Annotated in this window: 50 protein-coding genes (1 of these 50 running past the window's edge); 28 read left to right on the forward strand and 22 right to left on the reverse strand. The window is 63.2% G+C overall.

The annotated features are described in order from the left end of the window. On the forward strand, positions 1–288 hold a 288-nt coding region (locus tag BM131_RS11915; protein WP_139222572.1), incomplete at its 5' end, for a transposase. A gap of 29 nt (positions 289–317) precedes the next feature. Here BM131_RS11915 and BM131_RS11920 read toward each other — a convergent pair. Together BM131_RS11920 and BM131_RS11925 are read right to left on the reverse strand one after the other, a co-directional pair. Further along, positions 318–1412, reverse strand: coding sequence for a Gfo/Idh/MocA family protein (locus tag BM131_RS11920; RefSeq protein WP_090189757.1), 1095 nt, complete (start codon positions 1410–1412; stop codon positions 318–320). Between the two features lies 1 nt (position 1413). Continuing rightward, positions 1414–2121 (reverse strand): GntR family transcriptional regulator, encoded by a 708-nt coding sequence (locus BM131_RS11925; RefSeq protein WP_245754226.1) that lies wholly within the window; start codon positions 2119–2121, stop codon positions 1414–1416. 82 nt (positions 2122–2203) lie between these two features. Between BM131_RS11925 and BM131_RS11930 the strand changes: the two genes are divergently transcribed. From BM131_RS11930 to BM131_RS11955, 6 genes are all read left to right on the forward strand, one after another. After that, positions 2204–3364: an LLM class flavin-dependent oxidoreductase gene (locus BM131_RS11930; protein ID WP_090189760.1), complete on the forward strand. Its 1161-nt coding sequence runs from the start codon at positions 2204–2206 to the stop codon at positions 3362–3364. Beyond that, the gene (locus BM131_RS11935; protein WP_090189762.1) at positions 3361–4257 is read left to right on the forward strand and encodes an aldo/keto reductase; all 897 of its coding nucleotides are present in this window, start codon (positions 3361–3363) and stop codon (positions 4255–4257) included. Before BM131_RS11930 ends, BM131_RS11935 begins: the two co-directional genes overlap by 4 nt. Next, complete coding sequence (locus BM131_RS11940) at positions 4258–4764, forward strand: flavin reductase family protein (RefSeq protein WP_175499305.1); 507 nt, start codon at positions 4258–4260, stop codon at positions 4762–4764. It abuts the gene before it with no gap. Between the two features lie 133 nt (positions 4765–4897). Beyond that, positions 4898–5488 (forward strand): TRAP transporter small permease, encoded by a 591-nt coding sequence (locus BM131_RS11945; protein ID WP_090189764.1) that lies wholly within the window; start codon positions 4898–4900, stop codon positions 5486–5488. Beyond that, positions 5488–6966, forward strand: a complete 1479-nt coding sequence (locus BM131_RS11950; protein ID WP_090189766.1) for a TRAP transporter large permease — start codon at positions 5488–5490, stop codon at positions 6964–6966. The genes BM131_RS11945 and BM131_RS11950 overlap by 1 nt, the downstream gene beginning before the upstream one ends. Positions 6967–7004: 38 nt before the next feature. Then, positions 7005–8072, forward strand: coding sequence for a TRAP transporter substrate-binding protein (locus BM131_RS11955; protein ID WP_090189768.1), 1068 nt, complete (start codon positions 7005–7007; stop codon positions 8070–8072). A 203-nt stretch (positions 8073–8275) separates the two neighbouring features. Here BM131_RS11955 and xylB read toward each other — a convergent pair whose 3' ends face one another. The 4 genes from xylB to BM131_RS11975 all read right to left on the reverse strand — a co-directional run bounded on the left by xylB (position 8276) and on the right by BM131_RS11975 (position 13031). After that, positions 8276–9712 (reverse strand): xylulokinase, encoded by a 1437-nt coding sequence (gene xylB / locus BM131_RS11960; protein ID WP_090189770.1) that lies wholly within the window; start codon positions 9710–9712, stop codon positions 8276–8278. Continuing rightward, complete coding sequence (locus tag BM131_RS11965; protein WP_090189772.1) at positions 9713–10492, reverse strand: ATP-binding cassette domain-containing protein; 780 nt, start codon at positions 10490–10492, stop codon at positions 9713–9715. A gap of 12 nt (positions 10493–10504) precedes the next feature. After that, positions 10505–11845, reverse strand: a complete 1341-nt coding sequence (locus BM131_RS11970; RefSeq protein WP_090189918.1) for a sugar ABC transporter permease — start codon at positions 11843–11845, stop codon at positions 10505–10507. A gap of 154 nt (positions 11846–11999) precedes the next feature. Next, positions 12000–13031 carry a substrate-binding domain-containing protein gene (locus tag BM131_RS11975; protein ID WP_090189774.1) on the reverse strand — a complete coding sequence of 344 codons (1032 nt, stop codon included), beginning with the start codon at positions 13029–13031 and terminating at the stop codon, positions 12000–12002. Between the two features lie 238 nt (positions 13032–13269). Between BM131_RS11975 and BM131_RS11980 the strand changes: the two genes are divergently transcribed. Next, positions 13270–14520 carry an ROK family transcriptional regulator gene (locus BM131_RS11980; protein ID WP_090189776.1) on the forward strand — a complete coding sequence of 417 codons (1251 nt, stop codon included), beginning with the start codon at positions 13270–13272 and terminating at the stop codon, positions 14518–14520. Then, positions 14520–15998 (forward strand): CRTAC1 family protein, encoded by a 1479-nt coding sequence (locus BM131_RS11985; protein WP_425434304.1) that lies wholly within the window; start codon positions 14520–14522, stop codon positions 15996–15998. Before BM131_RS11980 ends, BM131_RS11985 begins: the two co-directional genes overlap by 1 nt. A gap of 102 nt (positions 15999–16100) precedes the next feature. Here BM131_RS11985 and BM131_RS11990 read toward each other — a convergent pair whose 3' ends face one another. Then, the gene (locus tag BM131_RS11990; RefSeq protein WP_090189780.1) at positions 16101–17426 is read right to left on the reverse strand and encodes a cytochrome-c peroxidase; all 1326 of its coding nucleotides are present in this window, start codon (positions 17424–17426) and stop codon (positions 16101–16103) included. A 135-nt stretch (positions 17427–17561) separates the two neighbouring features. Here BM131_RS11990 and BM131_RS11995 point away from each other — a divergent pair, with 135 nt between their 5' ends. The 4 genes from BM131_RS11995 (at position 17562) to BM131_RS12010 (ending at position 25191) form a co-directional block, all read left to right on the forward strand. Beyond that, complete coding sequence (locus BM131_RS11995; protein WP_175499307.1) at positions 17562–18266, forward strand: ImuA family protein; 705 nt, start codon at positions 17562–17564, stop codon at positions 18264–18266. 21 nt (positions 18267–18287) lie between these two features. Beyond that, positions 18288–20201 (forward strand): Y-family DNA polymerase, encoded by a 1914-nt coding sequence (locus BM131_RS12000; RefSeq protein ID WP_342713969.1) that lies wholly within the window; start codon positions 18288–18290, stop codon positions 20199–20201. 323 nt (positions 20202–20524) lie between these two features. Continuing rightward, a complete protein-coding gene (locus BM131_RS12005; RefSeq protein ID WP_090189782.1) occupies positions 20525–23821 on the forward strand; it encodes an error-prone DNA polymerase in 3297 nt (1098 codons plus the stop codon). Positions 23822–23928: 107 nt separating this feature from the next. Next, entirely contained in the window at positions 23929–25191 is a 1263-nt protein-coding gene (locus tag BM131_RS12010; RefSeq protein WP_090189783.1) for a multidrug effflux MFS transporter, read from the forward strand. A gap of 41 nt (positions 25192–25232) precedes the next feature. Here BM131_RS12010 and BM131_RS12015 read toward each other — a convergent pair whose 3' ends face one another. Then, positions 25233–25847 (reverse strand): TetR/AcrR family transcriptional regulator, encoded by a 615-nt coding sequence (locus BM131_RS12015; protein ID WP_175499309.1) that lies wholly within the window; start codon positions 25845–25847, stop codon positions 25233–25235. 108 nt (positions 25848–25955) lie between these two features. Between BM131_RS12015 and BM131_RS12020 the strand changes: the two genes are divergently transcribed. The 13 genes from BM131_RS12020 (at position 25956) to BM131_RS12080 (ending at position 37664) form a co-directional block, all read left to right on the forward strand. Beyond that, the gene (locus BM131_RS12020) at positions 25956–27011 is read left to right on the forward strand and encodes an ABC transporter substrate-binding protein (RefSeq protein WP_175499311.1); all 1056 of its coding nucleotides are present in this window, start codon (positions 25956–25958) and stop codon (positions 27009–27011) included. Positions 27012–27100: 89 nt separating this feature from the next. Further along, on the forward strand, positions 27101–27958 hold the full coding sequence (locus BM131_RS12025) for an ABC transporter permease (protein WP_090189789.1): 858 nt from the start codon (positions 27101–27103) through the stop codon (positions 27956–27958). Next, complete coding sequence (locus tag BM131_RS12030; protein ID WP_090189791.1) at positions 27958–28728, forward strand: ABC transporter permease; 771 nt, start codon at positions 27958–27960, stop codon at positions 28726–28728. The genes BM131_RS12025 and BM131_RS12030 overlap by 1 nt, the downstream gene beginning before the upstream one ends. Next, a complete protein-coding gene (locus BM131_RS12035; RefSeq protein ID WP_090189793.1) occupies positions 28725–29711 on the forward strand; it encodes an ABC transporter ATP-binding protein in 987 nt (328 codons plus the stop codon). The genes BM131_RS12030 and BM131_RS12035 overlap by 4 nt, the downstream gene beginning before the upstream one ends. Next, positions 29708–30448: an MBL fold metallo-hydrolase gene (locus BM131_RS12040; RefSeq protein WP_090189794.1), complete on the forward strand. Its 741-nt coding sequence runs from the start codon at positions 29708–29710 to the stop codon at positions 30446–30448. Before BM131_RS12035 ends, BM131_RS12040 begins: the two co-directional genes overlap by 4 nt. 24 nt (positions 30449–30472) lie before the next feature. Then, the gene (speB, locus tag BM131_RS12045; protein ID WP_090189796.1) at positions 30473–31450 is read left to right on the forward strand and encodes an agmatinase; all 978 of its coding nucleotides are present in this window, start codon (positions 30473–30475) and stop codon (positions 31448–31450) included. Positions 31451–31612: 162 nt separating this feature from the next. Next, positions 31613–32545 carry a DnaJ C-terminal domain-containing protein gene (locus BM131_RS12050; protein ID WP_245754227.1) on the forward strand — a complete coding sequence of 311 codons (933 nt, stop codon included), beginning with the start codon at positions 31613–31615 and terminating at the stop codon, positions 32543–32545. Beyond that, positions 32542–32883: a chaperone modulator CbpM gene (locus BM131_RS12055; protein ID WP_090189798.1), complete on the forward strand. Its 342-nt coding sequence runs from the start codon at positions 32542–32544 to the stop codon at positions 32881–32883. Before BM131_RS12050 ends, BM131_RS12055 begins: the two co-directional genes overlap by 4 nt. A gap of 83 nt (positions 32884–32966) precedes the next feature. Then, positions 32967–33401, forward strand: a complete 435-nt coding sequence (locus tag BM131_RS12060) for a universal stress protein (protein WP_090189800.1) — start codon at positions 32967–32969, stop codon at positions 33399–33401. 60 nt (positions 33402–33461) lie between these two features. Next, positions 33462–34547 carry an MlaE family ABC transporter permease gene (locus BM131_RS12065; RefSeq protein ID WP_090189802.1) on the forward strand — a complete coding sequence of 362 codons (1086 nt, stop codon included), beginning with the start codon at positions 33462–33464 and terminating at the stop codon, positions 34545–34547. Further along, positions 34547–35335, forward strand: a complete 789-nt coding sequence (locus BM131_RS12070) for an ABC transporter ATP-binding protein (RefSeq protein WP_090189804.1) — start codon at positions 34547–34549, stop codon at positions 35333–35335. Before BM131_RS12065 ends, BM131_RS12070 begins: the two co-directional genes overlap by 1 nt. After that, positions 35335–37050 (forward strand): MlaD family protein, encoded by a 1716-nt coding sequence (locus BM131_RS12075; protein ID WP_090189806.1) that lies wholly within the window; start codon positions 35335–35337, stop codon positions 37048–37050. Before BM131_RS12070 ends, BM131_RS12075 begins: the two co-directional genes overlap by 1 nt. A gap of 2 nt (positions 37051–37052) precedes the next feature. Beyond that, positions 37053–37664 (forward strand): ABC-type transport auxiliary lipoprotein family protein, encoded by a 612-nt coding sequence (locus tag BM131_RS12080; protein ID WP_245754228.1) that lies wholly within the window; start codon positions 37053–37055, stop codon positions 37662–37664. Between the two features lie 4 nt (positions 37665–37668). Here BM131_RS12080 and trxC read toward each other — a convergent pair whose 3' ends face one another. Then, positions 37669–38091 carry a thioredoxin TrxC gene (trxC, locus tag BM131_RS12085; protein ID WP_090189809.1) on the reverse strand — a complete coding sequence of 141 codons (423 nt, stop codon included), beginning with the start codon at positions 38089–38091 and terminating at the stop codon, positions 37669–37671. Between the two features lie 147 nt (positions 38092–38238). Here trxC and BM131_RS12090 point away from each other — a divergent pair, with 147 nt between their 5' ends. Together BM131_RS12090 and BM131_RS12095 are read left to right on the forward strand one after the other, a co-directional pair. Beyond that, entirely contained in the window at positions 38239–39369 is a 1131-nt protein-coding gene (locus BM131_RS12090; protein ID WP_090189811.1) for a metallophosphoesterase family protein, read from the forward strand. Next, positions 39366–41966, forward strand: a complete 2601-nt coding sequence (locus BM131_RS12095) for an AAA family ATPase (protein ID WP_090189812.1) — start codon at positions 39366–39368, stop codon at positions 41964–41966. Before BM131_RS12090 ends, BM131_RS12095 begins: the two co-directional genes overlap by 4 nt. Positions 41967–41995: 29 nt before the next feature. Here BM131_RS12095 and BM131_RS12100 read toward each other — a convergent pair whose 3' ends face one another. From BM131_RS12100 to BM131_RS12160, 13 genes are all read right to left on the reverse strand, one after another. Then, positions 41996–43207 (reverse strand): acyl-CoA dehydrogenase, encoded by a 1212-nt coding sequence (locus BM131_RS12100; RefSeq protein WP_090189814.1) that lies wholly within the window; start codon positions 43205–43207, stop codon positions 41996–41998. A gap of 4 nt (positions 43208–43211) precedes the next feature. After that, entirely contained in the window at positions 43212–44705 is a 1494-nt protein-coding gene (locus BM131_RS12105; RefSeq protein WP_090189816.1) for a class I adenylate-forming enzyme family protein, read from the reverse strand. 37 nt (positions 44706–44742) lie between these two features. Next, entirely contained in the window at positions 44743–45855 is a 1113-nt protein-coding gene (locus BM131_RS12110) for an acyl-CoA dehydrogenase family protein (RefSeq protein WP_090189818.1), read from the reverse strand. Positions 45856–45862: 7 nt separating this feature from the next. Further along, the gene (locus tag BM131_RS12115; protein WP_090189820.1) at positions 45863–47053 is read right to left on the reverse strand and encodes an acyl-CoA dehydrogenase family protein; all 1191 of its coding nucleotides are present in this window, start codon (positions 47051–47053) and stop codon (positions 45863–45865) included. 12 nt (positions 47054–47065) lie between these two features. Next, positions 47066–48241, reverse strand: coding sequence for an acetyl-CoA C-acyltransferase (locus tag BM131_RS12120; RefSeq protein WP_090189822.1), 1176 nt, complete (start codon positions 48239–48241; stop codon positions 47066–47068). A gap of 10 nt (positions 48242–48251) precedes the next feature. Beyond that, positions 48252–50339 carry a 3-hydroxyacyl-CoA dehydrogenase NAD-binding domain-containing protein gene (locus BM131_RS12125; RefSeq protein ID WP_090189824.1) on the reverse strand — a complete coding sequence of 696 codons (2088 nt, stop codon included), beginning with the start codon at positions 50337–50339 and terminating at the stop codon, positions 48252–48254. A gap of 90 nt (positions 50340–50429) precedes the next feature. Continuing rightward, positions 50430–51239 carry an IclR family transcriptional regulator gene (locus BM131_RS12130; protein ID WP_090189826.1) on the reverse strand — a complete coding sequence of 270 codons (810 nt, stop codon included), beginning with the start codon at positions 51237–51239 and terminating at the stop codon, positions 50430–50432. A 32-nt stretch (positions 51240–51271) separates the two neighbouring features. Continuing rightward, positions 51272–52609, reverse strand: a complete 1338-nt coding sequence (locus BM131_RS12135; RefSeq protein ID WP_090189828.1) for a TRAP transporter large permease — start codon at positions 52607–52609, stop codon at positions 51272–51274. Then, a complete protein-coding gene (locus tag BM131_RS12140; protein ID WP_090189831.1) occupies positions 52609–53145 on the reverse strand; it encodes a TRAP transporter small permease in 537 nt (178 codons plus the stop codon). Before BM131_RS12140 ends, BM131_RS12135 begins: the two co-directional genes overlap by 1 nt. A gap of 71 nt (positions 53146–53216) precedes the next feature. Next, entirely contained in the window at positions 53217–54260 is a 1044-nt protein-coding gene (locus BM131_RS12145) for a C4-dicarboxylate TRAP transporter substrate-binding protein (RefSeq protein ID WP_090189834.1), read from the reverse strand. Positions 54261–54462: 202 nt separating this feature from the next. Then, complete coding sequence (locus BM131_RS12150; protein ID WP_090189836.1) at positions 54463–56208, reverse strand: ABC transporter ATP-binding protein; 1746 nt, start codon at positions 56206–56208, stop codon at positions 54463–54465. Between the two features lie 32 nt (positions 56209–56240). Beyond that, a complete protein-coding gene (locus BM131_RS12155) occupies positions 56241–57200 on the reverse strand; it encodes an acetamidase/formamidase family protein (protein ID WP_090189838.1) in 960 nt (319 codons plus the stop codon). Between the two features lie 4 nt (positions 57201–57204). Further along, on the reverse strand, positions 57205–57671 hold the 3' end of the coding sequence (locus BM131_RS12160; RefSeq protein ID WP_090189840.1) for an ABC transporter substrate-binding protein. It continues 1150 nt past the right edge of the window; only the last 467 of its 1617 coding nucleotides appear in the window; the start codon falls outside the window, past its right edge — the gene reads right to left on this strand; the stop codon is at positions 57205–57207.

Consider the following 57671-nt stretch of genomic DNA (forward strand, 5'->3'; position numbering starts at 1 on the left):
CGCTATCCATCATTGCGACATGTATTTGCGGATGGCGGGTATGCAGGGCCCAAACTGCGGGACGCGCTAAAGGCCCTCGGCCGATGGACCGTCCAGATCGTCAAACGCTCTGACACCGCGGAGGGCTTTGAAGTGCTGCCGCGACGGTGGGTCGTCGAGCGCACCTTCGCCTGGCTGAACCGATGTCGCCGCCTATCGAAAGATTGGGAAAAATCCATCGCAAGCGCAGAGGCTTGGATCCTCATCGCACACATCAGACGCGTCACACGGCATCTCGCAAGGGATTGAGAAGGTGCAGTTAGTTTTGAATCAGACTCTTAGATCAGCGTGACCGCTTGACCGGTCAGCGCGGATTGCTGGGCTGCCATGCCCATACGCACGGCCATCGCGCCGTCTTTGACTGTGACCTCCACGCCCGCCTCTGCCCGCACGGCAGCGGCAAACCGCTGGTGCTGATAGAAGGTCGCGCCGTTATGATCGCCTGCCTCTAGCAAAAGCGGATCAACAGGGATTTCTACCGTATACGGCCCCTTGGGATCGCGGGGGCTGACGGTCAGCGTTGGGATCGGGGCCGCGCCCAAGGCGGACGGCCAGAACCGGCCGGGACCGGGCACCTGCACTTCGATCTTGCCTTGCGGGCCAAGGGCGCAGATTTCCTCTTGGAAACGGGCGCCTTCGGCGAACATGCACAGTTCCAGCATGGCGCGGGTGCCATTGGCGAAATCGACGATGACAAAGGCGTTGTCCCAGATATCAGGCGTTTGCCCGTCATAGGATTCGTCCAGATGGTTCGCCGCCTGCCCGCCGCTGGCCATGATGCGCACCGGCTCTGACTGCACGATCAGCCGCATCAGGTCGAAGAAGTGGCAGCACTTTTCCACCAGCGTGCCGCCGGTGCGGGCGTTAAAGCGGTTCCAGTCGCCGATCTTGGGCAGGAACGGAAAGCGGTGTTCGCGGATGGTCAGCATCTTGATGCCGCCCGTCGCAGCCTCGGCCTGCGCAACAAAGGCAGAAACGGGGGGCATGTAGCGGTATTCCATCGCGACCCAAACCGGGTGCGGGTAATCGCGGAACAACTCTTCGACCTCTGCCGCCTCGGCGGGGTCTACGAACAGCGGCTTTTCGCACAGGATCGGCAGTGGGCGCTGCGCCACGATCTGGCGCAGTTGCGGCAGGTGGCAGTCGTTGGGGCTGACGATGACCAGCGCGTCCAAATCCGCCTGCCCCAACAGATCGTCAAGGCTGGTCGCGACGCGTGCGCCGCCCGCAAGGCGCGCCGCGGCCTGCGCCAGATCATCCACCGGATCGTAAACGACCGCGACGGCGGCATCCGGCAGCAAGGCAATGTTGCGCACATGCTCTTGCGCCATCATCCCGCAGCCAATCAGCCCGTAGTTCATTACTTTCGACATTTTATCCTCGTCCCATGCGCGATACGTACCGCGCCCTTTCATGATCGAACCATGTGCGTGAAAACTCTGCCCGTGCGCCGTCCGCAGCCCGGCTGACGCGCGAGATATGGGCCGACATCGTGCCCGGTTTCACCGCAAAATCCGGCGGGGCCCAATCTGGCACAGCGCGCAAACCGATGCGGTCTTCGACAGATGTGATCACCAGCCCCAGCCGGTCGCGATAATGGCGATACAGCGAATCCGACAGATCATCCGCCGACAGCCGCGCCGCGCGGGCGGCGTCCAGCCAGATCTCCTCGACCGCGATCGGCACGTCGTCAATCCGGCGCAAACGGCGGATACGCCAGCCTTGCGCGGCGGCACCAAAAGCGGGTGCATCCTGCGGTTTTGGGCAAAGCGTCACGTCCAGCACGGTGGCCGTTGGCAAGCCGCCGCCATTGGGGCGTTCAAGGCGAAAGAAGCTATAGACCGACTGCACATCAGGGCGCTGGCGGATGTAATTCCCCGACCCTTGGACGCGGACCAGCAATCCTTGTTCTGTCAGCAATGCCAATGCCTTGCGCAGCGTTCCTACGGATAAATCCAGATCCTGCGCCATCGTGCGTTCATTTGGCAGCCGGGTGCCATCGGCCAAGTGGCCCGCTGCGATTTCACGGATCAGACGTTCGCTGACCTGCACGTATTTGGGCAAAGGGGGCTTGGGCGGCACAGTAATATTCCAAATTGATACACTATTGTTACACTCCAAATCCCATGCTATGCAAGCCCCAACACCAGCGGGAGGAGCCGCCATGACCGATACTGTTGTCCCCGTCACCAGCCGCGATTTAGACGCAGCAGAGGTGTCCTGGTTCTCTGCGCTATGCTCTGATGACTACCAATTCCTAGGCGTGCCAGACGGCGATCTGCGTTCCAGCTGGGAGCATTGCCGCGACATCGGCCTAGAGGCAGAGCGTCAGGGATTTCGCAACCTGCTGGCCCCGTCGTCCTATCAGGTCGGCCAAGACACGCTGTCCTATGTCGCCGCCATGGCGCCGCTGACGGACCGCATCAACTTTCTTGCCGCCATCAGGTGCGGGGAAATGCAGCCGATCATGCTGGCCCGCACCGTCGCCACGCTGGACCACATGCTAAAGGGTCGTTTGACCCTGAACGTGATCAGCAGCGATTTCCCCGGTGAAAAGGCTGACAGCGCATTTCGCTATCGCCGCAGCCACGAAGTGGTCGAGATTTTGCGTCAGGCTTGGACGCGTGACAAGATTAACTTCAGCGGCGAAGTCTATGATTTCAAAGACGTTCCCACTGAACCTGCGACGCCCTATCAGACGGGTGGCCCGCTGCTGTATTTCGGCGGCTATTCCCCCGATGCGCTGGAACTGTGCGGCGCACAATGCGACGTCTATCTGATGTGGCCGGAAACCAAGGACGTTCTGGCGCAGCGCATGAAAGACGTTCATGCCCGCGCCGAAGCCCACGGCCGCACGCTGGATTACGGTCTGCGCGTCCATATGATCGTGCGCGACACAGAGGCCGAGGCGAAGGAATACGCCGAATATATCGCCAGCAAGCTGGACGACGAATACGGCAAACTGATCCGCGACCGCGCCCATGACAGCATCAGCCTTGGCGTCGCCCATCAGGCACGCGCCCGCGAATTGGCCGACCAATTCGGCTATACCGAACCGGGCCTGTGGACGGGCATTGGCCGCGCGCGGTCCGGTTGCGGCGCAGCGCTTGTCGGGTCCACGGATCAGATTATGTCCAAGATCGAAGATTACCAAAAGATGGGCATCCGCGCCTTCATCTTCTCTGGTTATCCGCATATCGAAGAGGCGCAGCACTTCGGCAGCCGCGTCATGCCGCACTTGAAAACTTGTTCACTGCCCGAAGCTTATGGCCGGGTGCCAACGACCACACCGCAGACGCCGCTTGGCGCAGGACCCCGGATATGAACCGCATCAAGATCACCGATTCCGTTGAATTCAGCCGCATCGTCTATGGCATGTGGCGCCTTGGCGATGACGATGACACCAGCCCCGCGCATGTGCAGGCCAAGATCGAAGCCTGCCTTGACCAAGGCATCACCACGATGGATCAGGCCGACATCTATGGCGGCTACATGGCCGAGGAAATCATGGGCGCGGCGCTCAAAGCGGCCCCCGCCCTGAAGGACAAGATCGAGGTCGTGACCAAATGCGACATCGTGATCGACGCTGGCCGCCACGCTGGCGCGACGGTCAAGCATTACGACACCAGCCGCGCCTATATTAACGCGTCGGTTGATGCGTCGCTGTCGCTGATGGGCATCGATAAAATCGACATGCTGCTGATCCACCGCCCCGATCCGCTGATGGACCACCTGGAAACCGGCCGCGCGCTGGACGATCTGGTCGCATCCGGCAAGGTCCGCGCCGTCGGCGTGTCGAACTTTCGCCCGTGGGACTGGTCCTTGCTGCAATCCGGCATGGACACCCCGCTGTCGACCAACCAGATCGAACTGTCGCTCGCCAACATCGCGCCCTTCGTGAACGGCGATGTCGCGCACCTGCAGCAGCACGCCAAGCCGATCATGGCATGGTCGCCCCTTGGCGGCGGCCGGCTGATGGACAGCGCTGGCGGGCCAAATCTGCATGCCTTGATGACCCAAATGGCAGAAGAGTCCGGCACCGACACAGCGGCCATTGCGGTGGCTTGGTTGCTGGCGCATCCTGCCAATATTCTGCCCGTCATGGGCACCAATACGCTGAGCCGTATCGCCACTCTGGCGGACGCCATGAAAGTTAAAATGAGCCGTCAGGCGTGGTATCAGCTCTATACCGCCGCCCTCGGACACGAGGTTGCATAAATGGACGCAGGTACAATCAGCACGTTCGATCCCGCCAGCGACGCGGACAGCTTTCGCGGCGCTTTGGGCACATTTGTCACCGGCGTGACGGTGATCACGACCGACAGCCCAGACGGTCCGGTCGCCATCGTCGCCAACAGCTTTGCCAGCGTGTCGCTTGACCCGCCCATGGTGCTGTGGTCGCCGGCAAAATCCAGCAAACGGTTCGAGCATTTCGCCGGCGCGCGCCGCTTTGCCGTGCATGTGCTGTCCGCCGATCAGCGCGACATCTGCACCGCGATTATCGGGTCGAAGACCGCGATCTCTAAGGTGCCGATGCACCTGTCCCATTGCGGTATGCCGATCATCGAAGGCGCTTTGGCGACCTTTGAATGCAACCTAGAAGCCACCCATGACGCAGGCGATCACGTCATCGTCGTCGGCCGCGTCACCAAGGCCCACCACGGCGGCGGTGACCCGCTTGTCTTCCACGCGGGCAAATACGGTGCCTTCACGCAGACAGACTAACGATATCCGCCTTCTCCTGGTTAAAAATATCTCGGGGGGAGGCGCGCAGCGACGGGGGGCTGGCCCCCCCTACCTGATTTTTCGCCGAAAAATCGGCCACGCCCGCACTGGGCACAACAGGGGAGGAGCCGGCATGCCGGTCCTGTTTGGGGTCCTTTGGCCCTTGCAACGTCTGAACACCGGATTGCTGGCCGTCGGCCGGACAATCGCTGTTGCGCTGCTTGCAGCGATGGTCTGCTTCATTCTGGGGCAGGTGTTTTTCCGCTATGTCCTGAACGACGCCCCGCGCTGGACCGAAGAGGCCGCGCGCTTTGGCATGCTGTGGATGACCGGGCTGATGGCCCCCGTCGCCTACCGTCAGGGCGGCTTTGTCGCGATTGACATGGTCGAACGCGCCCTACCCCGCATTGCCGCTGGCATCCTGACCCTTGTGCTGCTGTCCCTATCGCTTTGGGTGCTGTGCGTCATGTGGGACCGCGGCCTGAATAACCACGTCTTTAGCCTGTCCGGGCGCGGCACCATGCCATCCCTGCGTGTGCCGCTGGACCTATTCGGCGGCGAAAGCATCAAGTTCAAGAACCAATGGATGTTTGCCTCGCTCTTCGTGGGCGTCACCCTGCTGATCCTTGTGAACATCGAACTGATGCTGCGCCAGATCATTACCCTGCTGGGCGGGGCTGCGCGTTTGACACCGCTGGCCGATAAGACTGTGATGGCTGAATAATGCTGCTTTTATTCCTTCCCCTTTTCCTGATCCTGATCCTTTTCGGCCTGCCCATCGTCTTTGCACTGATGGTGTCCCCCATCGCGATGATCATGATCGAAGGCGACGCCCGCAATGTCGTCGCGGGCCTATACCGCAACCTTTACAACGGCATGGACAGCTTCCCGCTAATGGCGCTGCCCTTCTTTATGCTGGCCGGCGAAATCATGAACCGGGGCGGCATCACGATGCGCCTGGTGGAATTTTCCCAAGCCTTCATCGGGCATCTGCGCGGCGGTCTGGCCCATGTGAATATCCTGTCCAGCTTTCTGTTCGCGGGCATGTCCGGCTCTGCCGTCGCCGACGTCTCGGCCCTCGGCTCTACCCTGATCCCCGCGATGGAACAGAACGGCTATACCCGCCGCTTTGCCGCTGCGATCACCGCGGCCAGTTCCGTCATCGGCCCGATCATCCCGCCGTCCGGCATCATGATCATCTACGCCTATGTCATGGGCGAGTCTGTCGCCGCCTTGTTCCTTGCGGGCATCGTGCCGGGCATCCTGATCGGCCTTGGCCTGATGGCAACGGTCTGGTTCATGGCCGACCGCTATGACCTTCCCAAGGCCGAACGCATCGTCCACCCCGGCCAGACCATCAGCCGCGTCGAATACTGGGTCAGCTTTGCCCTGCTGCGCCTGAACTTTGCCTATATCATGTATGCGGTTGCCGGCCTTATCCCCGGCGCAGGTGCGGTCCCCGGCCTGCTGCTGTTCGGGGTCATGCTGGTCCCCGCCCACCTGATCCTGCTGGGCTACCGCAAACGGGTCAGCCACGATTTCCGCCTAATCTGCAAAAAGGCCGTGGCCCCGATGCAGACCCCGATCATCATCCTTGGCGGCATCCTGATCGGCGTCTTCACCCCGACCGAAGCCTCTGCCGTCGCCGTCGCCTATGCGCTGGTGATCAGCTTTGTGGTGCTGCGGTCCATGACCCTTGCGGACCTGTGGGCCGTGCTGGGCAAATCCGCCCTTGGCACCGCCGCCGTACTGCTGCTGGTGGGCGCGGCTGTCGCGTTCAAGACCGTGGTATCGCTGTCCTACGCGCCAGAGATCCTTGCCGATTTCATGCTGTCCCTGTCCAGCAACCCGCTGATCCTGCTGTTCCTGATCAACATCCTGCTCTTCGTTGTCGGCATGTTCCTCGACGCGGGTCCCGCGATCATCATCCTCGGCCCGATCCTTGGCCCGATCTTCGTCTCGCTCGGCGTCGACCCGATCCATTTTGCGATGATCATGTCGGTCAACCTGACCGTCGGCCTTGCGACACCGCCCATGGGGCTGGTGCTTTTCGTGACCTCGACGGTGTCGGGCGAACGGGTCGAAACCATCGCAAAAGCCATCCTGCCTTTCCTCGCGGTCGAGATCGCGGTGATCTTTCTGATCACCTATATCCCCGCGATATCTATGACGATTCCGCGCTTGACTGGCTTTGCCAACTGACGCGACACTGCACGAAAACCACCAAGGGAGAGAGACCAATGAAACACCTGATCACCGGCGCACTGACCGCCGCCCTACTGGCCAGCACAGCCGCAACAGCCTGGGCGCAAGACGCGACCTATACCCTGCGCGCCACCGCCAACAGCAACGAAAATGACGAAGACTACGACGGTCTGGTCGTGTTCAAGAACTACGTCGAAGCCGCGTCAAACGGCGCGATCGAAGTCGAAATGTTCATCGGCACCCAGCTCTGCGCCACCGGCGAGGAATGCCTTGAAGGCGTCGCCGAAGGCTCCATCGACATCTACATCGCGACATCCGGCGGCACGGCCTCGCTGTTCCCCTTCGTGCAGGTCCTCGATCTGCCCTACCTGATGGCTGACGACCGCGTGGCCGAATCCGTGCTCGACAACGGCTCGCCCTTCATCGCCACGATGCGCGAAATGGTCCGCGAAAGCTCTGGCGACGCGATCCGCCTGATGACCATCGGCAACACCGGCGGCTGGCGCAACGTGGCCAACGTCAACAAAACCATTCACACGCCAGAAGACCTGGCTGGCCTGAAAATCCGCACCGTCCCGGCTGAACTGCCGCAGGTTCTGGCGACCGCATGGGGCGCTGCACCAACCGCTATTCCATGGCCCGAACTGTTCACCTCGCTGCAAACCGGCGTCGTCGAAGGCACCGCAAACGGCATCACCGACATCATGTCGATGAAATTCCCAGACGCAGGCCTGAAGTATCTGACACTGGACCAGCACGCCTACATGGGCGCACTGTGGTTCATGAACAACGCCAAGTTCATGGATATGCCAGAAGACATGCGCAAGATCGTCGCCGATGGCTTCTATCAGCTACAGCAGGCGACCTTCGCCTCGCCCAAGCGTAAATCCATCGACGCCTATGCCGCCTTCACGGCTGCTGGCGGTGAAGTCTACGTCCCCACGCCCGAGGAAAAGCAAGCGTTCCAAGACGCCGCCGCCCCGGTGCAGGACTGGTTCCGCGAAAACGTTGATGGCGGCCCCGAAGCCCTCGACGCGCTGCTGGCTTCCGTTGACGCCGTCAACGCCCGCCTTGCCAGCGAATACGAAACCGAACTGAACTAAACCCAAAGGGCCGCCCGCCAAACCGCGGGCGGCCCTCACCTCTTACGGCGCAGCCCACCGGGCCGCCGCGCCACCCCTCCAAAAATCCGCACGAAAAAAGACCGCACACTCCCATGGCCGGTCCGTCTTTCTTCTGGTCAAAAATACCTCGGGGGAGGCCGCAGGCCGGGGGCAGCGCCCCCCAACCCGCTTTCCGCTAAACGCTAGGCCAACCCGCGCAGCGCCGCATAGCCCGCGCGATACCGGGCATGGGCCGCATCAAAGTCATCCCGCAGTGCCGCGATAGGCTCCACCGTGCGTGCGATGGGCGGCGTGCCGCAGGCCTCGACGCCTGCACCAGTTGCCGCCATCAGCCCCAAACGCGCCGCGCCAAAGGCACCGCCGAAATCGCCCGCGACGGGCAAATCGACCGGCAGTCCCAGCGATGTGGCGATGGCTTGCACCCAGTAATCCGACTTGGTGCCGCCGCCGACGCCAATCAGGCGGTCGATGCGGGTGCCGGTGCCGGTCAGCGCGTCAAAGCTATCGCGGAAGGCATGCGTGACGCCTTCCAATACCGCGCGGGTCATGGCGGTGCGGTCTGTCGCGTGGTCCAGATGCAGGAATTGCCCGCGGATTTTGGCATCATTATGCGGCGTGCGTTCACCGCCTAGGTACGGCAGGAACAGGGTGCGCGACGGGGCTTGCAGCGCGCCCAAGGATCCGGTCAACGTCGCCGCGTCTTCGCCCGCGACACCGGCCCACCAGTTCAGCGCATCAGCAGCGGCAAGGATGACGCCCATCTGGTGCCATGTGTCTGGCAGCGCGTGACAAAAGGTATGCACCGCGCTAGCCGCATCGGGTTGATAGTTGGACGACGCCGCAAACAGCACGCCAGAGGTGCCGAGCGAGACAAACGCCTGCCCCGGCTTCACGATCCCGACGCCCACGGCGCTGGCCGCATTGTCACCGCCGCCGCCTGCAACAACGACATCGCCAAGGCCCCAACGGCCCCCCAATGCAGCGCGGACTTTGCCCGACACGGCAGAGCCTTCGACAAGGCGCGGCATGTGATCGCGGGTCAGGCCCGTGGCCGACAGCAGCTCGTCCGACCAATCCCGTGTGCCGACGTCCAGCCAGCTGGTGCCTGCGGCGTCGGACATCTCTGCCACATGTTCACCCGTCAACCACAGACGCAGGTAATCCTTTGGCAACAGGACCTTGGCGACCTTTTTGAATGTATCAGGTTCGTTGTATCGGACCCATGCCAGTTTTGGCGCGGTAAAGCCCGGAAACACGATATTGCCGGTGAGGCGGCGGAAATAGGGGTTCGCGTCCAGCTCTGCTGCCTCGGCCGCGGACCGTGTGTCGTTCCACAAGATGCATGGCCGCAGCACCGCATCGTCCGCGCCCAGCAGGGTCGCGCCGTGCATATGGCCCGACAGGCCGATGCCGCGCACGGCAGACATGTCGACTTGGGTCGCAAGGCTATCCAAGACCGCCTCTGCCGCTGTAATCCAATCGGCGGGCCGCTGCTCTGACCAGCCGTCATGGGGGCGTTGCACGGTCAGGGGCGCAGTGGCTTCCGCCAAAACGACTTGGGCATCGTCAATGACGATGCCCTTGAGCCCGGATGTCCCGAGATCTAGTCCGATATACATTTAAGCTGCCTTTGCGCCGGGTTTCTTGCCAAGGATGATCATGCCAAGGATGTCGTCGTCTGTCACGTCCTCGACCTTTTCAGTCCCGACCAACTGGCCGTTTTTCATGACGGACACGCGGTCGCACAGCTCCATCACGTCGGCGATATCGTGGGAAATCAAGAAGATGCCCAGACCTTGACGCTTGAGCTCCTGCACCAGTTCCGCGACCATCTGGGTTTCCTGCGGACCAAGGGCCGCTGTGGGTTCGTCCATGATCAGGATCTTGGCGTCGAAATACACCGCGCGGGCGATGGCGACGGACTGGCGCTGACCGCCGGATAAGGCGCTGACCGGCTCGCTGAACTTGCGGAAGTTCGGGTTCAGGCGATGCATGATCTTACGGCATTCCGCTTCCATCTGCGCGTCGTCGACCATGCCGAATTTGGTCGTCAGCTCGCGGCCCAGAAACAGGTTGGACGCCGCATCAAGGTTATCGGCCAGCGCAAGGGTCTGGTAGATCGTCTCGATGTTGTAGGTCCGCGCGTCGCGGGGGTTGTCGATGGTGGCTTTCTCGCCGTTAACATAGATCTCTCCGCTGTCGGCGGCATAGGCGCCGGACAGGATCTTGATCAGCGTCGACTTGCCAGCGCCGTTGTGGCCCAAAAGGCCAACAACTTCACCGGGGTACAGATCGATGCTGACGTCATCCACGGCCTGAATGCCGCCGAAGGAAATCGACATATTGCGCATTTCGACAAGCGGGGTGCCGGTGCGGTCGATAGGGGTATTTGCACTCATGTTATCAGGCCCTTACTTGGATTTGCGACGATAAAGGATGTCAAGGAACACGGCCAGCACCAGCACGGAACCCACGACGACCTGCTGCATGCCAGCGTCAAAGCCGATCAGCACCATCCCGGACTGCAGCGACTGCATGACCAGCGCGCCAAGGATCGCGCCAAAGATCGTGCCAACACCGCCCGCAAGCGAGGTGCCGCCAATGACGGCTGCCGCGATGACGTAAAGCTCGTCCAGTGTCCCAAGCGCGTTGGTGGCAGAGTTCAGACGGGCCGAGGCGACGACAGCCGACAGGCCAGCCAGACCGCCCATGATCGCGAAGATCTTGACCGTCATCCACTTGGTGTCGATGCCTGCCAGCGCGGCAGCTTCTGGGTTACCGCCGATGGCGAACACGTAGCGGCCAAAGCGGGTGTTGTTCATCACAAAGTTCATCGTGACAGCAACGACGACCAGCACCAGCACGGGGATTGCGAAACCATGGCTGATGAACAGCGTCTCTGCTTCGACGTTCAGGTCGTTCGCCGCGATGTACTGCTTCACGATGCCCTTGGGCCAGTAGTAGGAATTAACCAGCAGCACGGCACCAACGGTGGCAGCGCAGCCAAGGACCGCAAGGAAGGTATCGGCCCAGTAAGGGCGCTTGGCGAATTCAAACTTGGTGCGCTGACGGCGCCCGTTCACGATCATGAACACGATGCCAGCGCAGATGATCAGGCCAACGATCCACGATCCTGTTGCGCCAACCGACCCGTAAGGTCCGCCGCCCAGCAAGGAAAAGGTCGCGTCCACTGGGGAAATCGTCTCGCCCCGTGCCACAAGAAAGGCGCAGCCGCGCCAGACCAGCAGGCCGCCAAGGGTGACGATGAACGCCGGGATGCCGCCGTAAGCGACCAGCGCGCCCTGAAAGCCGCCGATCATCATGCCGCAGATGATGCCGAAGACGACCGTGATGATCCAGATCGCCGGATGACCAAGGCCCAGATACTGCGGCAGGATGTTAACCTGCATCATGCCCATCAGAATGGCGGTAAAGCCAAGGATGGATCCGACGGACAGGTCAATGTGGCGGGTGATGATGACCAGCACCATGCCGGTGGCCATGATGCCGATGCTTGCTGTCTGAACGCTCAGGTTCCACAGGTTGCGGGGCGTCAGGAAAAAGCCCTGCCCGTTGACCAGAACGCCATACATATGAAAGCCGCCCCAGATCAGGATCAGGGCCGCGACCATGCCGATCAGGCGTGTGTCCAGCTCTGTCGCTGTCAAAAAGCGCGACCAGGCGCCTTTGCGGGCCGCCTGACTTGGCGGCGGGTTCGAGGGCGCCGCGGGGGCGTTCGTGGTATCGGTCATGGCAATTCCTGCGCGGGGTTTGTCAAAGTCGGCGTGATGGTCACGCAGCGGGGCATTCCCGGCGACCATTCACGTGAAGAAAGTGACGCAAGGCTGCGTCAAACCTAAATAAAACCGGCGCGGGAGTATTCCCCCGCGCCGGCAGGATCAAGGGTTACTGGCAGGCAGCAACTGTATCCATTGCACCTTCACAAGCCTGCTCTTTCGAGATCTGGCCCGCGTCGATCGCAAGGTTCAGGTTGTCAGCAGTGATCGGGGTTGGCGCAAGGAAGATTGCGTTCATCTCAACGCCCTTTTCGCCGCCAGCCCACTTTTGTGCTTCAGGCACGGCGTCCATTGCAGTGCCAGTGGCCAAAGCAACTGCGATTTCAGCAGCGCGCTTGCCCAGATCGTTGGAGTTTTTCCAAACGGACACAGTCTGCGTGCCACGTGCAACACGGTTCAGCGCGGCAAGGTCGCCGTCCTGACCGCCAACTGGCACGTCCATGCCCTGTGCGGTCAGCGCTGCGATTGCGCCGCCAGCCATGCCGTCGTTTTCGGCCAGAACAGCGTCGATCTCGTTGTTGGTCGAGGTCAGGATCTGCTCCATGTTCTTCTGAGCGTTCTCTGGCTTCCAGCCGTCAGTGAAAGCTTCACCAGCGATGGTCACGGTGCCAGCGTCGATCATGGGCTGCAGGACTTCCATCATGCCTTCCAGCAGGAACAGCGCGTTGGGATCACCGGGATCGCCCTTGATGATCGCGACATTGCCTTCGGGCTGTGCGGCCATGACGGTCTGCGCGATGATCGTGCCGACGCCTTTGTTGTCAAAGGTCAGATAGAACGCGCGGTCGTCTTCGATCAGGCGGTCATAACCAACAACAGGAATGCCTTCGGCAGCGGCTTGGTCCAGCGCGGGGACGATCGCGTCCTTGTCCATCGCCAGAATGATCAGCGCGTCTGCGCCCTGTGCGATCAGCGCTTCAACGTCAGTCAGCTGCTTGGCAGCGGATGCCTGCGCGTCAGCGGAAATGTAGGATGCGCCAGCAGCTTCCAAAGCGGCCTTGATCGCAGCTTCGTCAGTCTTCCAGCGCTCTTCTTGAAAGTTGGACCAGCTGACGCCGACGGTCATGCCGTGGCTTTCGGCCAGTGCCGCAGAGCTGAAACCACACGTCGCAATGACGGCGGCGAGGATGTGCTTGTTCATGGTGTCCTCCCAGACAGAATGTCCCGCGTTGTGGCGGGGATTCGGGGCCTTGCGACCCGCTGCTGTATAAAATGCCGAAATTAATTCAGTTGTCAAAATAATTTATCGGCTGGAACAGAATAATCTTGCATATACCGCGCCAGATTGACGTAATACGCAACAACGAAGCTGCCCGAGGGGGTGCATCGCCGCTTTGCGGCATGTGCAGGTGCAGCATTAAGTTCGAGGAATGAAGTTTATGTATAATGCTGGTGCGCGGGCCGTTTCTGGGCCTGATCTGCCGGGGTGCGGGCCGCTACAATCGGGCGAGCCGGGCCGTGCAAGCGGGCTGCGCCAGCAGGTGTTTGTCCATGTGCGCGCCCGCGGACAGGCCAGCCGGGCCGATATCGCACGCGGTTTGGGCATCAGTGCCGGCAGCGTCACGGCGCTGACCTCTGACCTGATCCAAGCGGGTTTTCTTGAGGAAATCGACGATCAACCGCGTGAAACAGGTCGCGGCCGCCCCCCCGTCGCCCTGCGCGTTGTCGGCGGATCGCGCTGCGTCATCGGGATCAAGGTCGCCGACACCCGCCATTCCGCCGTTCTGACGGATTTCGCGGGCCAGATGATTGCCGATGTGACCTTGCCCACCCCGCAGGCGCGCAAACCTGCCGCAGCGCTGGTGGCAGAGCTGGCGGTGCTGGTGGACCGGCTGCTGGCGGATGCGGGCTATGACCTCGATAGTGTCGCGGGCGTGGGCCTTGGGATTTCGGGCATCGTGGAACATGACGCGGGCCAGGTGCCATGGTCGCCGCTGATCACGGGCCGGGACACGCCGCTCGCTGCGCTGCTTGCGGACCGGCTGGGTGTGCCCGTGCGGATTGATAACGACGCCAATGTGCTCACGCTGGCAGAGCTTTGGTTCGGCACCGGCCGCGACCGGCCCGATTTCGCCGTGGTCACGGTAGAGCACGGCGTCGGCATGGGTCTTGTGCTGAACAACCGTTTGTTTCGCGGTAGCCGCGGCATGGGACTAGAGCTGGGCCACACCAAGGTCGCGCTGGATGGCGCGCTGTGCCGCTGCGGCCAGCGCGGCTGCCTAGAGGCTTATCTGGCCGACTACGCCCTTGCCCGCGAAGCCGCCACGGCCCTTGACCGCCCCGCCGAGGGGACAGAAAACACCGCCCTGATAGACCTGCTCTTCGCCGAGGCAAAGGCCGGCAATACGGCGGCGGCCACGATCTTTCGCCGCGCCGGGCGCTATCTGGCGGTGGGACTGTCGAACGTGGTGCAACTGTTCGATCCGGCACTGATTATTCTGGCGGGGGAACGCATGCGCTACGACTACCTTTATTCCGACGCCGTGCTGCGCGACATGCAGGCGCTGACCTTAACCGAAGGCCGCACATCGTGCGAAATCGCAACCCACGTCTGGGGCGATCTGGTCTGGGCGCAGGGTGCCACGGTGCTGGCCCTTGCCGACGCCACCGATGCGGCGCTGGGGGCATGATGCGGCTTGGTTTTGCACTGGCCCTGCTGGCCAGCCCCGCAAGCGCCCAAGTCACATTTATCGATATGTCTCAGGCGCTTGGACCCCACTCTTATGATGGCGGGTGGGAGCATTTCGTCGGCGGCGGCGTGGTGGTGATGGATTGCAACGGCGACGCCCGCCCGGACATCTTTGCCGCTGGCGGCGCGAACCCTGCCGCGCTGTGGATCAACCGCGGCGACTTCCAATTTGCCCGCGTGCCCTTGCCCGCGCTGACGGACACGGTCGGGGCCTACCCGCTGGACATAGACGGCGACGGCATCCTCGACCTTTACGTCATGCGCGTTGGTCCTGACGTGGCGCTCAAGGGGACCGGAGATTGCAGCTTTACCGACGCGACCGCCGATTGGGGTATCGCGCAGACGGACCAATGGACCACCGCCTTCACCGCATGGTGGGAAGACGGCAGCCGCCCCGTGATGGCCCTTGGCCATTATGTCGACCGTAGCAACCCGGACGGCCCGTTCTTTGCCTGCGACAGCAACACAGTCCTGCGCCCCGGCGTGAACGGCTATACCGCAGAATTGCTCGCGCCCGGCTTCTGCCCCCTCTCCATGCTCGCTGCCACGGACGCGCGCGGCCGCATGACCCTGCGCCTGTCGAACGACCGGCAATACTATGTGCGCGGCGGGTACGAGCAGATGTGGGACATCCAAGACCGCCGCTTTCTGGGGGATGATGACGGCTGGGCGCAGGTCTCGCTTTGGGGCATGGGCATCGCCAGCGCTGATCTGACAGGCGACGGGCTGGACGAGGTGATGCTGACCTCCATGGGCGATCAACTGCTGCAAATCGCGCAAAGTGACGGCACCTACGCCCCCGCGCCCTACGGCATCGGCACCTATGCGCAGCGCCCCTACCTTGGCGACGATGGCCGCCCGTCAACGGGCTGGCATGCGGAATTCGCTGATGTGGATAACGACGGCCGCCAGGACCTGTTCATCGCCAAAGGCAACGTCGACCAGATGCCATCAAACGCCATGGCCGACCCCAATAACCTGCTGATGCAACAGCCAGACGGCACCTTTTCCGAGGCCGCCGCCACCGCAGGCCTCGCCGACACGCGCCGCGCACGCGGGGCCGCCTTGGCCGACTTCGACGGCGATGGCCGCCTTGATCTGGTTGTGCTGAACCGCCGCGCCGACATCGCGCTGTATCGCAACGACACGCCAAAGACGGGCCACTGGCTCGCCCTTGATCTGTCGCAACCAGACGGCAACACCCGCGCCATCGGTGCCCGCGTGACCCTTACGACCGCGCAAGGCACCCAGACCAAAGAGCTAAGGATCGGCGGCGGCCACGCGGGCGGGCAGGCCCTGCCCCTGCACTTCGGCCTTGGCCAAGCGACACAGGCCGATGTCGCGATCACCTGGCCAGACGGCACAACCACAACGCAAACCCTGCCCGCAGGTGCAACGACAAAGATCACAAGGCCCTAACCCCGCACCACCCGCGTCCAGAGCCGCCGCCCCCATTCACCTTGCCAAATACACTCCCGCCGGAGGCACCGAATTTTCGGCGAAAATTCGGACGACCCAGCCCTAGGGGACCACCAACCCGCTGGGCACCGCGTCTGGCACCCCAAGGCGGCCTTTGACCGCTGCAGGATCAGTCAGACTGTCAAGGAAGGCCACCAGGGCAGTCACATCATTCGGCGACAGCACCACAGGCGGTGTGGTCACGGCGGCGGCGATGGCGGCGACCTCTGCGGGGTCTGACATGATGCTATCGTCTTCCACATCCAGCGCAGGCAGCACGGCTTGGCCCGCGTCATAGCGCGCCAGCGCCGCGACCGGATCGGCGTGATCGGCCACGAAAGCGGCCAGATCGGCATGACTGCCTGCATGCCCATAAGGCGCGGTCAGCGCGACGTTGCGCAGGGACGGCGTGCGAAAGGCGAACATATCCTCGGGCAGGCCTGTCACCTCGGCGCGGCCTTCGTCGCGCGCAAGGGTTTCAAAGCGCGCCTTCTTGCCCGGCCCGATCTGCGGCGCGCCCATGGCGTGATAATCCTGATCCGTCAGCAGCGGGCCGCTGTGACAATCGCTGCATCCGCCGCGGCCATAGAACAGGTCCATCCCCGAAGCGGCCAGCGGCGGCAAGTCAGCCTGCCCGCGCAGCACGGCGTCAAAGGGCGCGTTATCGGACCGCCACTCGTCCTCCATGAACACGGCAATCGCGTTGGAAATATCGGTAAAGGCGATGTCATCCGGCCCCTGCACATGCGGGTAAACGTCTCGGAACATCTGCGCATAGGCCGGAATATCCGCCACCCGCCGCGCGATAATGTCCCACGCGCCGCCCTGCCCGGTCAGCACCCCTTGGCGCACAGCGCGAGCGACGTCGCTTTCGGTGTAATGACCGGCCATCTCGTCGGGGCTGAGGACGGGAAACATGGTTTGCGCGGACAACAAGGACGCAAAGCCCGCCGTCATGTCTTCGTCCAGCGGAGTGCGTATCCCGCCGGGGCGCGTGTCATCCACAGCGATGCGGCCATCGTGGAACAATACGCGTAGATCCTTGATGCCAAGGTTGAACAGCGCGGGCGCGTTTCGGGGGATCCGCTCCTCTGGCAGGTTGTCTTTATCCGCCACCCGGTCTGTCCCAAGGCCAATGCCGCCATCCCCTAGCCCCAGCGACAGCCCGTCAGCAGTGCCAAAGCGCGGGTGGTGGCAGGTCGCGCAGGCCACATCGCGCGCGCCCGACAAAATAGGGTCATAGAACAGCAATTGGCCCAAGGCGGCCTCGGCCGGGTCAATGGGGCGAAAATCATCATCCGTCAGGGGTGCAGGCAGACTGCTGGGCGCGGCCATTGCCGTGCTGCCCATCAGGGCGAAAACCGCCAGAATCACTTGTTTTATTGCCATTTCGACGTCCCCCACTTGCGTTGCCGCACCATGCCCGACGTTGCTACATATCGCAACGGGGTGATGTTCTGGGTTTGACGAAACGGGCGGAACGATCTAGAACAAAGCAGGAACAAATGGAATCGGAGAGTCGCCGTGAACAGCCACCCTATCCCCGCGTCAGACGCCTTTGCCGGTCCCGCCCCGGACCAGCCGTCTTTGTCTTTGGCTGCGCCTTCGCTGGCGGAATATTTTGCCGATAACGCAGGTGACGGCGCGGTGACGGCGTTCATTTTCCAGCAGCTGCACGCAGTGATCGCCTCTGGCAAGCCGGTGCTGTGGGTACAGGACCGGATGAGCCAGCGCGAGGCGGGAAAACCCTATCCGCCGGGTCTGCCAGAGGATCTAAAGATGATCCTTGTGACCGTGAACCGCCCCGTCGACGCCCTGTGGGCGATGGAGGAAGGCCTGCACAGCGACGCCATCGGCGCGGTCTTAGGAGAGGTCTGGGGCGATCCTGCCGCGCTGGATTTCACCGCCACGAAACGGCTGGCAATGCGGTCAGAGGCGCGGGGCATTCCCGCCCTGCTGATCCGCCGCGCGGCCCATCCGAACCTCAGCGCGGCGCGCCAGCGGTGGAACATCAGCTCTTTGCCCTCGCGGCCAGACCCCGACGACGACCGCGCCCCGGGGGAACCTCTGTGGCAAGCCGATCTGTTCCGCGCGCGCGGCCGTGCGCCCGGGCAATGGGTCGCAGGCCCCGGCGCGCAGGGGGCTACGCTAGAACATCACGTCCGCATGGACCTTGGGCCAGATGCGCCGGGACAAGACGCAGACGACGCCAGCCGCGCCGCCGGATAATATTTTGACAGGTTTTTGACGATGAAACACGATTTTACGGATCAAGGCAGAGGGGCTGTTATCCTGCCCTTCACCGCCGGCCCTGCGAAAGCGGCGCAGTTTTCTACGCCAAACTTTCGCATGGGCGCGGGCCTGCGCCCTGCCGCGGGCGCAGGACTGGCGCAGGCCCAGCAGATGCTGGATTGCGCGGGGATGATGTTTGGCAATGATACGAAAACATCGCAAGCCGTCATCACCTCTGCCGCCTGCCCAAACCCCGCCCCAAACCCTGCCATGACCGCCCCGATCATTGCCCCACCGACCAGCGCGAGCCGCCCCGGCGGCCCTGCGCAGCGCATCACTCAGCGCGGCACAGCAGGCCCGCTGGACGCAGGGAATGGTCCCGCAACAGACCGCGATGCACTGTCGCGGCGCATCGTCAGTATTCACCTGACTGATTTCGCCATTGCACGCTGGCTGCGCTGGGCCGCCGCGCGCCATGATGCGCTCCCCGATGACCTGCCCGTCGTGCTCGCCGCCGAAGGCGCGCATGGCCCCGTCGTGACCGCCACCAACCGCGCCGCCACGCTGGCCGGGCTGCATATTGGCGCAAGGGTCGTCGATATGCGCGCCCTGTGCCCGCAGGTGCGCGTGGTGCGCGCCGACCCGGACGGCGACCGCGCGGCGCTGGACAAGCTGATGCTTTGGGCGCGGCGCTGGTGCCCGTGGACGGCGGTGGACGGCGCAGACGGGATCGTCATGGACACCACCGGCTCGGACCACCTCTGGGGTGGAGAGGCCGCCATGCTGCGCGAGATTGAGGGCACGCTTGGGGTGCTTGGCTTTAGCACGCGGCTGGCGATGGCGCCGACCCACGGCGCAGCTTGGGCGCTAGCGCGCTACGGCGCGGTGCGGGCGATTGCGACGCCGCAGACTTTGGACAGCCAGACCGCCCCGCTGCCCGCCCGCGCCCTGCGGCTGGACGGCGATACGGTGCTGCTACTGCAACGCTTAGGCCTGAAATCCATCGGCGATCTGGCCGCCGTCCCCCGCGCTAGCCTTGCCCGGCGCTTTGCCACGGCGGCGCTGACGCAGAACCCCTTGCTGCGGCTGGACCAGTTGCAGGGCCGCCAGCCCGAACCCGTGAACGCCCGGACCGAACCGCCCCGCTTTGCAGTGCAGGCACGCCTGCCCGAACCGGTGCAGGACCCCACGCCATATCTGGCAGAGCTTTGCGACGCTTTGTGCGAAACGCTGGCCAAAGCGGGACACGGCGCGCGCAAAGTCACCGTCACCGTCTATCGCACCGACGGCGAAGTCAGCCACGTCACCGCCGCCACCGCCCGCGCCAGCCGCGATCCGAACCACCTACGACGGCTGTTCGACGACCGCTTGGACCGGATCGACCCCGGCTTCGGGTTCGAACTGATCACGCTAGAGGCGGATACCACAGACCCGTTGCAAGCCGTACAAAGCGGCTTGGATGGCCGCACAGAGGATGGCGCGGCGCTGGCGCAACTGGTTGACCGGCTGTCCGCCAGACTTGGTCCCGGAATGGTCCGCACCCCCAGCGCGCGCGCAAGCCACATTCCCGAACGCAGCCTGACATGGATGCTGGCGCTCGCGCAGGCCCCCGGCGCGCGCCGCAAACTCGGCCATATAAGCCGCCCCTTACGGCTGCTGGATACACCAGAGGAAATCCATGTCCTCTACGCCATTCCCGAAGGCCCGCCGGTGCAGTTTCGCTGGCGGCGGGTGTCGCACCGGATTGCGCATTTCCACGGGCCAGAGCGGATCGCGCCTGAATGGTGGACCGACCGCGCCAGCGCGCGGCTCCGCGACTACTACCGTATTGAAGATGATACCCGCCGCAGGCTTTGGATTTACCGCGACGGCATCTACGGCGAGATTTACCATCTGCCGCCCCAGTGGTTCATGCACGGTGTTTTTGGGTAATCCACCCGGGGCATTTGCAGCAAGGGGGGCCTCTGTTGCAAGGGGGGCCAGCCCCCCAGGGCCAAAGGCCCTTCCCCCCGAGGTATTTTCGACCAGAAGAAGCAAGGGTTTCTTAACTAACTTGTTGCACTCTAATTCTGCGGTACAGGCGGAGGCGCCGATGATCGCACCAGGAGAAGGCGTTCCGTGGACTCGCAAAGTCGCGGAACGCTGGACCCCTTTCAGGCGCTTGGGGCTTCTTCTGGTTCCAAATACCTCGGGGGGGCCGCCTTTGGCGGCGGGGGCAGCGCCCCCTTGCGACCCCGCAGAGGGGGATGCCCCCGATGCCTGAGAATGACAATCACCACCCCCAGCATACTGTGCCAGAGGACGGTGTTTATACAAGAAACCCCAAGAGCCCTTATGTGGAACTTGGACTGTTTACCTGTTTCTCTTTCCTGCGCGGGGCCTCTGACGCCGCGGATCTGGCGCTGGAGGCATGGTCACTGGGCTATCATGCGCTTGGCGTTGCGGATCTGAACTCTCTTGCCGGTGTCGTGCGCATCCATGCGGAGGCTAAAAAAACCGGCTTGCGCCCTGTGATCGGCGCGCGCATCGCGTTGATCAGCGGCGAGGTGTTTTTGGCCTACCCGCGCAACCGCACGGCTTATGGGCGGCTGAGCCAGCTGATCTCAAAGGGGCGGATGCAGGATCCGGATGGGGTATGGCAGGCCAAGGGCGTGTGCGATCTGACGCTGCGCGATCTGGCGGAACATGCGGATGGTATCCAGTTGATTGCTGTGCCGCCGCGCGATCTGCGGGGATATGCTCAGTGGCTGGCCCGGTTGGCTAAAGCCTTGCCGACGCTCAAATATCTTGCCGCAAGCTTTTTGTATCACGGCAATGACCGGGCACGGATCACCCAATTGGACCGGATGGCGGGGCAAAACGGGCTGCGTCTGCTGGCGACGAATGATGTGCTGTATCACACCCCTGCGCGGCGCCCGTTGCAGGATGTGATGACCTGTATCCGCCACAAAACCACTCTCGCGCAGGCGGGCCACTTGCTAGAGGCAAACGGCGAGCGGCATCTGAAATCCCCGGCAGAAATGCAGCGTCTGTTTGCCGAATGGCCCCATGCCATCGCCGCGACCCGCGCCGTGGCGGATGCCTGTTTGTTTAACCTAGAGGAACTGGCTTACGAATACCCCTCGGAGGTCATTCCGCAGGATACCACCCCGCAGGCGCATCTGGAAAAGCTGACTTGGGAGGGGGCTGCGGTGAGGTATCCGCAGGGCGTATCGGATGTCACGCAGGCGACGCTGAACAAGGAGTTGGCGATGATCCAGAAGCTGGATATCGCCCAATATTTCTTGACGATTCACGACATCGTAATCTTTGCGCGCTCTAAGGGTATCCTGTGCCAAGGGCGCGGGTCGGCGGCGAATTCGGCCGTTTGCTATGTGCTGGGGATTACGGCCGTGGACCCGGCGCAGCATGCGCTGCTTTTTGAACGATTTATTAGCGAGGAACGTAAAGAGCCGCCCGATATCGACGTTGATTTCGAGCATGAGCGGCGCGAGGAGGTGATCCAACATATCTATGAAAAGTACGGCCGCCACCGCGCAGGCCTATGTGCGACGGTGATCCATTACCGCCCCCGCTCTGCCATCAGAGAGGTGGGCAAGGTTATGGGGCTGTCAGAGGACGTGACCTCTGCCCTGGCCAAAACGGTCTGGGGCAGTTGGGGTACGGATATTGGGGAAAGTCATGCCAGCGAGGCGGGCGTCGATCTGTCCGATCCCTTGCTGCGGCGCACATTGATTGTAGCACGGCAGATGATCGGGATGCCGCGGCATCTGGGGCAGCATGTGGGCGGCTTTATCCTGACGCAGCGGGCGCTGACGGACACGGTGCCGATTGGCAATGGCGCGATGCCGGATCGCACGTTTATTGAATGGGACAAGGACGATATCGACACCTTGGGCATCCTCAAGGTCGACATTCTAGCGCTGGGGATGCTGACCTGCATCCGCAAATGCTTTGACCTGATCCGGGCGCATTACGGCCATGACTGGACGCTGGCGAGCGTGCCGCAAGAGGACCCGCGTGTTTACCATATGCTGTGCAAGGGCGACAGCATCGGGGTGTTTCAGGTGGAATCGCGCGCGCAGATCAACATGCTGCCCCGCCTGCGGCCGCGCACCTTTTACGATCTGGTCATTCAGGTTGCCATCGTGCGGCCCGGCCCGATTCAGGGTGACATGGTCCACCCCTATCTGCGGCGCAGGTCGGGAGCAGAGCCTGTCAGCTATCCCAGTCCCGGCGCGCCGCATGATCCGGCAGAGCTGAAGAATATCCTTGGGCGCACGTTGGGGGTGCCGATTTTTCAGGAACAGGCGATGAAGGTCGCCATCGACGCAGCAGAGTTTTCGCCCGCCGAGGCGAACGAGTTACGCAAGGCGATGGCGACGTTTCGGTCCCGCGGCATGATCGAGACGTTGCAGGACAAGATGGTCGGGCGCATGACCCGGCGCGGTTATGATGCGGAATTCGCGGCGCGGTGCTTCAATCAGATCAAGGGCTTTGGCGAATACGGCTTTCCTGAAAGCCACGCCGCCAGCTTTGCGCAATTGGTTTACGTGTCCAGCTGGCTCAAATGCCATTACCCGGCGGCGTTTTGTGCGGCGCTGCTCAATTCACAGCCGATGGGGTTTTATGCCCCTGCACAAATCGTGCGGGATGCGCAGAACCATGATGTGACGGTGCAACCGGTGGATGTGAATTTTTCCGATTGGGACAACACGTTAGAGCCCTATCGCGGACGGTTTGCGGTGCGTTTGGGGATGCGCCAGATTGGCGGGCTGCGGGCGGATGCGGCGGCGCGGATCATGGCGGCGCGCGATGCGCCTTATGAGGACGTTCAATCGCTAAAAACCCGCGCCCGCCTGACCGCGCCCATCGTGCGCAGGTTGGCAGAGGCGGACGCGGTGCGGTCCATGTGGATCGACCGCCGCCAAGCCCTGTGGGAGGCGAAGGGCCTGCGCGATGCCCCCGATCTGCCGCTGTTCAAGGACCAGTCGGACGAAGGGCGCGAGGTCACCGTGCCCCTGCCCGTCATGCCCGTGTGCGAACAGGTTGTGGCGGATTATCAGACGCTGCGCCTGTCGCTCAAGGCGCATCCCATGTCATTCCTGCGCAAGTCCCTGACGCGGCAAGGCTATTCCAGCACCAAGGATTTGCAGGGCTTCAACAAAGGGCGAAAGTTAAAGCTGGCGGGACTTGTCCTGATCCGGCAGCGCCCCGGTAGTGCCAAGGGCGTGTGCTTTATTACGGTCGAGGATGAATTTGGCGTCGCGAACCTTGTCGTCTGGCCAAAGGTGATGGAACAGTTTCGCAAGGCCGTGATGCAGTCGCGGTTGCTGGTGGTCGAAGGTTACGTGCAGCGCGATATCGAAATTATTCACGTTGTTGCCCAAAGCCTGACCGACCGGTCCGATGCGTTGCTGCGCCTGTCGCCCGATGCAATGCAGGCGCAAACCGCCCGCGCCGATCACGTCAAAAGCCCGCTGCCGTCGTCCGGCAGCCGGGGGCATCCCCGCGATGCGCGGATCATTCCCAAAAGCCGCGACTTTCATTAGGCCTTAGTCATGCGTGAAAAACATACCAGCCATGCAACCCTTGCGGGTTGCCCGATACCCCCGCGAGGACAGATACCAAGGGCGACCTTGAAAATCGGACCCATCCCATGAGCTTTATCCTCAGCGCCGAGGCGCGCCGTGATCCGGCGGCGCTGCCGTATTATGAATTCGTCGCGATGATTGCGCTGCTGATGGCCCTAAATGCCGCCGCGATCGACGTTTATATTCCGGCCTTGCAGGACATCGGCTCTGCCCTTGGGGTCGTGGATGAAAACAAACGGCAGTTTGTGATCACGGCCTATATCATCGGGTTTGGCGGTGCGCAGATCATCTATGGCCCGCTGTCGGACCGTTTTGGTCGTCGGTCCGTGCTGTTTGCCGGGCTTAGCATCTATTTGCTGGGCGCTATCGCCGCAATCTTTGTCCCCACGTTCGAGGCATTGTTGTTCACCCGCTTGGTGCAGGGCATCGGGGCCGCCGCGACCCGCGTCATCGCCACATCCGTGGTGCGTGACCGCTATCACGGCCCGCAGATGGCTAGCGTTATGTCATTGGTGATGATGGTCTTTATGGTCATGCCAGTGTTCGCGCCCAACATCGGATCGGCTGTGCTGGTCTTTGGCACGTGGCGTGAATTGTCGGCCTTTATGTTCCTGTTCGGATTGGCTGCGCTGATCTGGGCTTGGGCGCGTCTGCCTGAAACGCTGGACCCGGCCAACCGCCGCCCCCTGCGGATCAAGCCCGTGGCCGAGGCGTTTCGCATCGTCCTGACCAACCGCATCGCCTTCTGCTACACTCTTGCGATGGCGTCATTTTTCGGCGCTTTGTTTGCCTTTATCAGCCAAGCAGAGCAGGTCTATACCGGCATTTATAACATCGGCCCGCACTTCACGATCTACTTTTCGATGGTCGCGGTGTTCATGGCGGCGTCGTCCTTTGCAAACTCGCGGCTGGTGTCACGCTTTGGCATCAAAAAGCTGTCCCACGGCGCGCTGCTGGGCTTTATTGCCGTGGCCGGGCTGCATCTGGGGCTGGCGATGGCCTATGGCGGCGCGACCCCTTTCCCGCTGTTCCTGACGCTGTTCGTCATCATGATGTGCTTTTTCGGCTTCGTGCCGACGAACTTTAACGCCATGGCGATGGAGCCGCTGGGCCGGGTCGCGGGCGTCGCGTCATCGGTGCTGGGTTCGGCGCAGACCTTGGGCGGCGGCTTGCTGGGCGGGTTCATCGGCTATTTGTACAACGGCACGTTAATCCCGCTGCTGTCGGGCTTTTTGGGGCTGGCCTGCCTGTCGCTGATCTGCGTGCTGGTGGCCGAAAAAGGTCGCCTGTTCGGTGCCGCGCCGCGCGCCGTGATTACAAAACCCTAATCACCCGCAATGCGCAGGCCAGCATCGGCCTGCGCGGACCGTTACACTGCAATCAGGCGAAACACCGGCGCGCTTTGCGCGTGCACCGCGTCGCGCACCTGCGCCGCCGTCAGCGTATCGCTGCGGATATAGGCCAAGAAGTTCATGTTCACATTGTTGAACAGCAAGGCCCCAATCGGGCCTGCGTCAACCTCTGGCCGGATATGCCCTGCGGCCTGCATCTGTCTGATAAAGCTGCAAACCTGATCCGACAGGCGGTCATCTAGGGCCACATACTTACGGCAAAACTCTGACTGCGGGTCCAGCATGGTTTGCGACACGGCGATGCGCCACATCTGCCGCGACGTGCTGGTAAAGGAATAGGTCCAATACACTTGGCTCAGCGCGTCAAAACCGCTGGCGGCATCCGCATGCGGCTGCGCGATGCAGCGGTCGGCCTGCGCGATGACCTTTTCCGTTTCCTCGGTCACGCTGGACAACAGAATGTCAGCCTTGGACCGGAAATAGTTGTAGAATGTCGCGACCGACAGCTCTGCTGCGGCGGCGACGTCTTCGATCCGCGTCTCTTCATAGCCGGTTTGTTGAAACATCCGGCAGGCCTCGGTGATGATCCGCTGGCTGGTTGCTTCTTTTTTACGCGCCCGAAGTCCGCTCATAACGTGCCGTTCTATTTTTCTGTAGTGACTACAATTATTGATTGACTTCAAGTTAAGGCCAACACAACCATGATTGCAACAACAAGCGACACCCATGGGAGAGTGAAGATGAAAAAGACTGCCACAACCGCAATGGCCGCTTCTGGTGCGATGCTACTTTTAGCCAGCGCCGCGCAGGCCGAGGGCGAAATCAACGCGCTGGTCTGGTGCGATCACACCGACCCTGCCCTGCTGGAACCGTTCGAGCAGGCCCACGACGTGAAGGTCAACGTCAAGGAATATGAGGGCACGGCCGCGGGACTTGCGATCCTTGACCAGTCCCGCCCCGGCGATTGGGACGTCATGGTCATCGACACCGTCGATGTGGGCCGCGCCGTGGATCAGGGCCTGCTGGCCGCCCTGCCGGACGACATGGGCACGGGCGATTTCTTTCCAGAGCTGGTGATGGCCGACAGCAATGGCCGCGATGGCACCACCTATGCGGTGACGGAAAAGTTCGGTTACAACACCATCGCCTATGACAAAACCAAGGTCGATCCCGCCGATATGGACGACCTGAGCATCCTGTGGTCGGACAAATATGCAGGCCGCATCGCGGTTTATGACTACTACCTGCCCGTGCTGGGCCTGATCGGTCTGGAACAGGGCACCGCCACCGCCGACCTGACCGCAGACAGTGTCGAGGCGCTGCGCGACCGCGCCTATGCGCTAAAGGCCAACGCGCGCCAAGTCAGCGACGTGGTCGCCAGCCAGACCGCCCTTGCCACCGGCGAAGTCGACATCCTGATCGGCGGCGGCGAATGGGTAACAGCGGTGCTGAGCGCCGAAAACCCCGCGCTGGACTGGACCGTGCCAAGCCAAGGCGCGCTGCGCTGGTCCCAGTCGATCGCGGTGCTAGAGGATTCCGAAAACAAGGACATGGCGACCGAATTCGTCAAATATATCGTCAGCCCCGAAGGTCAGGCGCGCTTGGCGACGTCCTCGTGCTATTGGGGGATGCCTGCGAACCGCGCGGCTGGCGACGTGCTGACGGATGATCAAAAGGCCGCTTTGCGCTGGGACGATCAGGACGCCTATCTGGCGAATTCGCAGCTGTATCCGGTGCCGGATGCGGACCTGGATCTGGCGATGCAGGACCTGTGGACGGACATGTTGCAGCAGTAACCGCCCCAGCCCATTGACCCCAGCCCATCGACCCCGGCCCATTGGCCCCGGCGCACTTCGCCGGGGTCACCCCTGACAGGACCAATTCCATGAGCCGTATTGAGCGCGCCGAGCAGCGCACTGCCCTGACATTTGTCGCCCCGGCCTTGCTGTGGACGCTGGCGTTTTTCCTTGTGCCCTTTGCCGCGATGGTCCTGCTCAGCCTCGCGCATCTGGAAGGCCGAGAGGTCGTGCAGGCCTATGACCTTGGCAACTACGTCAAGATTTTCACCGACCCGTCGCTGCTCAAGGGGATCTTCGTCTCGCTTGAAATCACCATGACCGTCACAGTGATTTCCGTGCTGCTGGCTTGGCCGCTGGCATGGATCATCGCAACGCAAGTGCCGCCCAAGTATCAGCGGTTGGCGATCATGCTGGCGGTGCTGCCGTTCTGGACGTCCTACGTTGTGCGGTCTTACGCTTGGGCGCTGGTGCTGGGGCAGAATGGTGTGCTGATGCAGGGGATGATCGGGATCGGGCTGCTGGATGCGCCCATTCAGATCATGGCGACACGCACCGCGACAATCATCGGTTTCGTGCATTTCTTTGTCATGCTGCTGACGCTGACGATCTACGCCAACCTGATCCAGCTGTCGCCAAACTATGCCCGCGCCGCCGCCGATCTGGGGGCCAGCGGTTGGCAGACCCTGCGGCTGGTGATCCTGCCGCTGACCCTGCCCGGCATCATGACCGGCGCGTTCCTGACCTTTGTTTTGTGCATCGGCGATTACATCACGCCGCAGATTTTGGGCGGCAATAACGAGCTTTCCATGCCCCAACTGATCATGCTGCAACTTGGGCGCAGGGGGGATTTCCCCATGGCCTCTGCCCTGTCCGTCGTGTTGATGGCGCTGGTCACGCTGGCCTATGCCGCCACCGCCCGCTGGCTGAAAATGGACCGGGTCTGATGCGCGCGCTGTCATACGCTTATCTTGTGGCGATCTTTGCCTTTATCTTTTTGCCCGTCGTCGTGCTGGTGCTGTTTTCCTTCCAAGCGGGCCGCCTGCCCGTGCCGCCCTTTGATGGCCCATCGCTCAAATGGTATGCAGAGGTGCTGGCCGACCGCGGCTTGATGGAGGCGCTGCGCAATTCGCTGTTTGTGGCGCTGATCTCCTCGACCATCGCGTTGACGCTGGGGTTCCTTGCCGCGCAGGGCCTCGCCCGCGTGCACCTGCCCGGATCAGTCATCATGCGCGGCCTGCTGATCGCGCCGATGACCGTCAGCTATCTGATCATCGCACTGGGATTGCTCAGCATGTTCAACGTGATCGGCGTGCGCCCGTCGCTTTGGGCCACGGGGGTCGGCCATGTCGTCATCAACCTGCCCCTGTGCTTTGCGATCCTGTTCGCGGCGATGGGCGATCATCAGAAAAACGCCGAACGCGCCGCCCGCGATCTGGGGGCGAGCGAATTGCAGGTCGTCGCCCTTGTCACCGCGCCGATGCTGAAACCCGCCTTGCTGGCCGCATTTTTCCTATCCGTCACCTTTAGCTGGGACGAGTTCATCATCGCGTTCCTGCTGACGCGCTTTGACGTGACCCTGCCGGTCGAGATTTGGTCGATGCTGCGATCCGGCCTGTCACCAGCGACGAATGCCATTGGGTCACTGGTGTTCCTTGTGTCCATCGCGATCCTGATCATCCTTGAATTGACCGTTTTCAGAAAGCCAAAGTCATGACCGCAGACGTCGCATTGCAGTCCATCAGCCAGTCGTTTGGCACCTTTCAGGCGCTGGACAATATCGATCTGTCCTTTGGCGCGGGCGAATTTGTTGTGCTGCTGGGGCCGTCCGGTTGCGGCAAGTCCACGCTGCTGTTCATCCTTGGCGGCTTTTTGTCGCCCACCAGCGGCACGGTGAAAATCGGCGGCCGCGATATGGATGGCGTGGCCCCGAAAAACCGCCCCACAACGACGATGTTTCAGGACTACGCCCTGTTTCCGCACATGTCCTTGCGCGACAACGTCGGCTTTGGCCTGCGGATGAAGGGGATGGGCCGCGCCGCCCGCAATGCCAAGGCAGAGGACATGCTGGACCTTGTGGGCCTGCGCGACAAGGCAGGCCGCAAACCGCACGAGCTGTCAGGCGGCCAGCGCCAGCGCGTCGCCCTTGCCCGCGCCTTGGCCGTCGATCCCGATGTGCTGCTGCTGGACGAACCCCTTGGCGCGCTAGACCTGAAGCTGCGCCGCCAGATGCAAGACGAGCTCAAAGCGATCCAGCGCAAGGTCGGCACCACCTTTGTCCACGTCACCCACGACCAAGAAGAGGCGATGGCCATCGCCGACCGCATCGTCGTGATGAACCAAGGCCGAGTTGAAGACTTCGGCGCGCCAGAGGAAATTTACCTGCGGCCGAAGACGTTGTTCACGGCTAACTTTATGGGGGATATCAATCTGTTGCCGGGCGATCTTCATCCCGCCAAGCCGGGCATAGCGCATGGTGTGCGGCCAGAGAATGTCGGCCTGAAAGGCGACGTCGCCCTTGGCCCCGCGACATTGGACAGCACGGCGTTTTTCGGCACCTACCACCGCTGTCATTTCCGCAGCACGGACGCCGCCGCCACGCCTTATGTGGCCCACCTGCCGCTGGGCGATCTGCCCGCGCCGGGGGCCACGGTGCCGCTGTTCGCGTCCCATGTCGTCGCGTTGCAGGCCGCACCATGACTGCGGCCATTAAGCGGGCTAAACCACAGGACTGGTACCGCACGCGCACCTTATCCGACGGTGTGACCCATATCGACGAGCCGCATATCAAAGAGTTTTATCGCTGCAACGTCTGGCATGTACGTGGCCGCGACCGAGACATGCTGGTCGATAGCGGCATGGGCGTGCTGAGCCTGCGCGACTGGGTGCCGCTGGTCACCGAGCGCCCGCTAGATGCCGTCGCCAGTCACACCCATTTCGACCATATCGGTACGCACCACGAATTTCCCTGCCGTCTGTGCCATGCGGCAGAGGCGGATATTCTGGCCAATCCCACGCGCGAAAACACCTTTGCCGCCGACTACGTGACCGACGACATCTTTACCGCGCTGCCGCCGCAGCCCTATCAATCCGCGACCTATACCGTGAAATCCGCCCCCGCGACGCGGATCTTGCAAGATCGCGACATCATCGACCTTGGGGATCGCCATTTCGAGGTGATCCACACCCCCGGCCACAGCCCCGGCGGGATTGCCTTGTTCGAGGCCGCGACAGGCATGCTGATCTCGGGCGATATCGTCTATGACGGGCCGCTGATCGAAAGCGATGATCCTGCCGAGATGCAGCAATATGTCACCAGCATGAAGCGTCTGCTGGACCTGCCCGTGCAAACCGTCCACGGCGGCCATTTTCCGTCCTATGACGGCGCACGCCACCGCGACATCATCACGAACTGGCTGCGCGCCAAAGGCGCCTGACCCCACCTAAAACCGGAGCATACCATGACCCAGAACAACCAGCCGCTTGGCGGCAACACCATGCCCCGCTTTGGCGGGCCTGCCACGATGATGCGCCTGCCAAGCCAAGACACCGCCGCAGGGCTGGACGTCTGCTTTGTCGGGGTGCCGATGGATATTGGCACGTCGAACCGCCCCGGCACACGGCTTGGGCCGCGGCAAATCCGCGATGAAAGCCGGATGCTGCGCCCCTATAACATGGCGACGGGGGCCGCGCCGTTTGACAGCTTGCGGGTGGCCGATCTTGGCGATGTGCCGATCAATACCTTTGATCTGAAAAAATCCGTGCAGATCATCGAGGATCATTACCACGCGATCCTGAAACACGACGTCATCCCCCTGACCCTTGGCGGCGATCACACGCTGTCTTGGCCGATCCTAAAGGCGATCAAGGCGAAACACGGCCCCGTCGCGCTGATCCATATCGACGCCCACGCCGACACAAACGAGAATATGTTCGGAGAAGAGGTCGCCCACGGCTGCCCCTTTCGCCGCGCCCATGAAGACGGCTGCCTGATCAACGACAAGGTATTCCAGATCGGTTTGCGCGGCACCGGCTATGCCCCCGCTGATTTCGACTGGGGACGAGAGCGCGGCTGGAAGGTTATCCCAGCAGAGGCGTGCTGGCACAAATCCCTCTCGCCTTTGATGGACAAGATCCGTGCGATGATTGGCGACACGCCGGTCTATCTGACCTTTGATATCGACAGCCTTGATCCTGCCTATGCCCCCGGCACCGGCACGGCGGAAATCGGCGGGCTGACGATGGCGCAGGGCATGGAAATCGTGCGCGGCTGCGCGGGCCTGAACATCGTGGGTGCCGATCTGGTCGAGGTGTCGCCCCCCTACGATATGCCCGGGAACACCGCCGTTGCGGGCGCGGGGCTGCTGTTTGAAATGCTGTGCGCCCTGCCCGGCGTGCCGCGCGGCGGCGCTGCGCCAAGGTCCGATATTGCGTTTTAAGCGCGGTAGGGGCTGCTTTGCGGTTTCACTAAACCTATCTGATTAAGATCAATGTAAGCGCGGCACAGGCGTGCTAAGCTACAAGCATAAATTGCAAGATCACAGTCGCCTGCCCCGCGCTGAACAGTCCGTGGCAGGCGACATCAGAAAAGGAACAGCCCCTTGGCCAAGCTGGACGACCCTTATGCCACGCTCGGCGTGCCGCGCACCGCGACCCAGGACGAGATTCGCAAAGCCTACCGCAAGCTGGCGCGGCAACATCACCCTGACCTGAACCCCGGCGACGCGGTGTCAGAGGCTGCGTTCAAAAAAGCCTCGGCCGCGAATGAATTGCTGTCCGACGCCGAAAAGCGCGGCAAGTTTGATCGTGGAGAGATCGACGCCAGCGGGCAGGAAAAGGCCACCGGCCCGTCCTATCGTGACTATGCGCAGCAAGGCGCTGGCCAGCGCTATAGCCGCGCGGGCGCGCAAAGCGGTGGCTGGAACCCCGAGGATTTGAACGATGTGTTCGGGTCTATGTTTGGCCAAGGCCAGCGGCGGCGCAACATGCCCCAGCGCGGCAGCGACGAAAATTACACCCTGACCTGCGACTTTCTGGACGCCATCAACGGTGCCACGCCCCGCCTGACCCTGCCCGATGGACGCTCGCTAAGCGTGAAAATCCCGGCGGGCACCAAGGATGGCCAAATCCTGCGCCTGCGCGGTCAGGGGGCAGAGGGGCTTGGCGGCGGCGCGGCGGGGGATGCGCTGATCACCGTGACGATCAAGCCGCACGCCTATTTTGAACGGCGCGGCAACGACATCCACGTGACCCTGCCCGTGACGATCACAGAGGCAGCGCTGGGCGGGCCGGTGCAGGTGCCGACGCCGCAAGGCCCGGTCAAGATGAAGATCCCCGCAGGCTCTGACAGCGGCACGGAGCTGCGCCTGCGCGGGCGCGGCGTGCCAGCGCATGGCAAACAAGACGCGGGCAATCTTTATGCGAAACTAAGCGTCGTGATCGGTGCGCCCGATGACGCGCTTAAGGCGTTTTTAGCGGAGTGGACGCCGAAAGACCCCGTCAATCCCCGCGCCGCTATGGAGGATAAAGCATGATTAGCATTGATGTTCTTGTCGCCGAAGTGTCCGGTCTGAACCGGCAGGATCTGGACCTGTGGATCGCGCAAAGCTGGGTGCGCCCCGATGATGACGCGGGCGATCTGGTGTTTCAGGACATCGACGTCGCGCGGATCAAGCTGATCCTAGAACTGCGCGGCACGATGGAGATCGACGATCATGCCATGCCGGTCGTGCTGTCCCTGCTGGACCAGCTTTACGACATGCGCCGGCAGGTGCAGGCCCTTGGCACCGCGATCACTGAAACCGCGCCAGATGATGTGCAGCGCGCGCTCGCACAGCGTTTGACGCAGCAGATGCGCGGCGTTTTACACTAGCGGCAAGGTTTGGTTGATCCAAGTCAACACGCCGCGCCGCAAACCGGATTATACTGGGGCATAACCTTGGAAAGGGGATCGTCATGTTCAACAAGATTTTGGTCGGTTTCGATGGCTCTGACCACGCCGAACGGGCGCTGCGGATCGCGGCTGACATCGCGGGCAAATACGGGTCCGAATTGCAAATCGTCCATGTGCCAGAGCTGCGCAATGACGCCGTCGCTGTCGGATCAGAGGTGATCTTTATTCCTATTGATGACAGCGAAATCAAGGCTTTGGCCGAACAGATGCTGGCAAAGGCCGTCGTGATCGCAGCAGACGCCGGACATGCGGACGTCAGCACCAAGGTGCTGCGCGGCGCTGCGGCAGAGGCGATTTTGCTGCATGCCAAGGACACGGGCACCGATCTGATCGTCGCTGGCCGCCGCGGCTTTGGCACCCTGCGCGGGCTGCTGGTGGGCAGCGTGTCGCAAAAGCTGACGACTCATGCTGAATGCCCTGTTTTGACGGTGCAATGACGCCTTGATACGCCTGACCCCTCGACCAGCTTGCCGGATTGCGGCGGGCACCGCAGCGTCATGACAACCGCCGCGCGCCTGACCGCGACGGACGATGGCCTGCGCGTTGCGGGGGCGCTGACGATTGACGCCGTGGCGGCGCTTGCCCCCGCTGCGGTGGCGGGCGCTGTGATCGACGTGACCGATATGACGCATATGGATACGGCGGGCGCGTGGTTTTTGATCGACTTGCAGGATCGCGCGGGCGGCGCGCAGATCGTTGGCGCAACGCCCGTGCAGACGCAGCTGATCGAAACCGTCCGCGCCAATCTGGCCCCGGCGGATGCCGCGCCGCCTGCCCCGGATGATCTGACCGCGCGGGTCAGCGATTTTGGCAAACGCGTCGCGACGGCGGGCCAGACCGCTAAGGAACTGCTGTCGTTTCTGGGCCAAGTTGTCGCCGCCATCGCGGGATTGCTATGGCGGCCGCGGCGGCTGCGCCTGACCTCGCTCGTGCATCAATGCCAGCAAGTCGGGCTGAACGCCGTGCCGATTGTCGCACTTATGGCGTTCCTGATCGGCGTGGTGCTGGCGTTCCAAGGCTCTGCCCAGTTGCGCCAGTTCGGGGCAGAGGTGTTCGTGGTCGATCTGATCTCGATCTCTGTCCTGCGCGAGCTGGGGATTTTGCTGACCGCGATCATCGTCGCGGGGCGGTCCGGATCCGCCTTTACCGCCGCCATCGGCTCGATGAAAATGCGAGAGGAAATCGACGCCCTGCGCACGCTTGGCCTCGATCCCATTGACGTTTTGGTCGTGCCCCGCGTGCTGGCGCTGATGCTGATGCTGCCCGCGCTGGGGTTCGTCGCTGACCTATCGGGCCTGATCGGCGGCGCGATGATGTCGTGGATCGATCTGGGTGTATCGCCTGCGGTATTTCAGGCGCGGCTGCTGTCGAACACGGACGTCTGGCACTTTGGCGTTGGCATGATCAAAGCGCCGTTCTTTGCGCTGATCATCGGCATCATCGGCTGCTACGAGGGGATGAGCGTTGGCGGCGATGCAGAATCGCTGGGGCGGCTGACTTCGACCTCTGTCGTGTTGTCGATCTTTATGGTGATCGTGATGGACGCGCTGTTTTCGATCTTTTTCGCGACGGTGGGGATCTGATGGTGACCGATTCCGATGACCACATCATCCGCGTGCGGGGCCTTGTGACGCGGTTCGGCGCGCATACCGTGCATGACGGCCTCGACCTTGATGTGCGCCGCGGCGAAATCATCGGCATCGTCGGCGGGTCGGGCACAGGCAAATCCGTGCTGCTGCGCGCGATTGTCGGGTTGTTGCAGCCGCAGGCAGGCAAGATCGAGGTGTTCGGCGAAAGCGTGCGCGATACCGGCGTCGACGCCTACCGCGACCTGCGCCGCCGCTGGGGTGTGATGTTTCAGGACGGCGCGCTGTTTTCGTCCCTGACCGTGCGGCAGAACGTCGAAGCGCCGATGCGCGAACAGCTTGATCTGCCCGATGCCCTGCGCGAAACCTTGGCGGGGATCAAAGTCCGCATGGTTGGTCTGCCAGAGGACGCGATGGACAAGTTCCCGTCAGAGCTGTCGGGCGGCATGCGTAAACGCGCCGGATTTGCACGCGCCATTGCGCTGGACCCGGCGATTGTGTTCTTGGACGAACCGACGGCAGGGCTGGACCCGGTCGGGGCTGCGGCCTTTGATACGCTGATTAAACAATTACAGGCGGCCCTTGGGCTGACGGTGTTCTTTGTGACCCATGACCTTGATAGTCTGAACGCGATCTGCGACCGGATCGCCGTGCTGGCGGACCGCAAGGTGCTGGCAGTGGGGACGATGGACGACATGATGAAAGTCGATCACCCTTGGGTGCGTGAATATTTCCACGGCCCCCGCGCCCGCGCCGCGCTCGCCTCTGCGGGAAAGACAAGCTGATGGAAACCCGTGCAAATTACCTGCTGATCGGCGCGTTTACGCTGCTGGCGATTGTCGGCTCGCTTGGGTTTTTGATCTGGCTGGCCGGGATGCAGCTGGACCGGCAATATGCGACCTATGGCATCTATTTCGACGATGTCTCGGGGCTTGGGGCCTCTGGCGATGTGCGGTTCAACGGGATCGCCGTGGGCTCTGTCATTGCGCTGGCCATTGATCCGACCGATCCGTCCCGTGTGCTGACAACGGTGGAAATCGACGCCGCCACCCCGATCCGCGCCAACACCGTGGCGCAGCTGCAATCGCAGGGCGTGACGGGCGTCAGTTATATTTCGCTCTCCGGCGGCACGCCTGATGCGGCAGCGCCCGATGTGGACGCCAGCGGTTTGCGGATTATCGCCTCGCGCCGGTCCACAATGCAGGCTTTGGTCGAAGACGCGCCCGATCTGGTGGCAGAGGCGACGCGCCTGCTGGAACAGTTCCGACAGATCACCGGGCCTGAAAATCAGGCGCATGTGGCGGCGATCCTTGGCAACCTCGACACCTCTTCTGCGCGGCTGGACGAGGCGCTGAACGACTTTTCCGACATCACCGGGACGGTCAGCGAAGGGGTTTCGCAAATCTCGGTCTTTACCAATCGGCTGGACGGGTTGGCGGCAGCGGTGACACATACTTTGGCGCAGGCGGACGAGACGCTTGCCAGCGTCACGCGCACCTTTGACAGCGCCGATACGGTGCTGACGGACGCAGGCCCCGCCGTCACATCAGCCACCGCCGCAATTGCCAGTGTCGAGGCGATGTTAGGCAATGACGTGCCCGCCATCCTAGCCGATATCGCAGGCACCGCCGCGCAGGCCCGCGCTGCGATTGCGGATTTGCAAGAACGGTCCGGCACGGCGCTGGACGGGCTGTCGGCCACGCCGGATCTGCTGAACGCCCGGCTGGCAGAGCTGGAACAATCGCTGCAAGCCGCCAATACCGCCTTTGCCGCTGTCACGACGGCGTCCGACAGCTTTAACACCCTTGTCGATGGCGATGGCGCCTTGATGGTGGCAGAGGCGCGGGACGTGCTGGCCGCGGCCCAGCGGTCCATGGCCACGATCGAGGTCATCGCCCAGAACGACGTCCCCGTCGTCGTCGCCGATATCCGCGCCGCCACCGCGACCGCCGCTGCCGCCGTGGACCGCATCGCCGCCGATCTGACAACGGCGACAGGCCGGATCGACCCGATCACGGCAGACGCGCAGGCGGCACTGGTCGCGGCGCGGGAATTGCTGACCCGCGCGAACGCCAGTCTGGACGGGCTGGATACCACGCTGCGCGGGGCGGATGGGGCCCTCGCCTCTGCGCAATCGGCGTTCACATCTGCCGATGGGCTGATGCAGACCGATCTAGAGCCCGCCTTGAACGATATCCGCACCGCCGCAGGCCAAATCAGCACGGCGGTGGATCAAGTCGCCAGCGACGCCCCCGCCATCACCGCTGATTTGCGCGCGCTGATCGCCCGCGCGGATACCGTCGTGGGCCAGGTGCAAAGCGCTGTGGCGGCCAGCGCGCCCGGCATCGGCAGCTTTGCCACCAATGGCCTGCCGGAACTGTCGCGTCTTGCCTCTGACGCGCGGGGGTTGGTGAATGCGCTTGATACCATGGTGCGCCGGGTGACCAATGACCCGGCCCGCTTTATCCTTGATGACCGCGTCCCCGAATACAGGAGGTGACAATGACCCATCTATCCCGCCGCATGGCCCTGCTGGGCGGAGCCGCTTTGCTGGGCGGATGCAGCGCCATTTCAGCGCTTGATGCGGCAGCCACCCCGCTGGACACCTATGACCTGCGCCCCGCGTCCGGCGCAGCGTCTGGCCGCAGCAGCGCAGCCACGCTGCTAGTCGCCCTGCCAGAGGCAGCAGCCCCCATCGGCACCGACCGGCTGATGATCCGCCCTGCCCCTGCATCGGTGACCTATCTGCCGGACGCACGGTGGAGCGATGATTTGCCCGTCGTGATGCAATCCGTTCTGGTGCGCAGCATTTCCGGCACGGGCCGCGTCGCCTATGCCGGGCGCACCGATGGCGGGCCTGTGGCAGATACGGTGCTGCTGGTGCGGATCGATATGTTCGAGGTCGAAGTCACAGCCCCGGACACATTCGTCGCGCATATCGATATCACACTCACCGCGATTGATGACCGCACGCAGGCTGTCAAAGCCTCGCGCAGGTTCGCCCAATCCGCAGCCGTGCCAAACAGCACCCCAACAGCCATTGTGTCAGGCTTTCAGCGGATCATCGACGTGATCGCGCCGCAGATGGCGGATTGGGCCGCCGGGCAGGCCTAAGGGGTTATTCGGGCACCCAAGCCATGATCTGCGCCATCTGCTGCGCGCCCGCCTGCCGTTTGACTTCTTTGCCGCCCTTAAAGGCGATCAGGGTCGGGATGCCGCGAATGCCATAGGTCGTGTTGGCCTTAGGCTGCATTTCGGTGTTCAGCTTGACCAGCCGCGCCTGATACGCCAGCGCGCCTGCCGCCTGCGCGAATTGCGGGGCCATCATCTTGCACGGCCCGCACCACGGGGCCCAAAAGTCTGCGACCAGCGGCAAATCATCGTTGCGCGCGGCCTTTTGCAAGGTGGCCAGATCGACCTCTGTCACTTTGCCATCCGCCAGCTTTGCGCCGCAGGTCGCGCATTTGGCCGCCGCCAAGCGGTCCGCAGGCACGCGGTTCACCTGTGCGCAGCTCAGGCATGTCAGTTTCAATCCGGCCATGATCGGGCTCCTATAAGTTAACTTATATTTAGGGTGCAATCTGCGCGGCGCAAGCTGTTGCCGCCTTTGGCTGGCGCAGCGCCGCGACACATCCTATCGTTGCCGCAGCGGCGCGGCCCCCCTTTTGTTTGCGCCTTGGAGCACCCTATGGCCTTTCGTTTTATCCACGCCTCTGACCTGCATCTTGGGATCAAGTTCGCCAATATCCCAGAGCCGTCCGACGGCACCATTCGCGGCCGCCTGCGCGAGGCGCGGCACGCGGTGATTGGCCGGATTGCGCAGGCCGCGCGGGATCACGGGGCCAGCGATATCGTGTTGGCGGGCGACACGTTCCACACGCCAACGCCGTCGCATGGGCTGGTGCGCCAAGCGCTTGCCGCGATGGGCGAGGATACGTCGGTACGCTGGTGGCTGCTGCCCGGCAATCACGACAACCTGCGCGAGGCAGAGCCGCTGTGGGACATGATCGCCGCCAGCGCCCCCGCCAATGTGCAAGGGGTCCGCACGGCAGACCCCATCGTGCTGGCACCGGATGCGGTGCTGCTGCCCTGCCCCGTTGTTTGGCGGTCTGCCGGCACGGACCCAACGGATGGCCTTGTGCAGATCGACACCGCCCCTGGCGTGCTGCGGATCGGGCTGGCGCATGGCGGTGTCACCGATTTCACCGACAGCGGTGCCAGCATCCCCCCGAACCGCGACGCCTCTGCGCGGCTGGATTATCTGGCGCTGGGCGACTGGCATGGCCGCGTGCAGGTCGGCCCCCGCGTGCATTATCCCGGCAGCCCCGAACAGGACCGCTTTAAACACGGCCAGCGCGGCCTTTGCCTTGCGGTCACGCTGGATGGCCTCGGCGCTGTGCCGCACGTCGCAGAGGTCCCGGTGGGTCAATTCCTGTGGCAAGAGCTGGCGCTGGAACTGACGCCGCGCAGCGATGCGGCAGCGGCGCTGGCGGCGTTGCTGCCCACGTCCGGGCGGCGCGATCTGATGATCCGCGTGCAGGCTAGTGGTTGGGCGGGTCTGCCCGATCAGGTCGCCTTGCGCCGCGCTGCTGACCAACTGGGGCCAGAGTTTGCGCATTTCGAACTGCAAACAGGCGGCCTTGGCACGCAATACGATGTGGCCGATCTGGACGAGATTGATCGCGGCGGGGCCCTGCGCCTTGCCGCCGATACGCTGCTGGCCGCAGCAGAGGACGCGAGCGCTGCCGGGTCCGATCGGGAGGTCGCGGCAGATGCCCTTGCCCGGCTTTATGCCATCGTGAAAGAGGAGCAGTCATGAAGCTGCGCGCCATTACCCTGAACAACGTGCGCCGCTTTACCGCGCCTGTGACCCTCGCGAATATCGGCGACGGGTTGAATGTATTAAGCGAGCCGAACGAGCACGGCAAATCCACGCTGTTCGACGCGATCCACGCGCTGTTCTTTAAGGCTTACGGGGCCAATGACAAAGAGATCAAAGCGCTCAAACCCCACGCGGGCGGCGCGCCAGAGGTCACGGTCGAGGTGGAAACACCCGATGGCCGCTTTGTCATCTTCAAGCGCTGGACGTCCAAGGCGCAGGCGACAGTGCACAAGGGCGGCACGCTGATCGCGCAGGCGGATGCGGCAGAGGACTGGATCGCCAAGCTGACCGGCACCAGCGCGGGCGGCCCGTCCGGGCTGGTCTGGGTGCGGCAGGGTTTGACCGGGCTGACGGATGGATCAAAGGGCGAACAGGCCGCCGCGCTAGAGGCACGCCGCGATCTGATGTCATCGGTGTCGGACGAGGTCGAAGCGATGACCGGCGGGCGGCGCATGGATGCGGCGCTGGCGCGGTGCAAGGCAGAGCTGGCGCAGCTGGCTACGGCGACGGGGCAGAAAAAAGCTGGCGGTGCATGGCGCACGGCGGCGGACCGCGTGGATGAATTGCGCAGCCAGCAGGCGGATTTGGCGGCCACCGCGCAGGCCCTGCACACGGCCCTGAATGATCGCCAACAAAAGCGCCGCGCCTTGGCAGAGGTTGCTGACCCCGCCGCCATGGCCGCGCGCAAGGACCGATTGGACGCGGCCACCGCCGCGCACCGCGTGGCAGAACGGCATGCCGAACAAGTCGAAGGTGCAGCGCGCAAAGTCACAGCGGCAAGGCTGGCCGTGACGGCGGCCCGCACCCGGCTGGATGCCCTGCGCAGCGCGCAGACCGAACGCGATGTGGCGGCGGACTGGGCGACGCAAACCAGCGCAGCCAAGGCAGAGGTCAGCGCGCAATTTGCGACCGCGCAAGCGGCGTCCGTCGCAGCGCAGGCCACGTTGGAGGCGGCAGAGGAAGCGCTTAAGACCGCGCAGGCGGATCAAGCGCGCCTTGATCGCCAGACGGCGGCGCGCGAAGGGGCCTTGCGCCGCACAGAGCTAACGACGCGTATTGCTGAGGCAGAGGCCGCGCGCGCGGTTATCGAAACCCATGCGGCAGCGGCGAAAACCGGTCCGGATATGGCGGCGGTGCAGCGGCTTGAACAGCTGTCGACTGCGCTGGCCACAGCGCTCGCGACGCGCGATGCGCTGGCGACGCAGGTCATCGTGACCTATGCAGCTGGCCGCAAGGACGGCGTGCAGCTGGATGGCGCGGCGCTGGATGACGGCGCGGCCTACCCCATTCCGCGCGGCGGGGTCCTGAACATCGCCGGACTGGGACAGGTCGAAATCCGTCCCGGCGCTGGCGCGCAGGACACGGACGCCGTGCAGCAGGCGCAGCGGGCGCTGACACAGGCGCTTGCGGCGCTTGATCTGCCAGATGTCGCCGCCGCCCGCGCCGCTGCTGACATCCGGGCGCAGGCTGTCACCGCGCAGGGCGAAGCGCGCGCGCGGCTAGAGGCGCTGGCCCCCGGCGGCATCGACAAACTGCGCGAGGCGCTGGCGCAAATTCCGGCGGCGGCAGCGGATGATGCTCCGCTTGATCCAGCGGCGACAGCGGCGCAGCTGGCAGCGGCTGAGAGTGGCGCAGCGGCGGCGCAATCCGCCAGCCGCACGGCGGCAGAGGCTTTTGCCAGCTTGCGGGCACATCTTGCGGGGGCAGAGGTCGCAGCGCAAGCGGCGCGGGATCGGCTGAACCGGGCGCAGGCCAGCATGGCCGCCTCTGGCGAGGATACCGCAGACACGCTGGCGCAGATCATGGCGGCGGCGATGGCAGAGCTAACCGCTGCAGAGGCTGTTCACGCGGCACAAAGCACCGATGCCCCCGATCTGGCGGGCGCCGAAGCCGCCCTTGCCCGCGCCACGTCAATCGAGGCCGCGGCCAGCGCAGAAATCGCCCTGCTGCGTCCGCAAATCGCAACGCTGGACGAACGCATCGCCATCGGCGCAGGCGACGCGGTCGAAGAGCGATTGGCGGAGTGCGAGCAGCAGCTGACCGCCGCAGAGCAGACCCTTGCCCGCTATGACCACGAGGTTGCCGTGCTGCAACGCCTTGCCGCGGCCCTGACCGAGGCCCGCGTCGCGGCGCGCGAGCGTTATTTCGCCCCCGTCGCGGCAGAGCTGAAGCCGCTGCTGCATCTGCTATGGCCGCAGGCGGAACTGACGTGGACGCAAGATACGTTGCTGCCAGAATCGCTGATCCGCGATGGACAGACAGAGCCGCTGGATATTCTGTCAGGCGGCACGCAGGAACAGATCGCCCTGCTGGTGCGACTGGCCTTTGCGCGGATGCTGGAACGCGGCGGGCAACATGCGCCGGTGCTGCTGGACGACGCGCTGGTGTACACCGACGACGACCGGATCGAGCGGATGTTCGATGCGCTGCACCGTCAGGCGGGGGATTTGCAGATTATCGTCTTTAGCTGCCGCCAGCGGGCGTTCCGCGATCTGGGCGGCCACCGGTTGCAGCTGCTGCCGGGTGCCGCCTGACGGATCAGGCGGCACGCCATCGCATTGGTTTAAAAGAACGCCTGCAGGCCCGTGATCGCACGGCCAAGGATCAGCGCGTGCACGTCGTGGGTGCCTTCATAGGTGTTCACGGTTTCCAAGTTGATCATGTGGCGCATGATCTGGAATTCGTCGGAAATGCCGTTGCCGCCGTGCATGTCGCGGCTGTGACGAGCGATATCCAGTGCCTTGCCGCAGTTGTTCCGCTTGATCAGGCTGATCATTTCGGGCGCGGCATGACCGGTGTCCATCAGGCGGCCCACCTGCAAGGCCGCTTGCAAGCCGAGGGTGATTTCGGTCTGCATATCCGCCAGTTTTTTCTGGTAAAGCTGCGTTTGCGCCAGCGGCTTGCCGAACTGCTTACGGTCCATCCCGTATTGGCGGGCGGCGTGAAAGCAGAACTCTGCCGCGCCCATGGTGCCCCAAGCGATGCCGTAGCGCGCGCGGTTCAAACAGCCGAACGGGCCTTTCAGGCCTTGCACACCGGGCAGCAGCGCGTCTTCGCCCACGGCCACGTCCTTCATCACGATCTCGCCTGTGGTCGAAGCGCGCAAGGACAGTTTGCCGCCGATTTTCGGCGCAGACAGCCCTTCCATGCCCTTTTCCAGCACGAAGCCGCGGATCTTGCCGTCATGCGCTTCGGACTTGGCCCACACGACGAAGACGTCAGCGAAAGGCGCGTTGGAAATCCACATCTTGGAGCCGTTCAGCACGTAGCCGTCAGCGGTTTTCTTGGCTGTGGTTTTCATGCCGCCCGGATCGGAACCCGCATCGGGTTCGGTCAGGCCGAAGCAGCCGATCAGATCGCCGCTGACGAGGCCCGGCAGGTATTTCTGCTTTTGCTCTTCGGACCCGTAGGCGTGGATCGGATACATCACCAAGGACGATTGCACCGACATCATCGACCGATAGCCCGAATCCACACGCTCGACTTCGCGCGCGATCAGCCCGTAGGTGACGTAGGACGCGCCAAGGCCGCCGTATTCTTCGGGGATGGTGCAGCCCAAAAGGCCCGCCTCGCCCATCAGCGGGAACAGGTCAGGCGCTGCGGCCTCTTCCCGGTAGGCCTGCGTCACGCGCGGCTGCAGAACGGTCTGGGCAAAGTCGCGGGCCGCGTCGCGCAGCATGCGTTCGTCTTCGGTCAGCTGGTTTTCCAGCAGCAGGGCGTCGTCCCATTTGAATGGCCCAAGGTCGGGGCCCATGCCGGGCATGTCGTGTGCCATAAGTTCAGTCCTTTTGGTTCAGCCGGTCCGCGAAGGCATCCAGCAGTTTGTGTTTGAGTATTTTCCCTGTGGGCGCGGCTGGCAAGGCATCAACCGCGAAAATCCGTGTGGGGCGCTTATACCCACTAAGACGTGCGGCGGCAAAATGCGACAGTGCCGCAGTATCGAACGCCAGCGGATCGCGGCATTGCACAAAGGCCAGAATGTCTTCGTCACCGACTGCGTTTTTCGCGCCGATGACAGCGCATTGGATCACGTCGGGGTGGTCGTTCAAGGCGGCCTCTACCTCTGGCGGGTAGACGTTGAAACCGCCGCGGATGATCAATTCCTTGGCGCGTCCAACGATGTGCAGGTTACCGGCGGCGTCCAGCTTGCCCAGATCGCCTGTGCGCAGCCAGCCATCCTGCACGGTTTGCGCGGTCAGGTCAGGGGCGCGGAAATAGCCCTTCATCACATGGGCGCCGCGGGTCAGCACCTCGCCCGCGTCAGCGCCTGGGGCGGCGTCGATGCGCACCTCGATCCCAGGCAAAGGCGGGCCAGCGCTGGTGTCGGGGCTGCCGATGGTATTGCGGGTGCCGCTGACGCCAGCGGTGCTTTCGGTCATGCCATAGCCATTTTGCAGCGGCAGGCCGTAAAAGCCTTCGGCCTTGGCCTTCCACGCGGGGTCAAGCGGGGCAGCGCCGGAAGAGACATAGCGCAGCTTTGCCCCCTCTAGCCGGGTCAGGCCCTGATCGGCGGCGTATTGCATCAGCAGCGCGTGCATCTGCGGGACAGCGGGAAAGACGGTGGCCCCGCCCAGCAGGGCCGCATGCAGTTTGGCGGGGGTAAAGCGGGTTTCCAGCTGCAACGTCGCCCCGCTGATCGCGCAGGCCAGCAGGACAGAGGCAAGGCCGAAGATATGCGTCAGCGGCAGCACGCCGTAGACATGATCGCCCGCCGTCATGCCGCGCAGGTTCATCGACAGATTGCCCGCGAACAGCAGATTGGCATGGGTCAGCATCACGCCCTTGGGCGCGCCTGTGGTGCCGGTGGTGTAAAGGATCACCGCGACATCGGCGGTATCCGCATCTAGCGGCGCGGGGTCCAGCTGGGTCATGTGGAACGGGCCAAAACCGATGTCTTGCGCGCTGGCATCCGCCGCATGGATCGCCGCCTCGGCCGAGCAGGCAGAGGTGTAGACGATGCAGCGCGGCTGCGCGTGATCCACAACGCGGGCGATTTCCGGCGCGGTCATGCGGGCGTTGACGGGTACAGCAATCGCGCCCGCGCGGCTGGCGGCAAAGATGAACACGGCGGTCGCAAGGCAGTTTTCCGCCACGATCAGCACGCGGTCACCGGGCTGTGCCCCTGCGGTTTTCAGCAGGCCCGCAGCAGCCGTGATATGCGCGTCATATTGCGCGAACGTTGTGCTGCCCGCGCTGTCGATGATCGCGGTGGCGGCGGGGCTCCTACCCGCTTGGCCCGCGATCACCGCGTCGATATGGGATTGATCTTGCATGCAAACACCGCCTCCTCGCGGTGGCCTGATGGGGCGGCTAGGCGACAGCGAGGGCGATAAATTTGTCCATGTGATACAGCGTATCGCCAAAGCGGTGATCGACCATCAGCAGGCGTTTCGCCAGATGACCCAGCGCATATTCCTGCGTCATGCCGATGCCGCCGTGCATCTGGATGGATTCCTCTGCCACCAGACGGGCGACCTGGCCGATCAAGGTTTTCGTCGCCGCGACATGGGTGTCGCGGGTCTGGGTGTCCGCGTCCAGATGGCCCGCAAGGTTGATCACGGCAGAGCGCGCCTGCTCGATCTCGATCAGCACGTCGGCCATGCGATGTTGCAAGGCTTGGAATTTGCCGATGGGCTGGCCGAACTGCTTGCGGGTTTTCAGATAGTCGGTGGTCAAGGTGCGGACCGCGTCCATCAGGCCGACCGCCTCTGCGCTGATCGCAAGGGTGGCGCGGGCGTGGGCGGCGGCGAGCGCGGCGTAGCCTTGGCCTGCGGTGCCCAGCAGCGTGCCGGGGGTGTTATCCAGCGTGATTTCAGCGGCATGACCGCCCCCCGTCAGCGGATAGCTGCGGCGCATCAGGCCGGGGGCGTCCGCTGCGACGATAAACAGGCTAATGCCGTCCGTATCCGCCACATCGCCTGACGTGCGGGCGCTGACGATCAAGGTATCCGCCGCGCCGCCGTTGACGACGACGGCCTTGCGGCCCGTCAATTTGCCATCCGCCCAGGTGGTTTCAACGCGCGACAGGTCATAGCGACTGCTGGGTTCGCCATGCGCCAGCGCCAGTTGGCGGGTGCCTGCGATGATGTCGTCCAGCATGGCCTGCTGGCCCTCGTCCCCAAGCGCAGCAATCAAGCCGCCGCCCAGAATGCCGGTGTCGATCAGCGGATCGGTCGCGCCGACGCGGCCCATTTCCTCGGCCACCAGCGCAATGTCAAAGCCCGCGCCGCCAAAGCCGCCTTGGTCTTCGGTGAACAGCGCGCCGATGACGCCCATGTTGGCAAGGCCAGCCCAAACTTCGGGCGATGTGCCCGTGTCGCTGGTTTCAATCTGCGCCAGCAGATCGGGGGTGTATTGGTCGCGCAGGAAACGGCGCAGGCCGTCTTGCAGCATCTGGCGCTCTTCGGTCAGATCAAAGTTCATGATGTCCTCACAGTTCCAGAATAGCTTTGGCGATAATCGACCGCTGCACTTCGTTCGATCCGCCATAGATCGAAAGCTTGCGGTTGTTCAGGTATTGCCCGGTGGGGGCCTGCGCATAGGCGGGGCCAACGGGATCGTTGTCGCCGTCCAGCGCCTCTGACACGAAGGGCATGGCGTAGGGGCCGATGGCCTGCATGGTCAGCGCGTTGATTTCCTGACGCACCTGCGTACCTTTGACCTTGAGCATAGAGCTTTCGGCACCGGGGGCTTGCCCTGCTGCGGCAGCGCTGATGACGCGCAGGTTGGTGGTGGCCATGGCCATCAGGTCAATCTGCACCTGCGCGATGCGGGCCGCAAACAACGGGTGCTGGATCAGCGGCTTGCCGCCCGACAGTTCCGCCCGCGCGATGCGCTTCAGCTGCTCTAGTCCCGCGCTGGCAAAGCCGACGCCCGCGATATTGGTCCGCTCGTGGGTCAGCAGGTATTTGGCATAGGTCCAGCCTTTGTTTTCCTCGCCCACCAGATTGGCGACAGGCACGCGGACGTTGTCAAAGAAGACCTCGTTCACCTCTGCGCCGCCGTCGATCAGCACGATGGGGCGGACGGTGATGCCGGGGGAGTTCATATCGATCAGCAGGAACGAAATCCCTTCCTGCCGCTTGCCCTCTTTGCTGGTGCGGACAAGGCAGAAGATCATGTTCGCGTATTGACCCAGCGTGGTCCACGTCTTTTGCCCGTTGACGATGTAGTCGTCGCCGTCCCGCTCTGCCATGGTCCGGACAGAGGCAAGGTCCGACCCCGCGCCCGGTTCGGAATAGCCCTGACACCACCAGTCGTCGCCGTTCAGGATGCGCGGCAGCCAGTAGGATTTCTGTTCGTCAGAGCCGAAGGCCATCAGCACCGGCCCCAGCATCGCAAGACCAAAGGGCACGATGCGCGGCGCGTTCGCCTTCGTCATCTCGTCCTCGAAGATATGGCGCTGCACGGAATCCCAACCGGTGCCGCCATGATCCACCGGCCAATTGCCCGCCAGCCACCCTTGGGCGTTCAGGATGGCGTGCCATTCCTCGTGGTCTGCCTTGGTCAGCGCCACGCCATCGCGCACCTTGTCGGACAGGTGCGCTGGCAGGTTGTCGCTTAGAAAATCGCGCACGTCGCTACGAAAGGCGATCTGCGCATCGGTGTAATTCAGGTCCATAACCCGGCCCCCTTAATAGATTTCAAATAGGCCAGCGGCACCCTGCCCGCCGCCGATGCACATCGTCACGACGCCCAGCTTTGCACCCCGGCGGCGGCCTTCGATCAGCAGGTGGCCGGTCATCCGGGCCCCCGTCATGCCAAAGGGATGGCCAATGGAGATCGAGCCGCCGTTCACGTTCAGCTTGTCATTGTCGATGCCCAGAAAGTCGCGGCAATACAGCGCTTGGCTGGCGAAAGCCTCGTTGATTTCCCACAGGTCGATGTCGTCCACGCGCAGCCCTGCGCGTTCCAGCAGACGCGGCACCGCATAGATCGGGCCGATGCCCATCTCGTCCGGCTCGCAGCCTGCGACGGCGAAACCGCGAAAGGCGCCAAGCGGCGTCAGGCCGGCGCGCTCTGCCTCTTTCGCGTCCATCATGACCAGCGATGCGGCCCCGTCGGACAGCTGAGAGGCGTTGCCAGCGGTGATGAACTGGTCATCGCCGCGCACGGGGGACAGTTTTTGCAAACCTTCCAGCGTAGTCGACGGGCGGTTGCATTCGTCCGCTGCGACGGTGATTTCGCGCTCCGACACCTCTTTCGTCTCTTTATCCGTCACCTGCATGGTCACGGTGATCGGCGCGATTTCATCGTCAAACTTGCCCGCGTCTTGCCCCGCAGCGGTGCGCTGCTGGCTTTGAAAGGCCAGTTCGTCCTGCACCGCGCGGGACACGCCGTAGCGGGCAGCGACGATATCAGCGGTTTCGATCATTGGCATGTAAAGCTCTGGCTTGTTGGCCAAAATCCAGTCTTCGCGCGAATTGCGCACGGGGGGCTGCACCATGGAAATGCTTTCGACACCGCCGACAAGCACAGCCTTCGCGCCCTCTTGGGCGATCATGTGGCCGCCCATGGCGATGGCCTGCAAGCCGCTGGCGCAAAAGCGGTTTACCGTGGTGCCCGCGATGCTGACAGGCAGACCGGCGCGAATGGTGGCTTGGCGGGCGATGTTGCCGCCGGTGACGTATTCGGGATAGCCGCAGCCCCAAATGCTGTCTTCGATCAGCGCGGGGTCGATGCCTGCGCGGTCAACCGCGTGGCGGGCGGCGTGACCGGCCATGACGGCGCCATGGGTCATGTTGAATGCGCCGCGCCCGGCCTTGCCGATGGGGGTGCGTGCGACGGAAACGATAACGGGATGTGACATGATGCGTCCTTTAACGGTTCAGGCTGGCAAAGGTTTTCCCGGCAGCGGCAAGCTGTTCCAGCAGCGGCGCAGGGGACCAGAAATGGGGATCGGTTTGCGCAAAGGCGCGGATGTCGGCCAGGATCACATCCAGCCCGGTGGTGTCGGCATAATGCAGCGGGCCGCCGCGATAGCGCGGAAAGCCGTAGCCCGACAAAAACACCACATCCACGTCAGAGGGACGCTGCGCGATCCCCTCTTCCACCACACGGGCCGCCTCGTTCACCATGGCGGCCATGGTGCGGCGGGTAATCTCGTCTGCGGTGAAATCCCGCGGCGTCAGGCCAAGGCCCTCGCGGGACTGGGCGATGATCGCGGTGACAGCGGCGTCTGTCCGCCCCTTAGGGCTGGCATCGTCATAGATGTAATAGCCGTGCTTGGTTTTCTGGCCAAGCCAGCCTTGATGATACAGCGCATCGGCAAAGACGGGCGCGCGGTCCAGCGGATGGGCATCCGGCGCTTTGCGCTGGCGGGTCATGTAACCGATATCAAGGCCCGCAAGGTCGCTGACCTGATAGGGTCCCATGGCAAAGCCAAAATCCACAAGGGCGCGGTCCACGGCGTAGGGGCTGGCCCCGTCCAGCACCATGTGATCGACGGCGGTGCGGTAGTGGGACAGGATGCGGTTGCCGATAAAGCCATCGCAGACCCCTGCCCGCACGCCGATCTTGCCCAGCTTTTTCGCCAGCGCAAAGGCGGTCGCGGTCACGTCGGTCGCGGTGGCGTCAGCCACGACGATTTCCAGCAGTTTCATCACATGGGCGGGGGAAAAGAAGTGCAAACCGATGACGTCGCCGGGGCGGCTGGTGGCCTGCGCGATCTGGTTTACGTCAAGGTAGGACGTGTTGGTCGCCATCACCGCGCCGGGTTTGCAGACGCGGTCAAGCTCTTGGAACACCTGCGTTTTGACGTCCATGTTTTCGAAGACCGCTTCGACCACCAGATCGGCATCCGACAGCGCATCATAGCCGACGACAGTGGCCAGTGCATCGGACAGGATCGCGTCGCGCGCGGCCTCGGCTAGCTTGCCGCGTTTGACGGCGCTGGCAAGGTTGCGGGCGATGGTGTCGCGGGCACGGGCGGCGCTGTCTTCGTCGCGTTCAACCAGCGTGACATGCAGGCCGGACAGCACCATCGCAGTGGCAATCCCCGCCCCCATGGTGCCGCCGCCGATGACGCCAGCACGGGCGATGTCGCGGGGGGCGATACCTTTGATCTCTGGCACTTTGGCCACGGCGCGTTCGGCAAAGAAGGCGTGCATCATGCCGGACCGCTGCGGTGTATCCAGCATCGACAGGAACAGGCGACGTTCTGTGGCAGAGGCGTCTTGGTAGGACAGTTCAGTGCCTGCAATGACGGCGTCCAAGACGGCCAGCGGGGCGACTTGGCCTTTGGCGGTTTTGGTCAGGCGGGCGCGCCAATCCGCCAGTAACGCAGCGTCTGCGGCCGGGAATGGCAGGTCGGTCACGGCGCGGGGGCCCGCGCCATCTGCGATTAACTGCGCCGCATAGGCCAGCGCGTCGGCGCGCAAATCGTCCTCCGCCAGCGCATCGACAAAGCCCATATCAAGCGCTTGCGCGCCGCTGACAGGGCGACCGCTGGTCATCAGGGTGATGGCGGCGTCCAGACCCACAAGGCGCGGCATCCGCTGCGTGCCGCCAGCGCCCGGGATCACGCCAAGGGTGACTTCGGGCAGGCCCAGTTTCGCAGATTTGGTCGCGATGCGGTAATGCGCGCCCAGTGCAACCTCTAGCCCGCCACCCAAAGCCGTACCGTGGATTGCGGCGACCACAGGCTTGGGGCTGGCCGCGATGCGGTTGATCAGGTCGGGCAGGAACGGCTTAACCGGAGGCTTGCCAAATTCAGTGATATCAGCGCCGCCGATGAACAGCCGCCCTGCCCCGATGATGATTGCGGCCTGCGCGTCGTCGTCGCCTTCAAAGCAGGTGATCGCGTCCCACAGCCCTTGGCGCACGGCTTGCCCCAGCGCGTTCACAGGCGGATTGTCCACCGTGATCACAGCGACATTGCCAGCTTTTTCGTAACTCACTTGGGTCATGCGCGTCTCTCCCTCGGCATTGGGTTGACGATATCAACCTGACGAGAGATTTCAACATGTAAAATCCTATTCCATTATGCGGAACAGGATTTAAAGGTCATGCGCGCTCATCCCGCTTGATTGGCCCATCATCCGTTCCAGATCACGCACGGTCTGCAGCAGCTTTGGCCCCACCTCTTCGCGCATACGCGCGACAGAGAGGGCTTCGGGCATCGCGCCGCAGGTAAAGACAACTGGATCGCCCAGCTCGCGCGATTGAAAGGGTACGGCGACGGCGTGGATATTGGCGGCGAAATAGCTGTCCGGGTCGGTGATCACATAGCCGCGGGTCTGGATCTGACTCTGCGCCAGATCGCGGTTCACATGCGCCTGATCGGGCGTCAGGCCGCGGTCGCCAGCCGCATCACGCACCGCTTGGGCAAAACCGTCGACGGGCAGCGCCCCCAGCATCGCATGACCGGACGAAGTGCCGTTAAACGGCAGCCTGTGCCCAACCTCTAGCCACAAAGACGCCACGCCGCGCGGGCGCCATGTTTTAACGATCAGCATCTTGCCCGCGTCCCGCACCAGCAGCAGGGACAGGGTGCCGGTTTCATCCGCCAGCCGCTGCATCAGCGGGCCGGACAGATCGACAAAGGACAGTGACGCGCTGGCCATATTTCCCAGCGCCAGCAGCGCAGGACCGGGGCGATAGCGGTCGTGCCGCCGCGTGTGGGTCAGATACCCCAGCGACTGCAGCGTAAAGGTTAAGCGAGAGACGGTTGATTTGGGCAGACCCGTGCGATCCGAAATCTCGGCGTTGCCAAGCCCGTCGTCAGAGGGGCGAAAGGCGCGCAGGACGCTGAGCCCCCGCGCCAATGTCGTTGCAAAGCGTCGGTCTTTTTCCAAATCACCGTCCATAGAGGGCATCCTTTATCTTATGTCACCGCCAGCTATAGCGAATTGGGGATCAGAAGCGAGATAATCGGAAAGCTCATCAACAAGATTAACACGACGACGTCGATCGCAAGAAAACGCCAGATGCCGGCAAAAATCTTATCGATGGGCACGGCTTTGCCCACAACGTTGCTGATAACAAAGACATTCAGACCCACAGGCGGCGTAATCAGGCCGATTTCCAGCAGCTTGACCACGACCACACCGAACCAGATCAGGTTAAAGCCATAGCTTTCGACCAGTGGCACCATCAGCGGCAGGGTCAGCACCATGATCCCGATGGGGTCAAGGAACATGCCAAGGATCAGATAGATCACCGCGATGGCAGCCAGCAGCAGGACCGGCGACAGCTGCGCGTCGCTGACAGAGGCCACGATATCCGACGCCACGCCGGTCAGGGCGATGAAGGCGACAAAAATCTTGGCGGCGGCGGCGATCAGGAAAATGCTCGACGTCTGGATGCAGGTCTCGCGCAGGCTTTCCCACAGATCGCGCCATGTCAGCTTGCGCTGGGCAAAACCGATGACACAGGCGGCGGCGACGCAGATCGCAGCAGCCTCTGTCGCGGTGAAAAAGCCGCCGTAGATGCCGCCGACGATCAGACCGAACAGCGCGACAGCGGGCCATGCGCCGATGGCGGCGTTCAGCTTGTCCTGCATCGTAATCTCGCCTTGATAGGCGGGCGCGGCAGAGGGCTTGGATTTGACCCAGATGTAGATCGCCAGCAAAAAGCCCGCGAGCGACAACAAGCCCGGCAGTACGCCAGCAAGAAACAGGGACGAGATCGAGGTTTCGGTAAAGATGCCATAGATGATGAACAGCACCGACGGCGGGATCAGCGACCCCAGCGTGCCGCCCGCGGCAACCGATGCGGTGGCAAGGCCCTTGTCGTAGCCCATGCGCAACATCTCTGGCGCGCAGATGCGGCCCATGGTCGATGCGCAGGCGATGGACGATCCGGTGATCGCAGAAAATCCGCCGCAGCCCACAACAGACGCCATAGCGACACCGCCGGGCACCTTGGCCAGCCAAACGCGGGCGGCGTCATAAATGCGCGTCGTGATATCCGCGCGGTAGGCGATATGGCCCAGCGCGATGAACAGCGGGATCATCGACAGATCGTAGGAATGGATCAGGTCGAAGGAATTCGAAAACACCAGCGACGTGGTCGGACGCACCGCGCGGTCTGGGGTGAACGCGCCGGTGCGGGTCGCGAAAATCACAAAGGTGCCGATGGTGCCGATGCCTGCCAGCGCAAAGGCAATGGGCACGCGAAGGGCCAGAAGGCCAATCACAGCGGCAAAGGCGCATAGGCCAATCAGGGTGCCGTCCATTATGCGCGGTCCTTTTCGTCTTCAACAAAGGTAGAGCTGGTGGTTTCCGACAAGGCGGGGATACCGCCTGCGCGCAGGGTGCGGATGTCGCCGATGACCAGAAGCAGCAGGCGCAGCCAGCAGAACGACATGCCGATCAGAAACAGCACCCGGCCCGGCCACTTTGGCAGGTTCAACTGGCCGAAATAATATGACCCGCTTGTGATCATATGCACCGTCTCGTTCCAACCAGCATAAAGCAGCGGGGACAGCGCCAGCAGGCCAAACATGCCGCCAAAGATGACCAACATGCCCTGCGCCCGCATGGGCAGGCGATTGGACACGAACTCTACCACGATATGCGCACGCGCCGTGGTTGCGGCGGCCAGTGGCAGCACGATGGCGACCACCATCAATTCGCGCACCATGACGATGGTGTCGGGAATGCCCGAATTCAGCGTGACCCGCAGCAGAACGCTGGCGGTAATCAATGCGCCCAGCGCGATGACAGCGCAGCAGGCAAGGTCAAGCAACAGCCGTTCGATGCGATACAGCATCGGCCACCCCCAAGTTTATGTTTGGAATAGGTCAGGCTGCGGCGAGGATCGCCGCAGCCCTAAGGTCCGGACTAGCGAGTCCAGGGATAGCCCTGCGCGTCCCGCTCTTCGGTGTATTTCGCCAGCAGTGCGCGGTAGCTGTCCAGCATGCCTGCACCGTCAAGGCCGGCAGCAGTTGCCTGCTCGACCCATGCGTCGATGTAAGGCGCGCCGCGCTCGACCAGTTTGTCACGCTCTGCCGCGTCCAGTTCGATCACTTCGACGCCCGCATCCTTCATCGTCTGCACGGCGGCATCGTTGTCCGCGGTAATCAGCTCGCCCAGCGTGTCGGCCATGCCGACGCCCGCGTCGTTCATCGCGGTCTGCTGTTCAGGGGTCAGGGCGTCGTAAGCATACTTGTTCATAAAGATGCCCAGCGCGCCAACTTGGCCCCAGTTCATCAGTGTGTAGCTGGTCATGACCTCTTGCTGCTTGAGCGCGGCCACAGCGTAGGAATACCCCTGCGAGCAGTCCAGCAACCCGGTATCCATACCCTGATAGGCGTCATAGATCGACATCGCGACCATGTTCGCGCCCAGATCGCGGAAGACGTCGCCATAAGCGCCCACGCCGCGCACTTTAAGGCCTGACACGTCCTCTGCGGTGCGGATCGCCGCGCCTTTGCAGCCGATGTTCACGGCAGAGGTGGTGAAGGTGCCAAGATAGACCAGATCCTGATCGGCCAAGTTGGCGGCGATGATCGGGTCGGTGCGCATCAGCTCGTCTGTGGCGCGCATACCGACCCAAGCGTCCGCGTTCAGCAGCGGCAGATCGGCGATGCCATAGGCGATCATTTCCTGCGGGAAATAGACGCCAATGATGGTGCCAAGGTCGGCCACGCCGTCGCTGACGCCTTGCAGGGCAGCATCAGCCTTGAACAGCGCCCCGCCCCACTGGATGTCGATCACCAGATCGCCATTCGTGCGCGCGGTCACGTCATCGGCAAAGGCCTGAGTCGCCACAGCGCGTGCACCGCGATTGGGGCCAGCCTCGCCCAGAATAAGTGTGGTTTGCGCGCTTAGCGCGGTCGTTGCCATGCATAGCGCTAGCGTGGCTGAAGCCAGAGTCTTCTTCATCGTCGCTCCTCCCAGAACTTCCAATAAGTAGAATACACTTCCACTATACGGAATTGAGTTTATGAAGCAAGAGAGGATATCCGAAGTTTGCTACCCTAAATTGTGGCCCACCCTGGGGGTCGTCGCACCGCATCGTAAACGCCCCGGCCACCCCGTAGGGCGGCCGGTTTGGTCACGTTAAAACCGAGGTGTGAACGCTGCCTTAACCGGGAACAGCAACCATGTGGCCGCTGGTGACCTCTTGCATCAGATGGCGCGCCACGATGGCCCCGGCCGGGTGGACGGGGTTGGGGATATCGCCCGACATGCGCGGCGTGTCAGGGCGCTGGGCGCGTGGGTCGGCAATTGGCACCGCCGCCATCAACCGCTTGGTATAGGCGTGTTGCGGGTTGCCGAAAATCTGCGCCCGACTGCCGACCTCTACGATTTGGCCAAGGTGCATCACCGCAACCCGGTCCGAGATATTCTCGACCACGGCCATGTCGTGACTGATGAACAGCATGGCGATGCCAAACTCGTCCTTGAGGCTACGCAGCAAATCCAGCACCCGCGCCTGCACAGACACATCCAGCGCCGACACGCTTTCGTCCGCGATGATCAGCTTGGGCGTCAGGGCCAGCGCGCGGGCGATGCAAATCCGCTGGCGCTGGCCGCCGGAAAATTCATGCGGGTAGTTATCCAGCTGCGCTGTCGTCAGACCGACCTTTTCCATCAAGGCGGCGGCGCGGGCGCGGCGGCTGGTGGCATCGCCCGTCCCGTGGATCAGCAGCGGTTCAGCAATCTGGTCCCCCACGGTCATGCGCGGATCAAGGGCGGCCATCGGATCCTGAAAGATGATCTGCGTCGCCGCGCTCAGCCGCTTGCGGGCCTGCGCGGTCATGGTGCCAACGGTCTGATCGCCCACGCGGATCAGCCCGGTATGCGGCACAAGGCCGACAATGGCGCGGGCAATGGTGGACTTGCCGCAGCCGGATTCGCCGACAAGGGAAAAGGTTTCCCCGGCGCGGATATCAAGGCTGACACCTTCCACCGCGTGGACCCGGTGGGTCACGCGGTTCAGCACACCGCCGCGCAGATCGAACCGGACCTGCACATCGCGCAATTCAGCCACCACAGGTGCATCGGGGCGCGGCACGGCGCGGCCGCCCTGCCCCATGCGCGGCACAGCTGCCAGCAACGCCTGCGTATAAGGCTGCTGCGGCGCGGCAAAGATATCGTCTACGCGGCCCGTTTCCTCGATCACGCCTTTGCGCATGATCACGACGCGGTCAGCCATTTCGGCGACGACGCCCATGTCGTGGGTAATCAGCAGGATCGCGGTGCCGTGGGACGCTTGCAGATCGCGCAGCAGGTCCAACACTTCGCGCTGCACGGTGACATCAAGCGCGGTCGTGGGCTCATCGGCGATCAGCACGTCAGGCTTGAGCGCCAAGGCCATCGCGATCATCACGCGCTGGCGCATCCCCCCCGACAGCTCGTGCGGGAACTGGCCCATGCGGCGGGTGGGTTCGGACAAGCGCACAGCGCTCAGCGCCTCTAGCGCTTGGCGGCGGGCGGCCGCGCGAGAGATCGGCTCGTGCGCGCGGATCGCCTCTATCAATTGGGTGCCGATGGTCATCACCGGGTTCAGACTGGTCATCGGCTCTTGAAAGATCATTGCAACACGGTTGCCGCGCACGGCGCGTAATTCCGGCTCTGGCATGCCGGTCAGGGTCCGGTCGCCCAGCTTAATGCATCCCCCGGTGACGCGCACCGCAGGGGGCGGCAGCAGGCCCATGATCGCCAGCGAGGTGATGGATTTGCCAGACCCGCTTTCGCCTGCAATCGCCAAGGTCTCTCCCCGCGCCAGATCAAAGCTGATGTTGCGGATCAGGGGCAGCAGCCCCCCTTGCGTGCGGACGGCAACGGTCAGGTCTTGCACCGACAAAACGGGGGTGTCCGGGGCCATGTTGGCCCCGGTCAATGGTTTCAAATCCGCGCTCATTCGAACACGCAACGCGGGAAGTAAAAGCTGACGATCCAGTTCGGCATATCCACGATTTCTGATATCCGCAGATCGCCGCAGGTGCTGACCAGCATATAGGCGTCAACCGCCGCCATGCCGCGCGTGGCGCACAGATGATCGACCATGCCTGCCACCGCATCGCGGGACGCAGTCATCAGGTCGGGGCCGATGCCGGTTGTGACCTCGTACCCTTTATGGTCCAGATGCCGCGTGACGGGCCCCGGCGTGGTGAAACGCGGAGTTTTCAGGTTCGCACCTTTCACCAGATCAAGGGTCAGGACCACGTCCATCGGGCTTTCAATCGCGGTGCCGCAAACTTCGCCGTCGCCTTGGGCGGCGTGGGTGTCACCGACGCTGAACAAAGCGCCCGCGACTTCCACGGGCAGATAAAGCGTCGTGCCAGCGGATAGATCACGGATGTCCAGATTGCCGCCTACCCGCCGGGGCGGAACGACGGAATGCAGGCCGGGTTCGGCCAGCGCGTTGCCGATGGTGCCGGCAAAGGGCTTTAACGGCACGCGGCCTTCTTTGCCAAACAGCGACGGCGCCATGGTTTCTGGATCATAGGTCCAGATGTGCAGCGCGGGGTCGGTGAACTGATCCGCCAGCAGGCCAAAGCCCGGAATGTTCGCAGTCCAGCCCCAGCCTTTGCCGTCCTGCGCACGGGGCGCAAAACTGTCGAGGGTCACCTTTATCGCGTCCCCCGGCTGAGCCCCTTCAACCCAGATCGGGCCGGACACCGGATTGATCTTGCCGAAATCCAGCGTTTCCACATCGGCCACGGTGGACGACGGGCCAAGCTGGCCCGCCGAACTGTCGTGGCAGTGAAACAGGATCGTCTGGCCCGGTTCCACCCTTTGCGCCGGGGCAAGTGAATTGTCCCAGCCAAAGTGGTGCTGCGCGCCGTGGATCGTGTAATCGCAAGCCTTGCACATGGTGTTATTCCGTCACGTAGACGTAGTCATAGTTCACCGGGATCGACACCGGATCAACGTAAAGCGCATCAGCGCCGCCCATACGTTCGGACTTCATAGTGTAGCGCTGTTCGTTGAAGACCGGCACCCATGGAGCCTCTTCCATGACCTTCATGTAGACGTCGGACCACATCTGCATGCGGGCCGGATCGGCGGGGTCGATCATGCTGTCGGCAGCGGTTGCTTCGGCGTCGATCTCTGCGTTGCAGAACTTGGACCAGTTCCAGCCGCCTTCCTCTGCGCCAGCGCAGCCCAAGATCGGGCCAAAGAAGTTGCTGGGGTCAGGGAAGTCGGCAATCCACGCCATGCCGCCGGACCAGATCATCGGGGCGGTGCCTGCGCCGCCTGCCTCGATCACGTTGGCCTGCGCAAGGGACTGGATCGACGCATTCACGCCAATCGCCGCCAGATCCTGCTGGATCGCCTGCGCAA

Origin of the sequence: Loktanella salsilacus (assembly GCF_900114485.1) — a bacterium.
GTDB classification, from domain to species: Bacteria; Pseudomonadota; Alphaproteobacteria; order Rhodobacterales; family Rhodobacteraceae; genus Loktanella; species Loktanella salsilacus.

Excerpts from the sequence above, each read along its gene's own strand:
- BM131_RS12150 (WP_090189836.1), bottom strand. The coding sequence starts at position 56,208 with ATGGCCCCGGACACCCCCGTTTTGTCGGTGCAAGACCTGACCGTTGCC.
- BM131_RS12125 (WP_090189824.1), bottom strand. The coding sequence starts at position 50,339 with ATGACCCAAGTGAGTTACGAAAAAGCTGGCAATGTCGCTGTGATCACG.
- BM131_RS12065 (WP_090189802.1), top strand. The coding sequence starts at position 33,462 with ATGACAACCGCCGCGCGCCTGACCGCGACGGACGATGGCCTGCGCGTT.
- BM131_RS12130 (WP_090189826.1), bottom strand. The coding sequence starts at position 51,239 with ATGGACGGTGATTTGGAAAAAGACCGACGCTTTGCAACGACATTGGCG.
- BM131_RS12145 (WP_090189834.1), bottom strand. The coding sequence starts at position 54,260 with ATGAAGAAGACTCTGGCTTCAGCCACGCTAGCGCTATGCATGGCAACG.
- BM131_RS11940 (WP_175499305.1), top strand. The coding sequence starts at position 4,258 with ATGGACGCAGGTACAATCAGCACGTTCGATCCCGCCAGCGACGCGGAC.
- trxC (WP_090189809.1), bottom strand. The coding sequence starts at position 38,091 with ATGGCCGGATTGAAACTGACATGCCTGAGCTGCGCACAGGTGAACCGC.
- BM131_RS12075 (WP_090189806.1), top strand. The coding sequence starts at position 35,335 with ATGGAAACCCGTGCAAATTACCTGCTGATCGGCGCGTTTACGCTGCTG.
- BM131_RS12035 (WP_090189793.1), top strand. The coding sequence starts at position 28,725 with ATGACCGCAGACGTCGCATTGCAGTCCATCAGCCAGTCGTTTGGCACC.
- speB (WP_090189796.1), top strand. The coding sequence starts at position 30,473 with ATGACCCAGAACAACCAGCCGCTTGGCGGCAACACCATGCCCCGCTTT.
- xylB (WP_090189770.1), bottom strand. The coding sequence starts at position 9,712 with ATGTATATCGGACTAGATCTCGGGACATCCGGGCTCAAGGGCATCGTC.
- BM131_RS11980 (WP_090189776.1), top strand. The coding sequence starts at position 13,270 with ATGTATAATGCTGGTGCGCGGGCCGTTTCTGGGCCTGATCTGCCGGGG.
- BM131_RS12110 (WP_090189818.1), bottom strand. The coding sequence starts at position 45,855 with ATGAACTTTGATCTGACCGAAGAGCGCCAGATGCTGCAAGACGGCCTG.
- BM131_RS11990 (WP_090189780.1), bottom strand. The coding sequence starts at position 17,426 with ATGGCAATAAAACAAGTGATTCTGGCGGTTTTCGCCCTGATGGGCAGC.
- BM131_RS12040 (WP_090189794.1), top strand. The coding sequence starts at position 29,708 with ATGACTGCGGCCATTAAGCGGGCTAAACCACAGGACTGGTACCGCACG.
- BM131_RS12070 (WP_090189804.1), top strand. The coding sequence starts at position 34,547 with ATGGTGACCGATTCCGATGACCACATCATCCGCGTGCGGGGCCTTGTG.
- BM131_RS12020 (WP_175499311.1), top strand. The coding sequence starts at position 25,956 with ATGAAAAAGACTGCCACAACCGCAATGGCCGCTTCTGGTGCGATGCTA.
- BM131_RS12100 (WP_090189814.1), bottom strand. The coding sequence starts at position 43,207 with ATGGCACACGACATGCCCGGCATGGGCCCCGACCTTGGGCCATTCAAA.
- BM131_RS12115 (WP_090189820.1), bottom strand. The coding sequence starts at position 47,053 with ATGGACCTGAATTACACCGATGCGCAGATCGCCTTTCGTAGCGACGTG.
- BM131_RS12090 (WP_090189811.1), top strand. The coding sequence starts at position 38,239 with ATGGCCTTTCGTTTTATCCACGCCTCTGACCTGCATCTTGGGATCAAG.
- BM131_RS12120 (WP_090189822.1), bottom strand. The coding sequence starts at position 48,241 with ATGTCACATCCCGTTATCGTTTCCGTCGCACGCACCCCCATCGGCAAG.
- BM131_RS11970 (WP_090189918.1), bottom strand. The coding sequence starts at position 11,845 with ATGACCGATACCACGAACGCCCCCGCGGCGCCCTCGAACCCGCCGCCA.
- BM131_RS12005 (WP_090189782.1), top strand. The coding sequence starts at position 20,525 with ATGCCTGAGAATGACAATCACCACCCCCAGCATACTGTGCCAGAGGAC.
- BM131_RS12095 (WP_090189812.1), top strand. The coding sequence starts at position 39,366 with ATGAAGCTGCGCGCCATTACCCTGAACAACGTGCGCCGCTTTACCGCG.
- BM131_RS12080 (WP_245754228.1), top strand. The coding sequence starts at position 37,053 with ATGACCCATCTATCCCGCCGCATGGCCCTGCTGGGCGGAGCCGCTTTG.
- BM131_RS11965 (WP_090189772.1), bottom strand. The coding sequence starts at position 10,492 with ATGAGTGCAAATACCCCTATCGACCGCACCGGCACCCCGCTTGTCGAA.
- BM131_RS11945 (WP_090189764.1), top strand. The coding sequence starts at position 4,898 with ATGCCGGTCCTGTTTGGGGTCCTTTGGCCCTTGCAACGTCTGAACACC.
- BM131_RS12000 (WP_342713969.1), top strand. The coding sequence starts at position 18,288 with ATGAAACACGATTTTACGGATCAAGGCAGAGGGGCTGTTATCCTGCCC.
- BM131_RS12030 (WP_090189791.1), top strand. The coding sequence starts at position 27,958 with ATGCGCGCGCTGTCATACGCTTATCTTGTGGCGATCTTTGCCTTTATC.
- BM131_RS11950 (WP_090189766.1), top strand. The coding sequence starts at position 5,488 with ATGCTGCTTTTATTCCTTCCCCTTTTCCTGATCCTGATCCTTTTCGGC.
- BM131_RS11920 (WP_090189757.1), bottom strand. The coding sequence starts at position 1,412 with ATGTCGAAAGTAATGAACTACGGGCTGATTGGCTGCGGGATGATGGCG.
- BM131_RS11930 (WP_090189760.1), top strand. The coding sequence starts at position 2,204 with ATGACCGATACTGTTGTCCCCGTCACCAGCCGCGATTTAGACGCAGCA.
- BM131_RS12015 (WP_175499309.1), bottom strand. The coding sequence starts at position 25,847 with ATGAGCGGACTTCGGGCGCGTAAAAAAGAAGCAACCAGCCAGCGGATC.
- BM131_RS12155 (WP_090189838.1), bottom strand. The coding sequence starts at position 57,200 with ATGTGCAAGGCTTGCGATTACACGATCCACGGCGCGCAGCACCACTTT.
- BM131_RS12060 (WP_090189800.1), top strand. The coding sequence starts at position 32,967 with ATGTTCAACAAGATTTTGGTCGGTTTCGATGGCTCTGACCACGCCGAA.
- BM131_RS12140 (WP_090189831.1), bottom strand. The coding sequence starts at position 53,145 with ATGCTGTATCGCATCGAACGGCTGTTGCTTGACCTTGCCTGCTGCGCT.
- BM131_RS11985 (WP_425434304.1), top strand. The coding sequence starts at position 14,520 with ATGCGGCTTGGTTTTGCACTGGCCCTGCTGGCCAGCCCCGCAAGCGCC.
- BM131_RS11935 (WP_090189762.1), top strand. The coding sequence starts at position 3,361 with ATGAACCGCATCAAGATCACCGATTCCGTTGAATTCAGCCGCATCGTC.
- BM131_RS12135 (WP_090189828.1), bottom strand. The coding sequence starts at position 52,609 with ATGGACGGCACCCTGATTGGCCTATGCGCCTTTGCCGCTGTGATTGGC.
- BM131_RS12025 (WP_090189789.1), top strand. The coding sequence starts at position 27,101 with ATGAGCCGTATTGAGCGCGCCGAGCAGCGCACTGCCCTGACATTTGTC.
- BM131_RS11975 (WP_090189774.1), bottom strand. The coding sequence starts at position 13,031 with ATGAACAAGCACATCCTCGCCGCCGTCATTGCGACGTGTGGTTTCAGC.
- BM131_RS12010 (WP_090189783.1), top strand. The coding sequence starts at position 23,929 with ATGAGCTTTATCCTCAGCGCCGAGGCGCGCCGTGATCCGGCGGCGCTG.
- BM131_RS11955 (WP_090189768.1), top strand. The coding sequence starts at position 7,005 with ATGAAACACCTGATCACCGGCGCACTGACCGCCGCCCTACTGGCCAGC.
- BM131_RS12055 (WP_090189798.1), top strand. The coding sequence starts at position 32,542 with ATGATTAGCATTGATGTTCTTGTCGCCGAAGTGTCCGGTCTGAACCGG.
- BM131_RS12105 (WP_090189816.1), bottom strand. The coding sequence starts at position 44,705 with ATGCAAGATCAATCCCATATCGACGCGGTGATCGCGGGCCAAGCGGGT.